Source organism: Clostridium sp., assembly GCF_034179595.1.
Classification (GTDB): Bacteria; Bacillota; Clostridia; order Clostridiales; family Clostridiaceae; genus Clostridium.
In genome coordinates this window covers 1-57,671 of record NZ_JAXFPT010000067.1, presented here as the reverse complement: position 1 = coordinate 57,671, position 57,671 = coordinate 1, and the positions used below count along the sequence as shown (strand labels likewise).

The following is a 57,671-nucleotide window of genomic DNA, read 5'->3' as shown; positions in this document are numbered from 1 at the left end:
TATTTTACTTTACCTTCGTTTACTTCGTTTATTGCAATTGTTAAAGGTTTTTGTGAGTCAACATGTATTAATGGTTTTTTACCTGCTATTAATTGTCTAGCTCTTTTTGAAGTTACTATTACTAGTGAATATCTGTCTTCTACCTTTTTTAATAAATCTACTATTGATGGATTAATCATAGAGTTGTTCATGGATAAAGCCCTCCTTAGAATCTAATATCTTATTTTTCATTCTATCTACTCTGCATTTTTCAGCTACAATTATAGCTTCAAGCTTTGCTACAGCTGTATCTATTTCATCATTTACAACAGCATAATTATATTTTGAAATATAGTTTATTTCTTTATATGCTGATTTAAATCTTGTCATTAAAGATTCTGGTGTTTCACTTCCTCTTTTAATGATTCTTTGTTTTAATTCTTCCATTGATGGAGGAAGTATAAATATAAATATTCCTTCTTCCCAATTTTCTTTAACTTTTAAAGCACCTTGTATATCTATTTCTAGTATTACATCTCTACCTTCATCTAGCATTTTTTGTACGCTAGATTTTGGTGTACCATAGTAATTACCATAAACTTCAGCATGTTCTAAGAAATCTCCTTCTTCAACCTTTTTTAGGAAATCTTCTTTAGTTGTGAAGAAATAATTTACACCATGTACTTCACCTTCTCTTGGTTCTCTAGTTGTAGCTGAAACTGATAAATAAATATCTTTATGCTTTTCTAATAATGCCTTACAAATTGTGCCTTTACCAGCTCCTGATGGACCTGATATAACTAATAAAACGCCTTTTTTACTCATTATTCATCTACCCCATCTTCATGATCATCTTTATTTGATAATCTATGAGCTACTGTTTCTGGTTGTACTGCTGATAATATTACATGGTCACTATCAGTTATAATAACTGCTCTAGTTCTTCTTCCATAAGTTGCATCGATAAGCATTCCTCTATCTCTAGCTTCCTGGATTATTCTCTTAATTGGTGCAGACTCAGGACTTACAATAGCAACTAATCTATTAGCTGATACAATATTCCCAAAGCCAATATTTATTAATTTAATACCCATGGTATCCTCCTTATTATTCTATATTTTGAACTTGTTCTCTAATCTTTTCAATTAGGTTTTTTATGTCAATGACTATATTAGTCATTTTTATATCATTTGATTTAGAAGCTATTGTGTTTGCTTCTCTATTCATTTCTTGAACAATAAAATCAAGTTTTCTACCTATTGGCTCACATATATCAAAAGTACTTCTCATCTGAGCTATATGACTTCTAAGTCTTATAATCTCTTCATCTACAGTAGCTTTATCTGCAAAAATAGCAATTTCAGTTGCAATTCTATTTTGATCTATCTCAATTCCTGAAGTTAAATCTTTTATTCTCTCTTCTAACTTTTCTTTATATTTTACAGGAACTAAGTCTGCAATTTTTTCTATATCATATACAAAATTCTCTATAATATTAAGCTTTTCTAAAATATCTTCTTTAAGCTTTTCCCCTTCTCTTTCTCTCATTTCAATCATTCCTTCAAGAGAAGATTCCATTAAAACTTTTATTTCTTCAAATATTTCTTCAATATTTTCTTCTTTTTCTGTAATTGATATTACATCTTGAAATCTTGCTATTTTAGTTGCTGTTATATCATTTTCAATATTTAATTCTTCTGAAATTTTAGATAAGCATTCAAAATAACTTTTTGCTAATGCTTCATTTACTTCTGCAACGCTATCACCTTTAGAAAAATTTTTAAGATTTATATAAACATCTACCTTTCCCCTATTTAACTTTGAACTTATTAATTTACGAAGTCTTTCTTCTAGTGGGAAAATTGATTTTGGCATTCTTATATTTATATCTAAATATCTATGATTGACACTTTTCATTTCAATAGAAAAAAGTCTTTCTTTGCCTTCTTCGCTACTAGCTCTTCCAAAACTAGTCATACTCTTTACCAATATTCTTTCCTCCTTTATATAAAACTTAAATTCATAAATACATATTATTTTACTATCTAAATAAAGTCAATGCTTTGTTAACAAATTGTTTACAATTTAACTTAAATATTTTTTAAATATAGTGATTTTATCTCTTTATACAAAATAACATAAAAAAATCAGCATAAATTATTAATAATTCATACTTACTTTTAAATTTTACTAAAAATATTACAAATATATTATATAACTTTTAGTTATGTTCATATAATCCTTCTTCAAATAACGTCTTTATTTCACTCATTGACTTGCCTGAATTAATAGCTGTCAAAAGTCTTATTCTAGCCTTTTGACCTGGCATATTATCACCAAATATTACTCCAAGGTCCATTAAGTGCTTTCCACCACCTTCATATCCATAGCTTTCAAAAACTCTTCCTTCAAAGCATCTAGATACAAGAACTACTGGAATATTATTTGATATTGCTTTTTTTATTCCATCAACCATTGTTGGAGGAACATTTCCTCTTCCTAAGCCTTCAATAACAATTCCTTTAAAGCCTTTTTGCATAGCAAATTCTAAATAAGATGAATCCATACCAGCAACGCATTTTATAAGTGCTACATCTTTATCCATAGTTTCTGGAGAGAATTTTTCTCCTTTTTTACCTTTTCTATAGAATATAACTTTATTATTGTCAACTATTCCAACAGGTCCAAAATTTGGAGTTCTAAAGGCATTTAATGCCATTGAGTTTACTTTAGTAACCTCTCTTGCGTCATTTAATTCCCCATTAAAGCAAACAATTACGCCTCTTCCTTTTGATTCTTCAGCTATAGCTGTACAAATTGATGTTGCTAAATTAAATGGCCCATCATAACCAAGTTCTGAAGAACTTCTCATAGCACCAGTTACTATTATTGGCTTTTTAGTTTTAACTGTTAAATCTAGAAAGTATGCTGTTTCTTCTAAAGTATCTGTTCCATGTGTTACAACGACACCTTCTATATCATCTCTATCAACTAACTCTTGTATAAAGTTTGATAATTTCATCATAAGCTCTGGTGTAATATGTGGTGATGGAAGAGATGAAAAATTATAGCTTATAATCTCTGCATAGTTTTCTACCCCAGTTACCATTGACATTATTTCTTCACCACTTAAACTTGGTACCGCAGCTTTTATTTTTTCATCAACTTTCATTGATATTGTTCCCCCATTAAAAACAACTGCAATTTTTTTCATAGTTTTCCTCCTATATTCATTGGTATAAAAAGAACTCTTGGCATTTTCACCAAAAGTCTTTAAATAGTTTTTGGTAGGGCGGCGTATCCTACATCTCTGTTTACTAAAATTTTTTAGCGCATGAGGAGCCTTTTCTCACCTCAAAAACCTTATATATTTTATTATACATACCTAATCAAATATTTTTCAAGCAAATAATATATATTTTATTATACAGCTTCTTTTAAAGTGCCACTATATATTTTATTTCTCATCTTACTTTTTGTTACTGGATACATACTTGAAACATAAATATATTCATAATCTAAATCAACTTCAAGAATTAACATTATATAAGCATCAATCTTTTTTACTAATTGTAAAGCTCCTGATTCTTTATTTTTCTTATTCATTCCTATAAAATCAGGACTTCCTATAATTCTTTCTATAATTATTGTTAAATTATCTTTTATATTCTTAGTAAGTTGCCTGCCATGTCTTTTTCTTATATGCTTTAATACTCCTGGTGAAGCATATACATTTCCATAAAATTCAAACCCTACTTTATTTGCTATGCGCTTATCTATCGCCCCAACCTTTTTATAAGTTTTGTATTTATTAATCATAATACCTCACCATGCCTTTTCGTGTAATACTATAAAAATATATAATTTACTATATATTATTCACATAAAAAAATATGATAAACTAATATAAAAAGCCAGTATATTAATTATCATATACTGACTTTTGTATCTTATAATCTATAAAATTATACAGATTAATCCTCCATTACCTTCATTTATTATTTTTTGTAATGTCTTTTGAATTTTAACCTGAACATCTTCTGGCATCTTATATAATTTATTTTGCAGACCTTCTTTAACAAGAACTTCAAGTGATTTACCAAACATATTGCTTTGCCATAATGAAGCTGGATCATTTTCAAATTGTTCAAGAAGAGATTTAACTAGTTCTTCTGATTCTTTTTCTGATCCCATTATTGGACTTATTTCAGTTTGTATATCAGCTTTAATAAAATGAAGTGATGGCGCACTAGCTTTTAATTTAACTCCATATTGAGCACCATGTTTTACGATTTCTGGTTCTTCAAATTTCATCTCCTTAAGTTGTGGTGCTACTAAACCATAACCTGTTTCATTTACATCCTTTAAAGCATCTTTAACTTTATCATATTCTTTCTTTGCAAAATTTAATTCTTTTACTATTGAAAGAAGGTCATTTTCTGAACTAACATCTATTTCACATATTTCACTTAAAACCTTATAGAATATACCTTCTTTAGGTTTCATCACAACATTTGCTGTTCCAACTCCAAGGTCTATATCTTTTATAAAGGCTTCCCCTAAGAATTCTTCCCCTTCTAATTTATCTAAAGATATTTTTATATCTCTTATTTTTGATATGTTTTTGCTCATGTCTCTTATTATGTTAAAGAAATTTTTTTTAAGCCAATGATCACACTCTAATCTTTCAAGCCACTCTGGCATATTAATATTTACTTCTTTTACTGGGAATTCTTTAAGTACATGTTTAAATAAGTTCTCAATATCTTCTTCCCTCATATTTGCAATATCCATAGGTTGAACTTCTACGTTATATTTTTCTTCCATCTCTTTTTTAATCGCTAATGTTTCTTTAGAATTTACTCTTGCGCTATTAAGTACTACTACAAATGGCTTATTTATTGATTGAAGTTCAGATATAACTCTCTCTTCAGCTTCAATATAATCTTGTCTATCAAGTCCAGTTATGCTTCCATCTGTAGTTATAACTAAACCAATTGTTGAATGGTCTGTTATAACCTTCCTAGTTCCTATTTCAGCTGCATCCTCAAATGGAATCTCATAATCATACCAAGGCGTATTAACCATCTTAGGGTTATTATCTTCTATATATCCTAAAGCTTCTTTTACTATATATCCAACACAGTCTACCATTCTTACTTTAAATTTAATTTCTTCTTCAATGTTTATTTCAATTGCTTCATTTGGAACAAATTTAGGTTCTGTTGTGTGTATCATTTTTCCTGATCCACTTTGTGGCAGCTCATCTTTTGCTCTTTCTTTCTTAAATTCATTTTCTATCTTAGGTATTACCATAAGATCCATAAACTTCTTTATAAAAGTTGATTTACCAGTTCTTACTGGACCAACAACTCCTATATATATGTCTCCTTGGGTTCTCTCTGATATATCTTTATAGATTTTGAAGTTGTCCAAGAAAAATACCTCCTAACTATTTGTAACAATATATATATATTCTATATATTAGGTTTATATACTAATTATATCTAATTTTTGAATATATTTCTATATTATTGTAATTAGATATAATACCCTAATTCTCATAATAATATTAGTACTCGAAAATCTATTATTTGCTACAAATAGATTTATCTTATAAAAATAGAAAAGGTAACCTTTTTAGGTTACCTTTTAATGTGTTTCATTTTTCTTTTCTCTAAGCATTAATTCTTGAACAGCTTTTTTGGGATTCTTATTTTCAAAAAGAACACTATATAAAGCATCAGTAATTGGCATGCTAACACCAATCTCTCTGTTAAGTTCATAAAAAGCCTTACATGCTTTAACTCCCTCAACTATCATGCCAACTTCTTTTAATGAATCATCTAATGATTTGCCTTTACCTATAAGTATTCCTGCTCTTCTATTTCTTGAATGCATTGATGTACAAGTAACTATTAAATCACCCATTCCTGTTAACCCAAAGAATGTTTCAACTTTTCCACCTAATGCAGTTCCAACTCTTGAAATTTCTTTCATACCTCTTGTCATTAATGCTGCTTTTGTGTTATCACCATATCCAACACCATCACAAACCCCTGCAGCTAGTGCAATTATATTCTTTACAGCCCCACCAATTTCTACACCGATTATATCGTCATTTGTATATATTCTTAGTGTTGGTGTCATAAATAGTTCTTGAACCTTTTCTGCATATTCCATATGGTTTGATGTAGCAACTAAAGTAGTTGGAATTTCAATTGCTACTTCTTCTGCATGACTTGGTCCTGATAATATAACTACAGGATTTGGAAGTTCTTCTTCAATAACTTGTGATAGTCTTTTATTGGTTGTAGCTTCAATTCCCTTTGCTATAGATATTATAATAACATCTTTTTTTATCTTTCCTTTTAATGATTTAGCTACATCTCTTATAACATGAGAAGGAACTGCTAATACTAAATAGTCTGCTCCTTCTATTGTACTATCTAAATCATTATAGGCTGTAATATTTTCTGGAATCACTACATCCTTTATATATTTACTATTTCTTCTATTATTATTTATATCATTACATACGTTGATATCTCTATCAAATATATTTACTTTTTCTCCTTTATGACCAAGTTGGACAGCTAATGCTGTACCAAAGCTTCCACCTCCAATAAACGCTACCCTACTCATTATTACATTTTCCTTTCTCTATACTCTATTTGTATACCTGTTCCTTCAAAATCAAAACTTTGTCTTAATTGATTCTCTAGGTATCTTTGATATGAGAAATGTGATGCATTTGAATCATTAACAAAGAAAACAAATTTAGGTGGTCTTGTAGCAACTTGTGTTGCATAATAAATCTTCATTCTCTTTAATCCAACAATTGGTGGTTCCTTCATAAGAACTGCTTTGTTTATTACATCATTTAAGACACCAGTTGAAACTCTCTTTGAGTAATTATCATAGCACATCTTAGCAGTACTTAGAATTTTATGCGTTCTTTGTCCTGTAAGTGCTGATATAAATACATAAGGTGCATAGCTTAAGAATTTAAGCTTTCCTTGTAATTCTTTTCTGTATTTATCAAGTGTCTTATCATCTTTTTCTATAAGATCCCATTTATTAACTACAACCATAATAGCTTTTCTCATTTCATGGGCATATCCTATTATTTTTTCATCTTGTTCTGTTATTCCTTCTTGTGCATCTATCATTAATATACAAACATCTGCTCTTTCAATAGCTGCATAAGTTCTTACAACACTATATCTTTCTATTTCTTCTTTAACTTTGCTTTTTCTTCTAAGACCTGCTGTATCTATAAGTATAAACTTACCTTCGTCTGTTTCAAGATATGAGTCTATTGCGTCTCTAGTTGTTCCAGGAACATTTGAAACTATAACTCTTTCTTCTCCTAGAAGTCTATTTATAAGTGATGATTTACCTACATTTGGCTTACCTATCATAGCAATTCTTATAAATTCATCTTCTTCCTCTTCTAAATATGAATTATCAAAATGTTCAACAACTCTATCTAACATATCTCCAAGACCTAATCCTTGGGCCCCTGATATTGTTATAGGATCTCCAATACCTAGGTTATAAAATTCCCATGCATTGTCTTCTTCTTTTAGTGTATCTATCTTGTTAACTACTAAAACTACAGGTTTTTTGCTTTTTCTAAGCATTGATGCAACTTCTTGGTCAGCTGGTGTTAAACCTTCTTTACCATCAACTATAAATATTATTACATCTGCTGTTTCTATTGCTATATTTGCTTGTCTTCTCATTTGTTTTACTATGATGTCATCTCTTTCAGGTTCTATTCCTCCTGTATCTATCATAGTAAAGTTATGATTTAACCATTCAGCTTCAGCATACACTCTATCTCTTGTAACTCCTGGTGTATCTTCAACTATAGAAATTCTCTTTCCTGCTAATCTATTAAATAATGTAGATTTACCAACGTTTGGTCTTCCTACCATTGCAACAATCGGTTTTGCCATTACTATTCCTCCTCGTTATAAGTATTTATTAAATCTATAAAACCATCTCCTGAATAATCACACACGATAACCTTAACATCTAATTCTTTTTCAAGCATTTCAATCGTAACATCATCTAGCATAACAAGTTCCTCTGGAGCTAATTCATATCCTCTTCTAAACATATTATCACTCATTATAAGGTATTTAGAATTTATCTTACCTTTTATTTGATCTATGATATCTGTTCCTGTTAAAAGTCCAGCTACTGTAATAGTCTCTCCAAAATAATTATTTACAATCTTTTTTACATCTATTTTTATCTTTGGATTTTTAGAAACTATTTTATCCATAGCATTTTTTATTTCATTATAAGCTAATGTACCTGTAACTACAGTATAACTACCTTTTTTATTTAAATCTAAAAATTCTAAATCTCTTTTTATGGCTTCTCTGTAATAACGCACATCGCCTACACCATCTTCTAGCTGTTCAAAACCATTATAAAATTCTTTCTCTGGAACATCTTCTTCTGCTACAAGATAAAATTCATCTGAAAGTCTAGCAAATGGTTCATTAATTTCTTTCATAAACTTTTCTTGAAGTTTACCTATCATTTTTATTGTTTCTCTTGAACTTTCCTTGTCAAATATCTTTACATCTGCTAATCCTTCTCTAAACTTAGTAATTCCAATTGGAACTATAGCTATATTGTTAACTTGTGGATAAAGCGTATATAAATCATTTATTGTTCTTTTAAGCTCTTCTCCATCATTAACTCCAGGAACACATACTATTTGAGCATTCATTTGAATTCCTGCATCTTTAAGTTTTTTCATTCTTTCATATATTTGACCTGCAAATCTATTGCTAAGCATTTTAACTCTAAGTTCTGGATTTGTAGTATGTACAGATATATTAATAGGACTTATTTTATATTTTATTATTCTATCGATATCCTTTTCTTTCATATTTGTTAATGTAACAAAGTTACCTTGCAGAAAGGATAATCTTGAATCATCATCTTTAAAATAAAGAGTATCTCTCATGCCTTTAGGTAATTGGTCTATAAAACAGAACATGCATTTATTACTACAGCTTTTTGCTTTATCCATTATTCCGCCTTCGAAATCTAAACCAAGCTCTTCGCCATAATCTTTTTCTATTTCAATATCCCATATTTCGCCATTAGCCTTTTCAATTTGAATTGTTATATCTTCATCTACAGCTAAAAATCTATAGTCTATAATATCTTCTATTTCCTTTTCATTAATTGAAAGAAGAAAATCTCCTGGTTCTATACCAACTTCTTCTGCAATACTATCAGGAAGCACACTTTTTATTAAATTTTTCATCTCTTCACTCCCTTTTTTATAAACTAGCCTATCTTTTGTTATATTACATTAATATATTTAGTTAGTCAATAAAAGTCATGAAAAACTCATGATTTAGACTATTATTTAAAATCATATAATAATATATATGAAAAACCACACTAAATTTAATCAGTGTGGTTTTATGTTATTCATTTAAATCAACATATTTTCCTTTTTTACTAAAGATAATCCATTCACAAATATTAGTTACATGATCACCCATTCTTTCTAGATACTTGCTTACAAATAAAAGATTAGTCTTAACTTTAACTTCTCCCTCTTCTTTTTTTATATTAAGCAATGTATCTTTAAAAACTTCTTTATAAATATTATCTATTTCATCATCTAACTTACATATTTCATAAGCTTTTTCAGCATCTCTTTCCAAATAAGCTTCCATAGCTAAATTAAGCATATTTCTAATTCTCTGTTCCATAATCCAAAGTTTTTTTGCTTCACCTATATAAGTTTCAGAATCTGATTTTTTTGCAATTTTACATATATCAACTGCAAGATCTGCCATTCTTTCTAAATCTGTAACAATCTTAGATGCTGTAAAAACTCTTCTTAAATCTTTAGCAACTGGTCTTTCTGTTGCTATAAATTTTATACACTCTTCTTCAATTTTTTTTTGTAGTTCATCTATTAAATCATCTGATTTTATCGTTTTATCAGCTAATTCAACATCTAAATTTTTTAGTGCCATCATACTTTGATGCAACTGATCATTTACTAAATTAATCATTTCTTTTAGATTATTATTAATTATATTTATTTTTAATGCTTGTGATTTTCTTATCATATAATCTAATCACCCCTTAATAATTATTAACCAAATCTTCCTGTAATATAATCTTCTGTTCTTTTATCTTTTGGTCTATAAAATATATCCTCTGTTTTACCATATTCTATAACTTCCCCACTTAAAAAGAATGCTGTTTTATCTGCTATTCTTCCTGCTTGTTGCATATTATGAGTAACTATTATAACAGTATAATCTCTTTTAAGTTCTTCTATTAAATCTTCTACTTTATTAGTTGATATAGGATCAAGTGCTGATGTAGGTTCATCCATTAAAATTACTTCTGGTGATATTGCAAGAGTTCTTGCTATGCATAATCTTTGTTGTTGCCCTCCAGACATTCCAAGTGCGCTTTTTTTAAGTCTATCTTTTGTTTCATCCCATAAAGCTGCGCCTCTTAAACTTTTTTCTACTATTTCATCTAATATTTTTTTATCTTTAATTCCATGTATTCTAGGACCATAAGCTACATTGTCATATATAGACATTGGAAATGGGTTTGGCTTTTGAAATACCATACCAATTCGTTTTCTTAATGTAATCTCATCACAATCTTTAAAGATATTATTACCTTCAAAGAAAATATCACCTTCTATCTTTACCGAATCTATAAGATCATTCATTCTATTTATTGTTCTTAAAAATGTTGATTTTCCACATCCTGATGGCCCTATAAGAGCTGTAACTTCATTTTTTTCAAACTCTATATTTATATCTTTAAGGGCCCTATTTGTCCCATAGTAAAGATTTAAATTTTTAGCTTCTATTATGCTCATATATTTCCTCCTATTTTCCACTATAAGCTTTTAACATTCTATTTCCTATAACTTTTGCTAATATATTAAATATTAATACCATTATTATTAATACTGCTGATGTCCCATTTGCTATTGCTGAAGCATCTGGAACTATGCCTTCTGAATTTAATTTCCAAATATGAACTGCTAAAGTTTCTGCTGGTCTAAAAAGCGAAAATGCAGATGTCTTTCCAGTAAGACTTATATTATTAAAATTAGGCATTGCTGAACTTAGACCTGCTGTATATAAAAATGCTGCAGCTTCTCCAAAGATTCTTCCTGATGCTAATATTATTCCAGTTAAGATATCCTTCATAGCTATTGGTAGAGTTAACTTTTTTATGGTTTGCCATTTACTAGCCCCAAGACCTAATGAAGCTTCTTTAACTTTCTTAGATGCATGTCTTATAGCAGTTTCAGATATTCTAGTCATTGATGGAATATTTAATATACTTACAGATAGTGCACCTGCTATTATTGAATAACCCCAACCTGCTAAATTTACAAATACTAAAAGACCAAACATACCTATAACTATTGATGGTAATGATGACATTGTTTCAAGTGATAATCTTATAATATTTAACACAATTCCTTCTTTAGCGTATTCTGCTAAATATATACCTGCACCTATTCCTATAGGTACTGTTATTATAAGTGATATAACTAGCATATAAAGTGAATTAAATATCTGTGGTCCAATTCCACCACCTGCTCTTGTTATGCTAGGTTTTCCAAATAAAAATGAAGGAGTTATCATATAAAGTCCTTTATATAAAATATAAGCAATAAATGCACCAAGTATAGCTACTATAAAAAATGCTACAGCATAAAATCCTCCTGTTGCAAACTTATCTATTTTTTTTGCATTCATTTTAATCAACTCCTCTTTTTTCTATTCTTCTAACTATTAGTATAAACAAAAATGATACTATAAGTAATATAAGTGCAAGTGTCCATAATGCATCATTCCACGCAGTTTTACTTACTGTATTTGCCATATCCATAGTTAATATACTAGTTAGTGTTGATGCTGATCCAATTAAGCTACTAGGAAGTCTAACAGCATTTCCAATTACCATTTGTACTGCAAGTGCTTCTCCAAATGCTCTTGCTATTCCAAAAACAACACCTGTAAGTATTCCAGACTTTGCACCAGGTACTATTACATTTTTTATTGTTTGCCATCTTGTTGCTCCAAGTCCTAATGATGCTTCAATATGCTGATATGGCACAGCTTTTATTGCATCTATAGAAAGAGTAGCTATTGTTGGAAGTATCATAAGTGATAAAACTAATATCCCAGCTAAAAGTGAAAATCCCATACCTCCAAAATTATTTTTTATAAATGGCACTAGTACAGATACTCCAACCCAACCATATACTACTGATGGTATACCAACTAAAACTTCAAGAGTTGGTTTTATTAGCTTTTCTCCAAGTCCTTTTGCAATTATATTAACAAATATTCCTAATGCAATTGCAACAGGTGCACTTAAAATTACTGCACCTAATGAAACTATTGTTGATCCTAATATAAAAGCTAAAGCTCCAAAATTTTTAGGATTACCCGTTGGATCCCAATTATTTGTAAATAAAAATTCTAATATTCCATATTCACCTTTAGTAAATGTTTGTATTCCCTTTATACCTATAAATATGATTATTGATATTGTTATTAAAATTATTAATATTCCACAAATACTAGAAAACGTCTTACCTAAATATTCATTTAAAAGTCTCTCTTTAAAGCTTCTTTTTTCCATATTCATCATTCCTATCTATTGCTTTTTAATGATTATTCTTTTATTTCACTTCCACGAATCAATCCAAGATTTTCTACACTTCCTGCATTTTCTTTGCTATCTATAAAATCAATAAATCTTTTTGAAAGCCCTTTAGCTTCTCCATTAGTGTACATATGTCCCCATGCCCAAAAGCTATATTTACCTAATTTTATATTTGTAGTTGTTGGCTCTTTACCATCTATTTTTATTAATCCTAAGTTTTCTTTAGCTTCTTTATTAGTCATATAAGATAAAGCTATATAACTTATAGCACCCTCATTTTCTTTTATAGTATTTAATACTGCTCCATTACTATCTTGAACAATACCTATAGAATCATTTTCTAAATTTTTATTTCCATTTAAGATTTTTTCTACAAATGTTTCTCTAGATCCTGAAGAGGCTGGCCTATGAATTACTAATATATCTAAGTCTTTTCCTCCAATTTCTTTAAAGTTTTTTATTTTCCCTGAAAATATGTCTTGTATTTGTTTTTTAGTTAAGTTTTCTATTTTAGAATCTTTATTAACAACTACTCCAAACCCTTGTGCAACAACTTTATGATCTACAAGCTCATTTGCTTGCTCTTTTGTTAGTTTACTTTCTGCAAACACATCTGAAGTCCCTATATCAGCCATACCTTCTAATACTTGAGTAAGACCTGTTCCTGACCCTCCAGCTTGTGCATTTATTATATCTTTTGGATTAATTTCATTAAATTTTTCTATAGATTGTTCCATTAACGGAAGAAGTGCTGATGATCCACTTATAGTTATATTTTCTCCCTCATAAGCAGAATTATTTTCTTTAGAATTACAACCTACAAATATTCCACTTAATGCAGTTATAACTAATATCGCTATTAATACCTTTAAAATTTTCTTCCTCATATTTATGTATCCTCCATGAAAGATTTTAATTTCTAATAAATATATTCTTATAATATCTTTTGAAGGTTAAGCGATTATTATACAAAAGTTAAAGTATATTAGATTTTCGTTAAATTTAATTAAAATTAATGCTCTAAAAATAAAAAAAGACAGATTATATAATCTGTCTTTTTTAAATATGTTTTATTCTAAATATAAATTCTGTTCCTTCATTAAGCTCTGATTTAACTTCTATAGTTCCTCCAAAGCTTTTTACTATATGTTTTACTATTGCAAGGCCAAGACCTGTTCCTCCGCTTTTTCTTGACTTATCAACTCTATAAAATCTTTCAAATATTCTTGGAAGGTCTTCTTTTGGAATTCCAATCCCTGTATCTTTTACTATGAAATTATAGTATCCATCTTTAGAAAAACTTTTTATAAATATTTTGTCTCCCTTTTCTGAATACTTTATTGAATTTTCAATAATATTAAGAGCTATTTGCATAAATTTATCCTTCTGCCCTAAGATATAATTTATATTTTCTCTATCAAATGTTATCTTAATATCTTTTTTATTTGCTTGCTCACTTAAAATATCAATAACATCATATATAATTTCATCTGGTAATAATTCTTCCATTTCTTCAACAGTATTGCTTTCTAAATTTGAAAGAACTAATATATCATTTATAAGTCTTGTAAGCCTTATGGTTTCTTTATCTATTATATCTAAAAATTTATTCTTTGTTTCATCATCATCTACATATCTTAGAGTTTCTGCAAATCCTTTAATAGATGTAAGAGGAGTTTTTAATTCATGAGATACATTTGCAACAAACTGTGTTCTTATATTTTCAAGCCTCTTCATTTCTGTTATATCTTGTATTGCAATAACTCTACCAATTTTCTTATATCCATTAATAACAGTTGCAGTCTTTATTTTTAAGAATCTTCTAACTGGTTTTTTTATTTTAACTTGAAGTTCACTGCCATCTTCATTTTTTAATATATCTTTTATTCTCTTATCTTCAATACATCCGTTTAAACTTTTTCCTGTTACATTTGAGTTTATTCCAAATATTTTTTTAGCATAAGGATTAATAGTAATTATGTCATTATTATTATCTACAGCTATAACTCCACTTTGCATACAATTTAAGATAGATTCTAGTCTGTTTTGTCTATCTACTATTTCATTCATCTTGCTTTGAAGTTGATCTGCCATATTGTTAAATGTTTTTCCTAAATGTCCTAATTCATCATCTGAATTTATATTAACTCTAGTTTGAAGATTTCCATTTGCAATTTTTGAAGTAACACTTTCTAAATGCTTTACAGGTTCAACTATTATTCTTACAAGTTTAAGAGCTAGTGTTATTGAAAGAAGTAAAACTATAAAAGCTAATACAATGTAATACTTTATATTCTCTTCATAAAATATCTTTACTGTTGATTCTGGCACACTACTTCTTACTATAGTTCCATCACTAAGTTTTGTTGCACAGTATACCATATTCTCTCCTAATGTTTCACTATATCTTTCAGAGTAGCCTATACCATTTACATTTTCATTAGCCATTTTTATTTCTTCTCTATCTAAATATTTATTGCCTTTATCATTATTTTTTGAATCAAATATTACTGTTCCATCTTTATTTATTATAGTAAACCTTATAGTAGTATTGCCTATCTTAAAATCATTTAAAGTATCTTCATCTAATTTTTCATTATATTTAAGTATTGACTTAGCAACAATATTATTATAGTTTCTAAGAATATCTTTTGTATTTTTTATTTCCTGTGCACTAGATAATGTAATAAAAGATAATGTTAATATTGCAAGTGCAAATACTATAGTTATTATTACTGATGTAACTATTTTTTTCTTCATAATAATTACCCATTAAATCTATATCCAACGCCCCTTATTGTTTCAATAAGCTTAGGATTTTTATCATCTTCTTCTATTTTTTTTCTTAAATATCTTATATGAACATTAACAGTTCTAGTTTCTCCAATATACCCATATCCCCATATCTTATCTAAAAGCATTTCTCTTTTTAATATTTTCCCTCTATTTTTAATAAGTATTTCAAGAAGCTCAAATTCTTTAAGCGTCATATCTATTTTTTCTTTATTTATTAATACTTCATGTCTTTCAAAATCAATTTTAAGTCTTGAATTTTCATAATAGCTTTCTTCATTATCTTTATTAGATACTACACTTCTTCTTAAAACCGCCTTTACTCTTGCAAGTAATTCTCTTATAGAAAATGGTTTTGTTATATAATCATCTGCTCCAAGTTCAAGCCCTAATATTTTATCTAACTCTTCTCCCTTTGCTGTTAGCATTATTATTGCTATATTGCTTGTTTCGTTATTTTTCTTAATTTCCTTACATACATCATAGCCGTCCATTCCAGGAATCATAAGATCTAATAAGACTAAACTTGGTTTTTCTTCTTTAGCTAAATTAAGACCATCAATTCCATTATTTGCAGTTATGACTTCATATCCAGCATTTTTAATATTAAATTTTAATAGCTCTAATATATGTTCTTCATCATCAACTATTAATATTTTTTCTTTTAACAAATCGTTTTTTCCTCCTCTACTTTAGAAAAGCAAATGAAAATAACCTTCCATAAGATCCATTTGATTTTCTATATGAGTGTAGTTTTATATTATCTTCACAATAAGTGCATGCACCAAAATCATAGATATTATTTTCTAGTATTCCACTATCTAATGCATCTTTTAAGATACATTCTTTTAAACTTAAATTTCTATTGTAAAATAAATCGTCCTTATTTATATGATTTTTCTCTTCTATAAATTTTTCTTTAAGCTCTTCTGAAACTTCATAACAACATTTTCTTATATGAGCTCCTATATATACTTTTGTATTTTTATGATTAACTTTATAAACTTCTGTCATCTTTTCTAAAGTTTTCTTAGTTATTGAATCAAAAGTTCCTCTCCATCCACTATGAATAGCAGCTATTACTCCATCTACTTCATTTACAGCAATTACAGGAACACAATCTGCTGTAAATACTCCAATTGCAACATTTTTCTTATTTGTAATTATTGCATCTCCTTCATTTTCAATGAAATCTACCTGATTATCGTAATTTAAAACTTTATCTGAATGAATTTGTTTTATATATATAACTTCATCAACATTAAAGTCTTTTTTTATACTCTCTAATGCTAAAATACCTTCTTTAGTATTTCTATTAAAACTTCTATTATCTTCTGCAGTTGAAAATACAACCTCTGATTTCTCATTATCTAAAACTAAAAAATCTCTCTTTCTTTCAAAATTTTCTATGTGTATACTATTCATAAATCTCTTCCTCCATATCTTTTATATCATTTTAACATTTCCTATATTTATTATCTATCAGACTTTAATCATTTTACCTAACTTTAACGTAAAAAGCATTCTAATTCTAAGCTTAGAATTAAAATGCTTTACAACATATGTTATAAAAATCTATCTCATTAATCTATTTATTTCTTCCATAAAGGTATTTATATCTTTGAATTGCCTATATACAGAAGCAAATCTTACATATGATACTTCATCAATCTCTTTAAGTCTTTCCATAACCATTTCACCTATATAATTTGATTGAACTTCTGTCATCATTTTATTTGATATTGTTTTTTCAATATCTTCTGCAATTTCTTCTATTTGTTTTCTAGAAATAGGTCTTTTTTGGCATGCTATAATTAAGCCATTTATAATCTTTTCTTTATTAAAATTTTCTCTAGTTGAATCTTTTTTGACAACTAAAATTGGAATATCTTCTACCTTTTCATATGTTGTATATCTTCTATTACAGTTTGAACATTCTCTTCTTCTTCTTATTGTAGTATTATCATCTGTTGATCTTGAATCTACTACCTTACTTTCTTCAAAAGAACAAAAAGGGCACTTCATAGATAACTCCCACCTTTCTGTACACTAAATTACTTATCTATATCGTTATTATACATATTTTTTCCTTATCTGACTAGATACTATCTATAAATACTATCTTCACCTAAACTTATACCTATATCACTTACTGACACTAATATAACATCAACACCTATCTTCTTTATATTTTCCCAAGGTATTTCTATTTCTTCACTCTTTCCAAACCACCCCTTACTTTCTCCAGGAAGTATCAATGATAGCACCTTATCTTCTTCACAATCTAATTTTATGTCACTTATATATCCAAGTTTTTTCCCTGTATTTACATCTATTATTTCCATACTCCTCATAGCATTAATTGAGTGTAAATTTTCTTCCACATAAATTCCCCCTTTTATACTTTACATTTATATTCAAATATATAATTTTTTATTATATAAAGAAAAAGAACCCTTAAAGAGTTCCTTTTCTAAATATACTTTCTCATATGTTTAAGCGCCGTTTTTTCTAATCTTGATACCTGTGCTTGAGATATACCTATCTCATCTGCCACTTCCATCTGTGTCCTTCCCCTAAAAAACCTAAGATTTAATATTAGTTTTTCTCTGTCAGTTAGTTTTTTCATTGCTTCATTTATTGAGATATTTTCAAGCCAATTTTCATCGGTATTTTTTGAATCACTAATTTGATCCATTACATATATTGCATCTCCGCCATCATGATATATTGGCTCAAATAAAGATACTGGATCTTGTATTGCATCTAATGCAAATACTACATCTTCTCTAGGAATTTCTAATTCTCTTGCTATTTGAGATATATTTGGTTCTTTATTGTTATCTTTGACAAGCTTATCTCTAACTAACAATGCTTTATATGCTATATCTCTTAGTGATCTACTAACTCTTATTGAATTATTATCTCTTAAATATCTTCTTATTTCTCCTATTATCATTGGAACAGCATATGTTGAAAACTTAACATTTTGAGAAAGATCAAAATTATCAATAGCTTTCATAAGTCCTATGCATCCAACTTGGAATAAATCATCAACGTTTTCTCCTCTATTATTAAACCTTTGAATAACACTTAATACTAATCTTAAATTACCTTTTATAAACGCTTCTCTTGCACTATTATCTCCAGATTGAATCTTTAATAAAAGTTCCCTTTTTTCTTTTTCATTAAGTATAGGAAGCTTTGCAGTATTTACGCCACATATTTCAACTTTATTAATGATCAATATCATCAACTCCTTTTGGAAATAATATCATCACAATAAAAGTATTTCCGTAAGATAATAGTTTTATACTAAAGACAACCTAAACCATTTTGCTAATTTCTTTTTTTAATCTATTTATTATCTTTTTTTCTAATCTTGAAATATAAGATTGAGATATTCCTAAAAGGTCTGCAACTTCTTTTTGAGTTTTTTCATTTGTCCCATTTAATCCAAATCTTAATTTAACTATTTCTTTTTCTCTATCATTTAGATTTTTTAATGCTATAAATAATAACTGTTTGTCTACTTCATCTTCAATTAAATTATATATTGTATCGTTTTCTGTACCTAAAATATCAGATAAAAGAAGTTCATTTCCATCCCAATCTATATTTAGTGGTTCGTAAAATGATATCTCTGCTTTAATTTTATTATTTCTTCTTAAATGCATAAGTATTTCATTTTCAATGCATCTAGATGCATATGTTGCAAGTTTTATCTTTTTTTCTGGATTAAAGGTATTTACTGCCTTTATAAGCCCAATAGTTCCAACAGAAATTAAATCTTCTACATATACACCCGTATTTTCAAATTTTCTAGCTATATAAACAACAAGTCTTAAATTTCTTTCTATTAAAGTGCTTCTAACTTCTTCTGCATCATCATTTAATCTATTTACAAGTTCCTCTTCTTCTTCCTTTGAAAGAGGTGGTGGAAGAGCATCACTTCCCCCTACATAATGAAGTTTTCCCCTACATAATCCTAACTTTTCTAATATCCTATTTAATAGAATCTGAATTTTTAACATAATTCCCTCCTTATATTACACCCCTTGATAACAATGCATTAAACTCATTATCTCTGCTTAAAGTATCTTTACATGGACACAATATCGCATCTATTTCTCTAAATGTCTCACCGCATTTTTTAAGCTTTATGTTATTTACTTTAAATCCTTTTAAACTTCCATTATAGCCAATAGCACTATAAGGTATATAAAATGCTCCTTCATTTTTCATATCTAAAGTATTTAAGTAATCTTCTTCAACTAATATACAAGGCAAATTAGTTATTGGTTCTCTTAGTTCATTTCCAGAATCTAAAAATCCTTTTATCATGATAACCTTGTCCTTAATTGTAATTTCAATATCATAGAAAAAATCTCCTATTATATTTTTCTCTCTTATATAAGTTGTGATTCTTTCTAAACTTACAAATAAAATAGCTACACATATAATTAAATATTTAACTTTAAAGTTATTAATCATAATACCATTTCTTATTGAATATTCATTAGTTATAATAGCTACCTTAAAGCAAATCCCACTTAATACACATGCTGAAGCTATAAATGTTGCACCGCATTTTAGTGCATTTTTTATTTTTTTATTTTTTAGTGGAATATAAGCTAAACTTAATGCAACAATAACCTGAAATAAATTATTAGATAGCCAATTTAATTCTTTAAACACCATAGTTAATGTATATAAAGCTCCTATCCCTGACGATAATATACATTTTTTAAATGAATACTTTTCTCTAAGTACTTTATAGGAAATCATAAGTAAAAATAAATTAACTAAAAAGTTTTCTATAAGTAATATATCTAAATATATATCCACTAAATCACTCTCCCATTAAAATTATATAATTATAGATTTTAAAATTTTGTCATATTAATAAATAAGAATATTAGTTTTTTATTATTTTTTTTTACATATAGTTACATCAAGAAGTCTTTTAATTTTTTTATTACTTTTTATTGATATTTAAATATATAATTCTACTATTTTTTTGTTTTAAAATAAAATAAAAAGACCTATGTCTTTTACATAAGTCTTTTTATAAAAATTAATTGTTCTGATTTTCTATTGAAACATGTGCTGCACTTTGTGGTAAATTTTCATTTCCTTCTTGAACTGTTATAAATGAAGTAGTCTTTAAAGTCTTAGACTCTATAAACTTAGGTCTATCAAAAATAAAATCATTATTTCCTATATATAAATACTTCATTTCATCCATTTGTTCTCCTATCTCTGAAGCATACCATACAGTTGTAGCATATTGGTGCCACATTAAATCTTGATTAGGTGCAAATCTCATCTTATATAAAGTATTTTGATTATATCTTGAACTATTTACATAATTATCTGATACAAATTTTGCAGCTCCTTCAACAGCTTTATCAACGCTTGTCCATCCATGATTATATGCATATGTTGTTCCAAGGATTAAAGCTCTATTTGGAAATACATCTGAATTATCATATGCACCTATTCCAAATAAATTATAAACAGTTACAGGCTCTTTAAGTTTAATCATTTCATACCCTATAAGCTGACCCTTGTCATTATATATCTCTTTGTTAGGATTAGCTATTTGAGTTATAGTAACACCTTTTGCTAATCTACTCTTACCATAACCTGTTTCATGTATTGATTGTGCTGCAAAATATAGTGGATCAATATCAAATTGCTTTGCTGAATCAACAAATGCTTTGGCATGTCCCTTTAATACTCCTGAATCTGTATTTTCAAAATAATCATTTAATCCATCTACACTAATATTTCTAAATTCATCTAATCTTAAAAATTGATACTTATTAGTTGCCTTATTTGGATTTATATACTTTTCATATGATTCATAACTATAATATGGAACTCTAGCTTTTTGCGCTTTTATATATGAATCCATAGAAACATTATAATTAGTTGTAATTTCACTTGTTATACCTGATCCATTTTGATTATTATTTATAATTTCATCTGCTTCTTTTTTAGAAATTTCTTTTATGAAATCTTTTGATGAATATCCAATGATATTATCATATTTTACATTATAGAAATTATTTTTTTCTCCTACTATTTCAACAACAGATCCATTTTCTAAATTTCCTATTGTTTTAGAATTTGTATCTGCATCTTCTCTTATTCTAAGAACACTATTAACTTCTACTTTACCATACTTTTGTGTTCCTTCTACATTTTCAGGTTTATTAGTTTGATTATTACTATTATTATTGTTAGCAACATTATTATTGTTATTACTATTATTAGTATCATTAGTAGTATTACTGTTATTATTGTTGTTATTGTTGCTGTTATTATTACCACTATTATTTGTATTATTATTAGTAGTATTATTGTTATTAGTAATATTACTATTTGTACTATTATTAGTGTTTGTATTAGTTTCTTTTATATAATCTTTGTATACATATCCGTATCCTTTATTATACTTTATCTTATACCATGATCCTGATTTTGAAACTATTTCAACTTTGCTTCCATTTTTTAAGTATCCTAATGCTTCTGAACTTGTTGACGCACTCTTTCTTACTCTTAAAGTTGAGTTTACATTAACAACTATACCTTGTTTTGTTGTTTGAGTTGATTTACTAGTAGCTTTAACAGTGCTTTTTGGAGTACTTGCAAATGCATTCGTATCATTTAACCCAATCGATCCTGCAGCTGTTGCTGCTGCAAGTAATAATAATGCCGCTATCTTCTTACTTTTCATACTTTTCTCCCAATATATAACATTAAATTTATTTATTACAAAAATTCTTTTATAATTCTATCATATTTTTTATAATTCTATCATATTTTCTTATATTCTTAAATAATTTAATGATTATAATTTTCCTTTTATTAATTTTTTTTTAACTTTTTTGTAACTTAATTGTATAAAAGAACCTTGGAAATTTAATTCCAAGGTCTCTTATTAAAAAATATTAATTTGTTCTTCTTGGTCTTCTTAAGAATGTAGGTATAGATAAATCCTCTTCAGTAAAAGTACTTGAATTTGCTGGTTCTTCTAAAGTTTCAACCTCAGCTTCTTCTTTAACTTCACTTATTACTTCTTCATTTTGTTGTTTAATTTGTGATTTAACTTCTACTTTAGCAGTTTCTTTTAAAGGAGTTCCAATTAACTCTTCTTCAAATCCTGTAGCTATAACAGTTATTCTTATTTCATCTTGAAGCGTTTCATCTATAACTGCCCCGAAGATTATATTTGCATCTGCATCTGCTGCTTCTCTTACAACATCTGCTGCTTCATATACTTCAAGTGCTCCAAGGTCTGCTCCACCTGTAAAGTTTAATATTACACCTGTTGCTCCTTCAATTGAAGTTTCAAGTAAAGGTGATGCAATTGCTTCTTTAACAGCATCAGCAGCTCTATTATCTCCATTTCCATGTCCAACTCCCATGTGAGCTAAACCTTTATTTAACATAACTGCTTTTATGTCAGCAAAGTCGGCATTAACTACCCCTGGTATAGTTATAAGGTCAGAGATTGCTTGAACCCCTTGTCTTAAAACATCATCAGCTAATCTAAATGAATCTAATAAAGTAGTCTTTTTATCAGCCATAAATAATAATCTTTCATTTGGGATTATTACTAATGTATCAACTTTTTCCTTTAACTTAGCTATTCCCATTTCAGCATGTCTCATTCTTCTTTTTCCTTCAAATGGGAAAGGTTTTGTTACAACACCTACTGTAAGTATTTCTAATGATTTAGCTATTTCTGCAACTACTGGGGCAGCTCCAGTTCCTGTTCCACCACCCATACCAGCAGTTATAAATACCATATTAGCACCTTTAATTGCAGATGTGATTTCTTCTCTACTTTCTTCTGCTGCTTTTTGTCCTATTTCAGGATTTGCTCCCGCTCCTAATCCTTTAGTTAATTTTTCTCCGATTTGAATTTTTTGATTAGCATGAGATAACATAAGTGCTTGTTTATCTGTATTAATAGCTATAAATTCTACATTTTTTAGTCCTTCAACTATCATTCGGTTTACGGCATTACTACCTCCACCACCACAACCTATTACCTTTATATTGGTTAATTCTTGCATATCAACTTCAAAATCTAACAAAACAATTCCTCCTTTAGAAAATATCCTTTAGTAAACTTCTTATTTTTCCCCTAATACCTTTGTTATTCGTTTTTTTCTTAACAAGATCGTCCTTCTCTATATCATACTTTTCATTATCATTTATATCGCTTACTTTTTCAAATATTAAATTAATTTCTTTACTGTCATTTGTAAATTCTTCACATATTAATTCTACCCTATCATGCACCTCTTTAACAATAGCTAATGAAGTAATATTTGAAAAATTTTGCATACCAAAATCATTTTTTGTAAATATACGAACCCTATCGTTCAATATTTCCTTAGATAATTGGTCTATATTTTCAAAGTTTGTTAAAGAATCACTACATAGAATTATACTACATAGATTATCAAAATGACCAGTATTTTTTAATTCATTATTTACATAATTAAGAATTTCTTCAATTCTAGCTTCACAAACTTTATAGAAAAGTTCTTTATGAATAGTTTTTTCACCTAAAGTAAGTTCCTTTTCATCTTTTTCATTATAAAGTGATTTATAATTATTACTATATTCACACTTCATTTCTTCTGCTTCTTTCATAGAAAGCCCAGCACATATTGATAAATCACTAGTTATATTATTTCCACCTAGCGGAATAGAGAATATCTCTTTAACTATACCATCTTTAAATATAGCTACTTCTGTTAGTGCTGCTCCACTTTCTACCATAACTCTTTCACCAAGTTGATCTCTAAAGAAAAATATCTTTTTAAGTGATATTATGTTAACTATAAAACCTTTAATACTATATCTTGTTCCTGCACATAATTCCATGTATTTTCTTATTATTTCTCTTTTACAAATAACAACAGTAGCATTTACTAAAAGCTTATCACCTTCTAAAGTTTCAGTTAAATCTAAGCTAAGTTTTTCATCAACTTTATAATAATTTATAAAAATATCACATATTTGCTCATCATCATTTACAAAAGTATTTTCTTTTATAAATTCTAATGCATTTCTAAGATTTTTAGGTGTTACTACACCGTTGATATTCTGTTCACAACTATACTCTTCAATTCTAACATCCTCAACAGGTAGTCCTATGTAAATATCTTTAATTTCTCTATCTATATCATCTTCTAAATTATCTAAAGCTTCGAGAAATGCTTCCTTGCATTTTTCAACGTCAGTTATTTTCCCCTTTTCAACACCCTTTGAATAAACACAAGAACTTCCTAATATCTCAACTTCTTTTCCAATTGATGATAATCCACATGAAGCTGAAATTTTTTGGGTCCCTATATCTATTGCTGTAACTAAAAATTCTTGCATTTTCCCTATCTTCCCTCCTGTCATTTTTACTTACATTTATATATTCAACATATATTTACGAAATCCTTTTTATTTTTCTGTTTTTATTATAATTAATAATTTTGTTATTTTTTAAAATAATATATCCCAAAATAAATGATCATTAATTAATGATATTAATTAATGATCATTTATTTTATATAAAAATTATACTAAAGCATAATCATTTTTTCTAGTATTTCTTTATCAGTTGAATATAAAATTGCAGTTTCTTTGCTTATATCTCCATTTCTAACAAGTTCTCCTAAAGACATATCCATAGTTTTCATACCAAATCTACCTCCTGTTTGAATTGCTGATTCAATTTGATAAGTTTTTCCTTCTCTTATTTGGTTTTGTATAGCAGGAGTAATTACCATTGTTTCAAGTGCTGCAAATCTTTTAGTTCCATCTATACTAGGAACTAATTGCTGAGATATTATTCCTTGTAAAACAGATGCAAGTTGAATTCTTATTTGCTGTTGTTGATGTGGTGGAAAAACATCTATTATTCTATCTATTGTCTTTGCAGCCCCAATAGTATGTAAAGTTGAAAGAACTAAATGACCTGTTTCAGCTGCTGTTATAGCAATTGAAATAGTTTCTAAATCTCTCATTTCTCCTACAAGGATAACATCTGGATCTTCTCTTAAAACTGCTCTTAATGCATTTGCATAACTTTTAGTATCTTTTCCAATTTCTCTTTGATTAATAATGCATTTTTGATGATTATGCACATATTCTATAGGATCTTCTAAAGTTATTATATGAGCGCTTCTAGTTTTATTTATTTCATTAATCATAGCTGCAAGTGTAGTACTTTTACCACTTCCTGTAGGTCCCGTTACAAGAATTAATCCTCTTTGTTTTTTTATTAATTCTTTTAAAATATTAGGATGATTTAGTTCATCTAAGCTTGGGATTTTTAAACTCATAACTCTTAATGCTATAGCATCTTTGTTGCTTTGCTTAAATACATTAACCCTAAATCTACCTTTATTAGATAATTCATAAGATATGTCAGCTTCTCCAATTTCATTGTACTCATCAAATTTATCGCCTAATATTTCTTTAGCAAATTCAGACATAATATCTTTAGTTAAGTTTTCTTCTCCAATGGCTATTAATTTTCCATTTAATCTTATAACCGGTGGTGTTCCAGTTGTTAAATGTAAATCTGATGCATTTAATTCTATTGTTTTTTCTAGTAATTCTTTTAAATTATACATTTTTACCTCCATTTCACTCTTATACTTCTATAAAGATAAACAAATTCCTCTATAATTATAGAGGAATTTAAAATAATTTAAATGTTTTTTCCATATAAAACCTTTTGAAGTTTTTTTAAGGCTTTTTTCTCTATCCTAGATACATATGATCTTGATATATTTAACTTTGCAGCAATCTCTCTTTGTGTTTTATTTTTTCCATCTTTAAGTCCATATCTCATAACAATTATATTATGTTCTCTTTCTGTAAGTATCTCTTCCATCTTTTTATATAAAGCTCTTACCTGAAGATTACTTTCAACTTTTTCAAGTACAGAATCCTTATCACTACTAAGTACATCGATTAAACAAATTTCATTTCCTTCTTTATCAACTCCTATAGGATCTTGAAGATAAACTTCCCCTTTTTGCTTTTTGTTATTTCTAAATAGCATTAGTATTTCATTTTCTATACATCTAGATGCATATGTTGCAAGTCTTGTACCCTTATCAACATCGAAAGAATCTATTGCTTTTATAAGTCCTACAGTTCCAATAGAAATCAATTCATCAACATCCTTATTTGGAAAAGAATACTTTTTAACTATATGTGCTACTAACCTTAAATTTCTTTCGATTAATACACTCTTAGCTTCCTTATCCCCCTCTTTTAACCTTCTTAAATACTTTTCTTCTTCTTTCTCATCAAGAGGTGTAGGGAATGTATTATTACTTGAAATATATCCAGTAAAAAACACAGTGTTACAAAGTAAATCAACAAAATTAGATATTACTAACACTTTAATCCTCCTTACAGTGCTTACTAATATCATATGATTTCCATTATAAAAACTTGCTTTATATATAGAAAATATAATTAACTATTTAATTTTAATACTATATCTTTAAATATAGGAGCTGCTGTATTACCACCACCTACATTTTCATCTTTCTTTTCTACTAAATCCGGGATAAAAACAATCATTGTATATTCTATATTATCTATTGTAAAATATCCAACAAACCATCCATGAGTTGTATTATTGCTACTTGAAGATGAGCCTGTTTTTCCTCCCATATCAACTCCTTGTACAAATGCATTTACCCCTGTTCCATTTAAAACGACTTCTTTCATTCCATTTTTAACTATCTTGCTTGTAGTTTGTGTAAATATTCTTTCTTTCTTAGTTTCATATTCTTTTACTACTTTATCATCATTATCTAATATGCCTTCAATTATATATGGTTTTACATATATACCATCATTTACAAATGTATTTATAGCTCCAAGCATTTGTATAGGAGATACATTCATTGATTGTCCTATTGATATAAGTGCCATAAGATTATTATTGTCAGAATCAGTATTTTTAGGTTTTATACCTGAAGTTTCATTTTTTCCAATTCCCTCTATTCCTATAACTTTATTAAATAGCCCTAATTTTTCACTATATCCCATTAGACTCTCATAACCAACTTTACGTCCTACAGCTCCAAATACATCATTGCATGATTTTATTAGCCCTTCATTTATAGTAAGAGTTCCGTGAGCTTTTCCATTACACATCTTCCCATTACATGATACAGTACTATATGAAGTAATTAGTCCCTCTTCTAATGCAGCTCCGTAAGTTATAAGTTTATAAATAGACCCTGGCTCATAACCTATACCCTCTATACCTAAATTTATATTTGCTTCACTTTCATTTTTTTGAACTAAAGCTTTGATTTTACCTGTATTGCTTTCTATAATACTTACTCCTACGTTTTTATATTTTTGATATTCTTCATTCTTTAATACTTCTCTAATCTTCTTATCAAAATCCTTATCTATTGTAAGTCTTATATTTTTATTATCTTCATTTACTACAAGTTCTTCATCTTTATAAACATTTTTTTCATCAAGATAAAAATTCTTTTTAGGAATTTCATTATTCTTTATATTTTCATAAATTTCTTCTTGTACTGATCCTTTGACTATATTTTTATCGGTTATATTAGAAAAAATAGAGTTTACAGCCCAAGCTTGTTTTGTATCTATCTTATCACTAACGAAAGTATAAATTCCCTTTAAGTTATTTAATTTATTTATTTTATTATAAGTTTCTTCTGATATAGTATAATATATTTTCCCTTGGCTTTTCATTATATCAGTATAATTAAAATCACTATTTTCACCCTTCATAATAAAGTTAAGTGCCATTAAATCCTCTAAAGTTTCACCATAATTATTTAAACTAAAAGGTTTTGAATCAATAACTAAGACATACACTTTTTTATACTCTATTAAATTTTTTCCATTTGTATCTAATAGCATATATGTACTTTCGCTTATATTTTCTGTTTGGTGATTTTTATAATTTGCCTCAACCCTTTCAGTTGGATGAACATTTAAAAAATATAGTCTAATACATAATAAAATAAACATTATAATCAAAAAACTCATCAAAGCATTAATCCTATTTAAGTTTATTTTTTTCATAAAAGGAAAACACCTCCTTTAGCTAATTATTAACTAAAGAAAGGTGTTTTATACAAATCTTTCTAACTTAAAGTATCTTTAATTTTTGAAACCAATATATCTATAGCTACTTTATTGCGTCCACCTTCTGGAACAATTATATCAGCATATCTCTTAGTTGGTTCAGTAAATTGCATATGCATAGGTCTAACTACTGAAAGATATTGCTCTACTACAGAATCAACATCTCTTCCTCTTTCATTTATATCTCTAACTAATCTTCTTAATATTCTTATATCAGCATCTGTATCTACATATACCTTTATGTCTAAAAGATCTCTAATTCTTTCATCTTCAAGTACAAGTATACCTTCAACAATTATTATCTCTCTAGGCTCTACTTTTACAGTTTCTTTTGCTCTAGTATGTATTGTGAAGTCGTATATAGGTTTTTCAACTGATTTCCCATTCATTAAGCAATGTAAATGCTCTATTAATAAATCATTATCAAATGCTTTTGGATGATCATAATTTGTTTTTATTCTTTCTTCCATTGTTAGATGACTTTGATCTTTATAATAAGCATCTTGTTGTATCATTGCTATGCATTCTTCACTAAAGCTATTATAAATTTCATCTGCTATAGTACTTTTTCCTGAACCTGTTCCTCCAGTTATTCCAATAAGTATAGGTTTTTTCATCAGTTTGCCTCCTATTTATCTCCAAATTCTAAAGTTTGTTTTCCTTTAATTAACATATCATTTACTTTTAAAGGTGTATCAACCTTCATCTTAAATATCATATGCGCTCTATTTGCAACGTTAGTTTCAACATCTTTTTCTACATCATACATTGAGTTCATCTTTATTGAGAAGTTAGGTGTATAAGGTCTTAATATATCAACACTATCTCCTTCAAAGACTCTATTTTTTTGCATTATTGTAGCAGTCATAGTTTCTTCGTCAAATTCTTTTACTATTCCTACTATATCATAATCTCTTATATATGAAGAATCTTCATAGTTTTGTTCTCCTGATTTTCCAAAGAAGAATCCTGTGTGATATGGTCTATGGCTAACCTTTAATAATATATCCATCCATTCTTGTTTAAATTCAAAGTTTTCTGGATCTTCCCAGTAGCTATCTAAAGCTTCTCTATATGCTTTAACTACTGAAGCAACATAGAATTCACTCTTCATTCTTCCTTCAATCTTAAATGAATATACCCCGCTTTGAACTAACTCTGGTATATGCTGTATCATGCATAAATCCTTAGAGTTCATTATATAAGTTCCTTTTTCATCTTCCATAACTGGGAAATATTCATTTGGTCTTGTTTCTTCAACTAGATAATATTTATATCTACATACGTTAGCACATATTCCTTTATTAGAATCTCTTCCTAACATATAGTTTGAAATTAAACATCTTCCTGAATAAGCCATACACATTGATCCATGTACAAATGCTTCTAATTCACATTCTTCTGGAAGGTTTTCTGTAAATCCTTTTATTTCATTAAATGTCATTTCTCTAGCAAGTACTATTCTCTTAACGCCTAAATCATACCAGAACTTAGCTGCTCTCCAGTTTACAGTATTAGCTTGAGTACTTAAATGTATTTCTAAATTAGGAGCAACTTCTCTAGCTATTGCTATTAATCCTGGATCAGATATTAAAACAGCATCTACTCCTAGGCTTTCTAGTTCTTTTATGTATTCTCCTGCTCCATTTAAATCAAAGTTACGAGCAAATACATTTAAAGTTACATAAACTTTTCTTCCTCTATCATGGCAATACTTAACTGCCTCAGCTATTTCTTCATTTGTAAAGTTTCCAGCAAAAGCTCTTAAATTTAGCTTTCCTCCACCTAAATATACAGCATCTGCTCCAAAATCTATAGCAATTTTTAATTTTTCTAAATTTCCAGCCGGAGCTAAAATCTCTGGTTTTCTCATCTTAAAAGTTACCTCCTTTTAGTTATAGCAATACCATCTCCCATTGGAATGACAGATGTTATTAAGTTTTCATCATTTGAAACCATCTCTAAATATGTTCTCATTCTTTTTACTATTGTTATTTTTCTTCTTTTTACTAACTCTTGTGATGGAACCATTCCTCTAAATAATACATTATCAGCTATTATAATTCCATCTTCTTTTAATAATCTTAAACAATGTGGTAAGAAATGATTATAATGTCCCTTTCCCGCATCCATAAATATTAAATCGAATTTTTCATCAAGATTTTCTAAAACTTCAAGACAGTCCCCTTCTTTTATAGAAATTTTATCTTGAAGATTAAACTTTTCTATATTTTTTGTTGCAAGGTCTATCATTTCTTTACTTCTTTCTATAGTAATAATATCAGGATTAGTTTTTGAAGCTTCATACATAAGTATAGATGAATAACCTATAGCAGTTCCAAGTTCTAAGATTTTTAATGGTTTTTTCATACTAACCATAAATTCTAAAAACTTTGCAGTTTCTTTTTGTACTATAGGAACTTTATTCTCTTTAGCAAAATCTTCTAATTCCTTAAGCTTTCCTTTGCTTTCTCCAATTAACCCTCTTAAATATTCTTCCATATATTCATAAGTAATTCCACTCATATATTCCTCCAAGATAATTTAATATCCAAATTCAACTTTCTTTTTTTCAAATTCTGAATAACTATTTGTAAAATAGTGTTCTCCAGTTTTAGGATTTAATAAGTAATAAATATAATCCGTTTTAGCAGGTTCAAGCGCTGCAATTAATGAAGGCTTTCCTGGATTTGCTATTGGGCCTACTGGCAATCCTTTATTTTTATAAGTATTATATGGTGATTCTACCTCCAAATGCTTATATAATACCTTATCTACATGTTTTCCTAATGCATAGATAACAGTTGCATCTATTTGAAGTGGCATATTCTTTTCAATTCTATTATCAATAACTGAAGATATTAGCGGTCTATCTTTTTCAGTTCTAGCTTCTTTTTCAATTAATGATGCTTTAGTTACCACTTCATCAATTTCATCTGTAGGAACAGTTACCCCTGTTTCACTTTCAACTTCTTTCATAACAGATTGAAATTTATCTAACATAGTTTTTATAACCTCATTTGGTGTAGATCTTTTTGGGAATAAATATGTATCTGGGAATAAAAATCCTTCTAATGCATATCTTCTTTTATTATCTTTTTTTATGTAATCTGGAAGAGGATAATTATTAACTGCTTTTAAAAATTCTTCTTTTGAAAATAATTTATCTTTTTGAAGAATATCAGCTATTTGTACTACAGTATATCCTTCTGGAATAACAACCTTAACTGCACTTTCAGTTTGCAATGTTTCTAAAAGCTTTGAAAGGGTTATATCTGTTTTAACTGTATATGTTCCTTTTGTTACTTTAGGATTAACTCTATTTAGTTTTAAATAAAGTTTTATAAATAATTCATTTTTAATTAAATCCTTTTCTTTAAGTTCATTTAATAAAGTATAGAATCCTTCTCCTTCTTTTACCTCAACTACAATACTTTCTTTATTTGATTTTAATGGATGATTTATAGTTTTAGTATACATAAAAATAGTACCAATTATTAAGATTAGCAAAACTACAAAAATAGTCAAAATTCCTTTAGATTTCTTCATAAAATCCCCCTATATACAAAAGTAAATAGCCAAAATTTCGGCTATTCACTTTATTATAATACTTTTTTTTCACTTTATAAAGTAAAATTTAAATCTATTACTTTTTGCTTCTGCTAGCTCTTCTTCTTCTTTCAGCACTATCTAAGATAGTTTTTCTCATTCTTACATTTTGTGGAGTTACTTCAACTAATTCATCACTATTTATGAATTCTAAGGCTTTTTCTAAAGTCATCTTTATTGGTGGAACTAATTTAACTGCTTCATCAGCACCTGATGATCTTGTGTTTGTAAGTTTTTTACCTTTACATACATTTATATCTATATCTTCTGCTCTTCCACATACACCAACTATCATTCCTTGATATACAGGTGTACCAGCTTCTATAAATAATGATCCTCTTTCTTGAGCATTAAATAATCCGTATGCTATAGCATCTCCTTGTTCAAATGATACTATTGACCCTCTGCTTCTTCCTGGAATTTCTCCCTTAAATGGTGCATATCCGTGGAATACGTGGTTCATTATACCGTTACCCTTAGTATCTGTCATGAATTCATTTCTAAATCCTATAAGACCTCTAGCTGGTATTACGAATTCTAATCTAGTATAACCATTTACTGCTGATGTCATATTAACCATTTCACCTTTTCTTGGTCCAAGCTTTTCCATTACAGGTCCCATGAACTCTTCTGGTACGTCTATAGTTAAGTATTCCATTGGTTCTACTTTTTTACCGTCTTCTTCTTTGAAGATAACATTAGCTTTTGATACTTGTAATTCGTATCCTTCTCTTCTCATTGTTTCGATTAGTACTGAAAGGTGTAATTCCCCTCTACCTGATACTTCGAAACAATCTGGAGTTATTTCTCTAACTCTTAAACTTACATTAGTTTCAAGTTCCTTCATTAATCTATCTCTTAAATGTCTTGAAGTTATGAAATCTCCTTCTTGACCTGCAAATGGTGAATCATTTACCATAAAGTTCATGCTAAGTGTTGGCTCATCTATTTCTACAAATGGAAGAGCTTCAGGATTTTGTGAATCTGCTATTGTTTCTCCAATGTTAGCATCAGTTACACCACTTAAAGCTATTATATCTCCAATTGAAGCACTTTCAACTTCTTCTCTCTTTAATCCATTATATCCAAATAATGAAGTAATCTTATAATTTGATTTGCTTCCATCTTGTCTTACTAAAGTTACAGGTTGGTTCTTTCTAACTGTTCCTCTATGAATCTTACCTATTGCTATTCTACCAACATATTCGTTTGTATCTAATGTAGTAACAAGCATTTGTAATGGTCCATCTGCATATCCTTCTGGTGATGGAACATGTTCTAAGATTGTCTCAAATAAAGGAGTCATATTTTCATTTGTATCTTCTACATTATATCTTGCAAATCCATCTCTTGCTGAAGCATAGATTATTGGGAAATCTAATTGTTCATCATCAGCACCTAATTCTAAGAATAATTCAAATACTTCATCTATAACTGCTTCTGGTCTAGCATCTGGTTTGTCTATTTTATTTATAACAACTACTGGTCTTAAGCCTAATTCTAATGCTTTTTTAAGAACGAATTTAGTTTGAGGCATTGGACCTTCATATGAATCAACTACTAATAATACTGAATCAACCATTTTAAGTACACGTTCAACTTCCCCACCAAAGTCTGCGTGTCCTGGAGTATCAACTATGTTTATTTTTACTCCATTATATTGTACTGCAGTGTTTTTTGAAAGAATTGTGATTCCTCTTTCTTTTTCTAAATCATTTGAGTCCATAGCTCTTTCTTGAACTTTTTCATTAGCTCTGAAAGTATGACTATCTTTTAATAAAGCATCAACTAAAGTAGTCTTACCATGGTCAACGTGAGCTATTATAGCTATGTTTCTAATATCTTCTCTTTTAGTTAGTTCCATTATGTTCCTCCATCTTTTAGCTTTACTTTTATTTTTCTATGTAAACCTATAATATTTTTTTTCAAAAAGAAAATTGGATACTCGTGTACCCAATTCTCGCACTAATTTATATTCTAATCTTTACTATTTAAAAAGTCAATATAAATGATTGCTAAATGAACCATTTATCAAACTAAATTTCCATAATTATTGGTAGTATCATAGGTTTTCTCTTAGTTTTTTCATATAAGAAGTTTCTAAGTTCATCTCTAATTCTACTCTTTATAGTCGCCCAATCAGTAATTTTTGACTTTTCACATTCATTTAGAACATCTTTAACAATTTCCCTTGCCTCATCCATAAGTCCTTCAGATTCTCTTACATATACAAATCCTCTTGAAATTATATCTGGTCCTGCAATTACTGATGCACTTTCTCTATCAAGTGTTACAACAACAGTTAAAATACCATCTTGTGAAAGATGTTTTCTATCTCTTAAAACTATATGTCCAACATCTCCAACACCTAATCCATCAACAAGCACTTGGCCTGATGTTACAGATCCATTTTTTCTTATAGAATTACGCGTTATTTCTATAATATCACCAGTCTCTGGTAATACATAATTTCTTTGATTTAATCCAACACTAACAGCAAGTTCAGCATGTTGTTTTAGATGTCTATATTCACCATGAACTGGTATAAAGAATCTAGGTCTTACTAAAGTTTGCATAAGTTTTAATTCTTCTTGACAAGCATGACCTGAAACGTGAACATTCTCATCAGATCCATATATAACTTCTGCACCCTTTTTAAATAATTGATTTATAACCTTTGATACTAATTTTTCATTACCTGGTATTGGAGTTGCTGATATTATTACAGTATCCCCTTCAACTATAGAAATCTTTTTATGTTCTGAAGCTGCCATTCTAGCAAGAGCAGACATTGGCTCTCCTTGGCTTCCAGTTGTTATAATAACAACTTCTTCATTTTTATATTTTTGTGTTGCATCAATTGTTATTAAAGTATCTTTTTGTAATTTTAAATATCCAAGTTCTATAGCTACTTGAATGATATTTTCCATACTTCTTCCTGATACTGCAACCTTTTTATCATACATCTCTGCTGCTGTTATTATTTGTTGAATTCTATGAATATTTGATGCAAAAGTGGCAACTAAAATTCTTCCCTTCGCTCTACCAAATAGTCTCTTTAAGGTTTCACCAACAACGCTTTCTGATTTTGTATAGCCTGGACGTTCTACGTTAGTAGAGTCAGCCATCATAACAAGCACACCTTTTCTTCCAAGTTCTGCAAACCTTGCAAAATCTGTTCTAACACCATCTATTGGAGTATGATCTATTTTAAAATCTCCTGTATGTAGAACAACTCCAAGTGGAGTATGAATTGCTATTGCAACTGAATCAGCGATTGAATGATTAGTTTTAATAAATTCAACTGTTACACTTTGTAATTTCACTTTATCTTTTGGTTTTACTTTACATAATTTTGTAGTAGCTAAAAGTCCGTGTTCTCTTAGCTTAGTCTCTACAATTCCTAAAGTAAGCTTAGTTCCATATATAGGTACATTTAATTGTTTTAAAACATATGGAAGTGCACCTATATGGTCTTCATGTCCGTGAGTTAAAAATATTCCTCTAACTTTATCCTTATTTTTTAATAGATAAGATATATCTGGTATAACTATATCTATTCCATACATATCTACATCAGGAAATTTAAGTCCACAGTCTATGATTACAATATCATCTTTGTATTCTATAACCGTAAGATTTTTCCCAATTTCATCTATTCCACCTAAAGGAATAATCTTAACTTTAGCTTTTTCATTTCTCATATTTCCCCTCCTTATTCAAAATATATATAAATAAAGGATACTATTTCCTTTAATTTTCCTTATTTTTTTCCTTTTCCATGCAGTTTTCGCATATTCCAAAAAACTTTACACTATGATCTTGTATTTTGAACTTATACTTTGATTCTACTCTTTGTTCTAATTCATCTAACAAGTCTTCTTCTACTTCTAAAACTTTATTACACTTATTGCAAATCAAATGGTGATGTCTATGTTCTTCATCTTGATGAATAATTTCATACCTACTACACCCGTCGCTTAACTCTAATCTAGATAATAAATTAACTTCTTCAAGTAAAGCTACTGTTCTATAAACTGTAGCTAACCCTATTTCTGGACAATCTTTTTTAACTTCATCATATATTTCTTCAGCTGTTAAATGATTACCTTCATTTCTTATTATAGTATCAACTATCGCTCTTCTTTGAGGAGTTAATTTATATCCCTTTTTCTTTAAGTCTTCCTTAAGTTCTTGCATATCAAAAGAAATTAGGCCTCCCATTTGCAACACCTCTTTCTGTTATTCTAGTCCTCTTGCATTAATAAGTTATAAGCTTCTTCTACCATTGCAAATTCTGCTTCATCTTCTATGTTTACAAGATTATCGCTTCCATCTTCATCTTTTTCAACTCTAAGAACTACCGCTTCGTCATCTTCTTCATCAGCAGCAGTTAAAACTACATATTCAGTGTTTAAATCATCTATCTTAAAAAAGCTAACTACTTTAAATGATAATTCATTCCCCTCTTCATCTAATAAATCAATATATTCTATATCTTTTTCCATACTTATTATCTCCTTTTTTATATATTTTAATTATAAAATCAAAGTCTTGTCAATAATTACTTTCAATTAATAATTACAGTTTTGATATTCTATCTAAATATCCTTGTAAAATATAAGTCGCCGCTACCTTATCAACTATCTTTTTTCTTTTTCCTCTTGATAAATCAGCTTCAAGCATTGCTCTATGTGCAGCAACTGTTGTAAGTCTTTCATCCCAAAACACTATTTCTAAGTCTACAGCTTCTTTTAAAAGTTCACTAAATTCTTTTATCTTTTCTCCAGCAAATCCAATTGAACCATCCATATTTTTAGGTAATCCAATTACTATAGTTTCTACAGAATATTCATCACATATTCTCTTAACAGCTTCTATATCTTCGCTCTTTTTAGTTCTTCTTATAGTTGTTATACCTTGTGCTGTAAAACCTAATGGGTCTGAAATAGCAACTCCAACTGTTTTTTGTCCAACATCTAATCCTAATATTCTCATATTATCTCCCTAAAACAAAAGATGCCCTTCAACAGGGCATCTTTTTTATTTTATCTCTAAATAAGATTTTATAACTTCTTCAAGAATTTCGTCTCTTTCAAGTTTTCTTACTAAAGCTCTTGCTCCGTTGTAATTTGTAATGTAAGTAGGGTCTCCTGATATTAGATAACCAACAAGTTGATTAATTGGATTATACCCTTTCTCTTGAAGTGAATTGTAAACCTCTGTTAAAATAGCTTTTGTTAACACTTCTTTGTTTTTTGTCAAATCAAATTGCATTGTATGTTCTAAATTATTACTCATATTCTACGCTGCCTTTATTAGCAGCTCACCCCCTTACCTTATGTTAAAGGAAACTTATATATTATTAATAGTAATCTCCATTTTTATTTTTTTATATTCATATCTTCTAAGATAATTATAACCCATATCCTTTTAAAAGTACACTATTTTACTAAAGTTTCAATTATGTTATATGCTTTATCTATTGCTTCGTTTATTTTTTCAGGAAGTTTTCCACCAGCTTGAGCCATGTCAGGTCTTCCACCTCCACCGCCTCCAACTACTGCTGCTACTTCTTTAATTATCTTACCACAATGAATTCCACTATTTACTGCATCTTTATTTGCCATTGCAACTAAGTTAACTTTATCATTTACTTTACTTACTAATACAACTATTGATTTTGGAGCTTTATTTCTTATTTTATCTCCTAAATCTCTTAATGCATTTCCATCTATATCTTCTAATGCATATGCTATTGCAGTTATACCATTTATGTCTTTAGCTGAATTTAGTATTTCATCTTCAACTCCGCTTGTAAGTTTTGATTTTAACTCTGCAATTTCTTTTTCTTTTTCTTTTATTTCTACTGTTTGTGTTGTAATTTTATTTAATATTTCTTTTTCATTACACTTTAATGCAGCACATGCTTCTTTTAGCATTCTTTGCTTTTCTTCAACATATTTTATTGCTGCAAATCCTGTTAATGCTTCTATTCTTCTAGTTCCTGCCGCAACTCCTGCTTCATTTATTATCTTAAATAATCCAATTTCTCCTGAATTTAAAACGTGAGTACCTCCACAAAGTTCCATTGAATAGTCTCCAACAGATACAACTCTAACTTTATCTCCATACTTATCATCAAATAATGCCATAGCACCTTTTTCTTTTGCTTCTTCTAATGTCATAAGATCTGTATCAACTCTATATACTTGCATTATTTTTTCATTAACTAAATTCTCTGCTTTTTGAAGTTCTTCTTCAGTTAAACCTTGGAAATGAGTAAAATCAAATCTTAATCTTTCATCATCTACAAATGAACCTGCTTGATTTACGTGATCTCCTAAAACTTCTTTTAATGCTTCATGTAACATATGAGTTGCTGTATGGTTTTTACGTATATTATTTCTTCTAGTTACATCTATCTTTAATTCTGCTTCTTCATTTAATTTTACTATTCCCTTATTTATGTTTACATAGTGAATAGTTTTTCCACCAACATTGTTTTTAGTGTTATATACATAGGCTTCAAAGTCTTTACCTTTTATTATTCCTGTATCACCAACTTGGCCTCCCATTTCTGCATAAAATGGTGTCTTATCAGTTACTATATATCCTTTTTGGCCTTCTTTTAATTCTTCTACAACTTCTTTATCTGTTGCTAGGAATAATACTTTTCCTACAGCTTCGTCTTTATCATATCCAACAAATTCGCACTTTATATCATTATCAACTAAGTTTATTGGTGATTCTTCACTTCCCATGTAAGTGAATTCTCCTCTAGCACTTCTAGCTCTTTCTCTTTGTTCTTGCATTTCTTTATCAAATGAAGCTCTATCTATTGTAATATTTTTTTCTTCTAAAATTTCTTCTGTTAATTCATAAGGGAAACCATAAGTGTCATATAACTTAAATGCTTTTTCTCCACTTAATACATTATTGTTTTCTTTTTCTAATTCTTCAATGTATCCTAAAAGTATTCCCATTCCTGAATCTATTGTTTCATTAAATCTTTCTTCTTCTAATGTAACAATCTTTTCAATGTAATCTTTTTTAGAAATAAGTTCATCGTATTCAACACCGTAATTTTCAACTACTGAATCTACGATATCTTTTAAGAATAAACCTTTTATTCCAAGAACCCTTCCGTGTCTTGCAGCTCTTCTTAAAAGTCTTCTAAGTACATATCCTCTTCCTTCATTACTTGGTTGGATACCATCTGAAATCATCATAGTAACAGATTTAACGTGATCTGTTATTATTCTAAGTGATATATCTTTTGTCTTGTCTTCTCCATATTTAACACCTGAAAGGTCTGAAACTTTTCCTAATATATTTTTAACTGTATCTATTTCAAATATATTATCAACACCTTGCATTAAAGTAGCAAGTCTTTCAAGTCCCATTCCTGTATCTATGTTAGGATTTTGTAATCTTTCATAATTACCTTTTCCATCGCCATCAAATTGTGTAAATACTAAGTTCCAGAATTCTATAATTCTATCTTCATCACTTGCTTTTACAAATTCTTCAGCAGTTTTAACTGGTTCTACATCTACACCTCTATCAAAGTGAATTTCTGTACATGGACCACATGGACCTGCACCATGTTCCCAGAAGTTATCTTCTTTTCCAAGTCTAAATATTCTGTTTGTATCTATATCAGTTTTATTTTTCCATATTTCAAACGCTTCATCATCATCTAAGTAAATTGTTACATATAGTTTATCTTTTGGCATTTGTAATACTTCAGTTATAAACTCCCAAGCCCATGGAATTACTTCTTCTTTAAAATAATCTCCAAATGAGAAGTTACCAAGCATTTCAAAGAAAGTACCATGTCTTGATGTCTTACCTACGTTTTCGATATCACCTGTTCTTATACATTTTTGACAAGTTGTAATTCTCTTTTTTGGTGGTTCTTGTAAACCTGTAAAATATGGCTTAAGTGGCGCCATACCTGCATTTATTAATAATAAACTTTTATCATTTTTTGGAACTAAAGAAAAACTCTTTAATCTTAAATGATCTTTACTTTCAAAAAACTTTAAATAAAGTTCTCTTAATTCATTTGTTCCCATATACTTCATATTTTTTACCTCCATTAAACTAAAAAAAGCCTTCATCCCAAAATAACAACAAGGGACGAAAGCTACTCTTCCGCGGTACCACCCTAATTATGTAAAAATCTTTACATCTCTTTAAATGGTTATAGCTCATGGGTAGCTTCAAAATGATTTATTTAGAAGTTTTCACCAAACACTTCCTCTCTAAAAAATAAGTTCAAATTTACTCATCCCAATCATTGCTAAATATTGAATTTGATAAGGAAATTATATTTTATATAATTTGATATGTCAATATTTTTAATAAGTTTTGTTATTTTAATATAAAAATTTCTATTAAAACAAATAATAATTTAAATCATCATATATTACCTTTAATATAACACCTATCGGTATAGCTAAAATCATTCCAACAACTCCACTAGTTCTTTCACCTATTAATAAAAGTATAATTATTAGTAAAGGATGAATATTAGTGCTCTCAGCTGTTATTTTTGGAGCTAATATATTACCTTCAATTTGTTGAACTATTAATATACCTATTATAACCCATAATCCCTTAATTGGTGAATCCATAAAAGCTATAAGGACTGCTGGTACCCCTCCAAAAAAAGCTCCAAAATACGGAACTACATTAAATACTCCATTAATTATTGCAAGTAAAAGCATAAACTTAATATCTAAAATTAAAAATAAAATAAAGCACATAATACCTGTTATTAATGACAATAAAATCTGACTTACTATATATCTTTCAAGAAGTAAGTTAATATCTTCTATAATTTTTTTAGTTAAATTTCTCTTTTCTATAGGCACTAATAAATATAATTTATTTGATATGTTTGTTCCATCTGATAAAAAATAATATGTAACTATAGGTATAATAGCTACAGATACTATATTGCTAGAAAAATTTATAATTCGATTTATAGTATCATTAGATACTGACATAATAAGCTTCCATGACTTAGTCTTTATCTCATTATATATAAGATTTAGTATAGATGACTTACTTTCTTCTATTTTTTGTTCAATATATACTAAATAACCCATAAGTTTATTAATTAGATTAGGTAAATTTCTAATTTCGTTAAAGATTTTAGGTATTATCATTAAAAGCAATAATACTATAACTAGAAATATACTAAGCATAATTATAAGTGTTGATACTTTTTTAGATAATTTAGATTTATTTAAGATAAAATTTCTAAGCGGCCTTAATATATAAGCTAAGATTGCTGATACTATTATTATATTTATAACTTCTCTAAATACACCCCAGTAAAGATATAAAACTACAGCTAAAATTAATAGTAATAATATAATTGATTTTATTATTAATGGCTTATTTTTAGTTAGAGATTTCATTATTTTTTACCTTTCTTGGCATAAGCTTTAAACTCATATTATCTTTACCTGTGTATAATATATATTCTTCTCCTAAAATACATTGATTTATAAGTAAAATCTGCTTACCTTTTAAAAGCTTCTCTATAACCCCTGTACTAATTAATAAACCTTTTATTGAAAAATCATTTTCTCTAATAATTAAATCCTCTATTGTACCTTTTATATTTCCATTTAGATCAATTATCTCCATGCCTTTAATATCTTTTAATTTAATACCGCTATATTTAATGCTTTTTCTTACAATAATTTCTTTATCAATAGATATTATATCTTCGCATCTTACAAAATTCTTTTTTGAAAATAATGAATAACTAGAAATATCAAGACCTATTACTTTCCCTTCATAGAAATTAATAAAAATATCTTCTACAATACCTATCTTTTTACTATTAACATCATAAACACTTTTCATATAGAAATCCTTGCTCTTAAGCATAAATAAACCTCCTAAGTCTAATAAACTTAGTTTATCCATTATTATGAAATTTAAACTATCTAGTAGAAATAAAAAAGACTAGAGAAAATCTCTAGTCTTAATAAATTATGCTAATCCTTCAATTATTCCGCCACCAACAACGATTTCGCCATCATAAAATACTACTGATTGACCTTTTGTTATTGCTCTTTGCTTTTCTTTAAAGGATACCTTAACTCTTCCATCTGGAAGTGGTGAAATCACTGCATCAGCTGGCTTTGCTGAATATCTAACCTTAGCTTGAACATTCATTTCTCCCTTTAATTCATCAAATGGTATGAAATTTACATCCTTAGCTATTAAATCATTGTTAAATATAGTTTCTTCAGAACCTAATACAACTTCATTTGTTTCAGGTCTTATATCTGTTACAAATACTGGTTTTCCAAGAGCTATTCCTAATCCTTTTCTTTGACCAATAGTGTAATATACTATTCCTTTGTGCTTACCTAATATATTACCTTTACTATCTACAAAGTTACCTGGTTTAACTTCTCCTGGACGTTCTTCTTTTATAAATCTTCCATGATCATTATCAGAAATAAAGCATATTTCTTCACTATCTTTCTTATTATGAACAGCTAGCCCTATTTCCTTTGCAATTTCTCTTATTTTATCTTTAGTATACTCACCACATGGCATTAGTGTATGTGCTAATTGATCTTGCGTAAAGTTATATAGTGCATAAGTTTGGTCTTTTCTATCATCATCAGATCTTATTAAAAGATATCTTCCATCTCTTTCTTCAATCTTAGCATAATGACCTGTTGCAACATATTCTGCACCTATTCCTCTTGCTTTTCTTAAAAGTTCATCAAACTTTAAATGTTTATTGCAAGCAATACATGGATTTGGAGTTTTTCCATCTATGTATTCTTGAACAAAGTACTTGATTACATTTTCTTTAAATGAATCTCTAAAGTTTAATACATAAAAAGGAATATCTAATTTTTCGCAAACTCTTCTAGCATCATCTACAGCTGATAAAGAACAACATCCACCTTCTCTTTCTTCATATTCTTTATCCTCTTGCCAAATTTGCATAGTGATACCTATTACATCATAACCTTGTTTCTTTAAAAGGTAAGCAGCGACGGAGCTATCAACTCCGCCGCTCATACCTACAACAACCTTCTTCTTTTCCATTCTATCACCTATTCTTCTCCGTGAACGTGGTCGTGTAAATCATCTCCGTGTTCTTCAAAGTCCCAAGCTTCTAAGCCTTCCTTTTTTCTATAATCATTTATAGCTTTGTGGATTGCTTCTTCAGCTAAAACTGAACAATGCATCTTTACTGGTGGAAGTCCATCTAATGCTTCTGCAACTGCTTTGTTTGTAAGATCCCAAGCTTCTTCAACAGTTTTTCCTTTTATTAATTCAGTAGCCATTGATGATGAAGCTATAGCAGAACCACAACCAAATGTTTCAAACTTAGCATCTACTATTTTATTGTCTTCTATTTTAAGATATACTCTCATTATATCTCCGCATTTAGCGTTACCAACTTCTCCTACGCCGTTTGCATCTTCTATTATTCCTACATTTCTTGGATTTCTAAAATGGTCCATTACCTTTTCACTATATATCATAATTATCTTTCTCCCTTCTTAATAAAGTCAGTCCATAATGGTGACATCTTTCTTAATCTTTCTATAATCGGTGGTACAACTTCTAAAACATAATCTACATCTTCTTGTGTTGAATTATCACCTAATGTTAATCTTAATGATCCGTGTGCTTTTTCATGTGGTAAACCTATAGCAAGTAATACATGTGAAGGATCTAATGATCCTGAAGTACAAGCACTACCACTTGATGCACATACTCCTTCAAAATCTAATGAAAGTAATATTGATTCTCCTTCAATAAATTCAAATGAAACATTTACGTTACCTGGAAGTCTCTTATCTCCTCTTGGTCCATTTAATCTAGTGTAAGGAATCTTTAATAATCCATCTATTAATTGATCTCTTAAAACAGTCATTCTTTTAGCATGTTCTTCTAAGTTTTCTGTTGCAAGTTCTATTGCCTTACCAAGTCCAACTACTCCTGCTATATTTTCTGTTCCTGCTCTTCTATTTCTTTCTTGACCACCACCGTGAATTAGGTTATGTATTCTAACACCTTTTCTTACATAAAGTGCTCCTATTCCTTTTGGTCCATAAATCTTGTGACCTGCAAGTGATAATAAATCAATATTCATATCTTTAACGTCGATTTTAACATTTCCAACTGCTTGAACTGCATCTGTATGGAATAAGATTTTTCTTTCTCTACAGATTTCACCGATTTCTTTTATTGGTTCTATTGTACCAATTTCATTATTAGCAAACATTACAGATACTAATATTGTCTTGTCTGTGATTGCATTTTTAAGATCTTCTATTTTTACAAAACCTTCTTCATCTACATCTAGATAAGTCACTTCAAAACCTTGTTTTTCTAGGTATTGACAAGTATGTAATACTGCATGGTGTTCTATCTTAGTTGTTATGATATGGTTTCCTTTATTTTTGTATGCTGAACATATACCTTTAATAGCCCAGTTATCTGCTTCTGATCCACCACCTGTGAAATATATTTCATTAAGGTCTGCATTTAAAGCTTTTGCAACTTGACCTCTAGCTTTATCTATAGCCATCTTTGTTTCTCTTGATATTCCATAGAATGAAGATGGATTTCCGAATTTATTAGTGAAGTATGGAAGCATTTCTTCTAAAACTTCTGGTTTAACATATGTTGTTGCAGCATAATCCATATATACTGATTTCATTTCTATTCACCTCTACCTACAAGATTTATCTCTTGTCTTTTTTGTTTCAAAATTTCATAATCATTAACTATATCTTGAAGTGTTATTGATTTTATAACACTATCAATGCTATCTTGTATCTTTTTCCAAAGAATTCTTGTTGCGCAATATTGAAGATTATCACATGATGAACCATCTACGCAATCTGAAACTTCAATTGGTCCTTCTAAGACATATATAATATCTGATATCTTTATATCTTTAGGTTCTCTATTAAGTACATACCCACCTTGAGCACCTCTTATACTTTTTATAAGATCAGCTTTTCTAAGGGGACTAAAAAGTTGTTCTAAATAATACTCTGATATATTTTGTCTTTTTGATATTGTCTTTATAGATACTGGTGCAGTTCCATAATTAAGTGCTAAATCAACCATGGCCTTAACTCCATATCTACCCTTTGTTGAAAGTTTCATTTTTCTCCCCCCTTAAAGTTGAGTAACTTACTACGATTTATGTTTATATCTTACCAAATCACTCGGCTATTGTCAACAAACTTACTTAAATAATTTTATAAAAAAAATAAAAGACACAAAATGTGCCTTTTATTTATATATAATATCCTATTTTTTATATTTTATATTATTCCAATAATTTTCTATTCCTTTTTCAAATTTATTATTTCCAGGTATATAATACTTTTTATGTTTTATATTATTAGGTAAGTATTGTTGACTTACATATGAATTCTCGTAGTTATGTGGATATTTATAGTCTATCCCTCTATTTAAATTTTTTGCTCCACTATAATGAGCATCTTTTAGGTGGTTTGGTATATCATCTATTTTCATATTTTCTAAATCTTCTAAAGCTGAATCTATAGCAAGATAAGCCTTATTAGATTTAGGACTAGTTGCTAAAAGTATCGTTGCCTCAGCAAGTGGTATTCTTGCCTCTGGAAACCCAAGTTCTCTTGCTGAATCAACTAATGACTTAACTATCATAGCAGCTTGTGGATATGCAAGTCCTATATCTTCACTTGCTATAACTTGAAGCCTTCTACATATAGATATTAAATCTCCTGCTTTAATAAGCCTTGCTAGATAATGAATAGCTGCATCAGGATCACTTCCCCTTATAGATTTTTGAAATGCACTTAATATATCATAATGATTATCACCTTTCATATCATAAGAAACAATCTTTGTCTGCGTGCTTTCTCTTGCTACTTCTAAATCTATTATTATTTCTGCTTCTTTATTAGGGTTAGTAGAATTTATAGCAACTTCAAGAGCATTTAATGCTTTTCTAACATCTCCATTAGAAGCTTTAGCAAAATATTTATAAGCATCATCGTAAACTACTATCTTTAAACTTTCATAATCTTTTTCTTCGATACAAACTGCTCTTTTTAATGCATCAATCACATCTTCTTCATCTAATGGTTTAAATTCAAATATAGTTGATCTGCTTAAAAGTGCCTTAAAAATATAATGATAAGGATTTTCTGTAGTAGATGCTATTAAAGTTATTCTTCCATCTTCTATATATTCAAGAAGAGATTGTTGTTGTTTTTTATTAAAATTTTGAATTTCATCCAAATAAAGAACTACTCCATCTCTTCCCATAAATGTATCAAGCTCTTTTCCTATCTCTTGTATATCTTTCAATGAAGCAGTCGTTGCATTTAATTTATAAAATCTTTTATTTATCTTATTAGAAATTATATTTGCAACTGTAGTTTTTCCTACTCCTGGTGGACCATAAAAAATCATATTATTTATTGTTCCACTTTTAATTATTCTATTTAAAATCTTATTTTCTCCTAATATATGTTTTTGACCAAATACTTCATTTAATTCATTAGGTCTTATTTTCTCAGCTAATGGTTTACGCATTTTCCCACTCTTTTCTAAAAATTAATATTAAGTTATTATATCATAATAATTATAGAATATTTTCTACTTTATAATTATAATATAACTTAAAAACTAAAGGAGATGATTATATGATTATAGTAAATAATAAAGAAGATATTTATGATTTATTAAAAAAAGACTGCATGACTTTGCTTTACTTTTCTTCTCCAAGTTGTGCAGTATGCGATGTAGTAAGAAATAAACTTGAACTTACTTTAAAAGATTTTCCTAAAATATCAGCATATGAAATTCCACCTTATAACAATGAGGAAATCTTAGCCCATTTTAATATTTTTACTTTTCCTGCAATACTTCTTTATATAGATGGAAAAGAATATTTAAGAGAAGCAAGACATTTTAGTGTAGAAAATCTAATTCAAGATATAACTAGATATTATGAATTATTTAATCAAAAATAAAAATAAGCTCTTAATTTTAAGAGCTTATTTTTTATTCTACTTGAGTTAAAAGTCTTTTTAAAATATCTAACATCTTATTTTCAGTTATTTCATCATTACCTACAACAAGTATTCCTCTAATATCATTATCTGAAAGATCCCATTTATATGTTACAAATCTAACTTTACTTTCTTCTGGTAAAAATTCTTCTATTTCCATAGCGCTTTCTTCTGCAAGAGATGCATATTCTTCAAATAGAGAATCTTCATCAAGTTCTTCTATATTGGTAAATACTTCAATTTCTTCGTTTAATATTTCTACTGGAATACTTAAATTATATGCACATACATCTTCTCTTTTAGTTCCCTTAGTCATATCCTTAAGAACTTTAAATTCTGTATTCTCTTCTATGCTTTCTCCGATTTCTTTTGTATCTAATATTTCTGTTCCAAAAACAATATACATTAAAAATACCTTCTTTCAAGTTTAAATATTATATTGAAATAGCTCTATGTCCAATTCCAATAACGACTTCATCTAAATGAAGTAATCCTATATTTAGGAAAATACAAACTGATATATGCTCACCCTTTCTAGCTATACCAATCTTTCCTCCAACATTTTGACCACTTGCTCTATTTTGAACTTGCATTAAAGCATCTCTAGTAGCCCCTACTATAGCTCCTTCATGTACATGTTCTTCCCTAATTAAATTATTTCTTTTAGATGAAACAAGAGCTCTTTCTAAAATTTTTAAAATAGACTCATTAATATTTCCACCAACATTTACAGCAGTAACAAAAAAACCATCTTCTTTATATTTTGATTTTAAGACTTCTTCTTCTTCCCTGCTTGAAATTGCCATTCTCGTTGCAACTTTTGCAACTTCTGTACTAGTATTTTTCACCTTTATAATCCCCATTTCTTAAAGAAATATAAATTACTTATAAGATAAATGAAAAAGCTATATATTCCTCTATAATATATACTATATCATCTACCTCTTCTTCTCCTAAATCTATTATGTCTCCTTTAATGTATTCTAAATATCTCATTAATACAATGCATAATGATATCTTAAATATACTCTTTTCTGACATACCCTTATTATTAAAATTATTTTTTTCTCTTAACATATTATATATGTTGCATACTTCTCTAGAGAAAACTTCATCATCTCTTATAAAACTCGAAGCCAGTCCTATAAGTGGATAAACATCTCCTTCTATAAATTTATAATTATCTATTAAATTGCATCTAATATTTAGAGTTTTTTCAATCTTTTTATCTATATCTGAATTAGTTATAAGAAGCGAAAGATAAAAACAATCTAAACTATTAACTTCTTTTAAATTTATACTTTTTATCTTTGAATCAATTTTCTTTATATCATCAGCTATCTCATATATTTCTTTATCTATATCTGTTAGATAAACATAAACTATGTAATCTTCTTTCATAAAAAAGTCATATTGATTTTGATTTATAACTTCTTTTATTTCAAATAATTTATTTAATTTTTCTTCTAATTCATCGCCCTTAAACTTTTTTGATAATAAAAATGCTGTGTAAAGTGCTTGTTTATTATCTTTAAAGCCTCTTTCTATTAAAGATTGATTTATATATTTAGTATTTAAAAAAACTTCTTCATAGTCTTTTCTAGCATTCATAAGAATAGAGAAAACTTTATTAAACTCTCCTCTGAATTTAGAATTAAACTTAGTATTTTTCCTAATATACTTACGTATTTTTTTCACCCTAGCCTCATTAACTCCTTCATAAGATCCATTTGCAATTAAAGATGCTAGTGAGTTTAATTCTTTTCCATCCCATCTTAGATTTTTTTTAAATTCATTATTTAGTTCAATAAAATTTCTTACTTTTTCTTTCAGCTCAATATCCATTTCATCATCCTCATAAAATTATTACATTAAATATTAAATAATATCTAATTATATATTATTTATAATATAATACAACTGTCAATAAATTTCAAAAAAAGAATTAGAACAAAATACCTGTTCTAATTCCCTTAACTCTCTTTTATAAGTTTTCTCCAAATTTTCTAAACTTTTTATACTTTTTTTCTAAAAGTTCATCTTCCTTTAAATCTTTTATTTTATCAAGTTCTGATAAAATTTTTCTCTTTAAATTATTTGCTGCACGCTCAGGATTTTTATGAGCGCCTCCATTTGGCTCACTAACTATAAAATCTATAATATTAAATTCTATTAAATCTTCTGCTGTTATCTTCATAACTTCTGCAGCTTCTGAAGTCTTCTCTGCATCTTTCCATAATATAAATGCAAATCCTTCTGGAGAAAGTATTGAATATATAGAATGTTCAAGCATACCAATAGAATCACCAACTGCAAGTGCTAAAGCTCCACCACTTCCACCTTCTCCTGTAATTATAGAAATTATAGGTGTTTTTAATTTACTAATTTCAAAAAGGTTCATAGCAATTGCTTGACCTTGACATCTTTCTTCAGCATCTATTCCACAAAACGCACCTGGAGTATCTATAAGGCAAATTATAGGTCTTTTAAATTTCTCAGCTTGCTTCATAAGTCTAAGTGCTTTTCTATAGCCTTCTGGCTTTGGCATACCAAAGTTTCTTTCTATATTTTCTTTTGTGTTTTCACCTTTAGTAATTGAAATTACAGTTACTGGCTTTCCTGATATTTCTGCAATCCCTCCGATTATAGCTTTATCATCTCCAAAATTTCTATCTCCATGAAATTCTATAAAGTCATCAAATATATTATCTATATAAAACTTTCCAGTTGGTCTATCTTTATGTCTTGCAATTGATACCTTATCCCATGCTTTTATTTTTTTTTGCCATTCTTCTATTCATATTTTTCCACCTCATGTAGTTTAAGTATCTTATATACACAAGTTCTTAAGTCTTTTCTATCTACTATTTTATCAATAAATCCTTTCTCTAAAAGAAATTCTGACCTTTGAAAATCATCTGGCAATACTTCTTTAATAGTATTTTCGATTACTCTTCTTCCAGCAAATCCAACTAAAGCATCAGGCTCACTCAATATTATATCACCTTCCATTGCAAAGCTTGCAGTTACTCCACCAGTTGTAGGATCTGTAAGCACAGTAATGTATAATAAACCTTTTTCGCTATGTCTTGCAAGTGAAGCACTTACTTTTGCCATTTGCATAAGAGAAAAAATCCCTTCTTGCATTCTTGCTCCACCTGAAGCCGTAAATATAAACTATCCATAATTCCAGCACAAACTTTTATCCCATTAACTAAGCCAGTTCCTGTTATAACCGCTTCTTTACTATCACTTTTCAACTTAGCTTGATTTAACTTTTTTTCATATCCTTCAAAATTTAAAGGATTTTTAGTTTTTAAGTCTTTATCAAATTCTTTAAATGACATTTATCACATTTAGTCCACATACCTGAAGGTATATTTGGTTTTACATGTGAGTCTATATTTATTTTTCTAATAGTTGCATAGTTATTCTTTTTTCTAAATAAATCCTTAAGCATACATTTCCACCATCTTATTTCCTAAAAATCCAGTATCATAATCCCCTCTTAAGAATTCTTCCATCTCTAAAATTGAATATTGGAATTCTATATTTGTTTTAACTCCACCAATTCCAAATTCACTTAATGCTCTTTTCATCCTAACTATTGATTCTTCTCTATTTTCTCCATAAGCTATAAGCTTTGCAAGCATTGAATCATACTACACTCTATAGCATGACCTTTTATCTTTATATCATCTTGAGTAAATCTTAAAGGTTCTCCACTTGCTATCTTTAACTGTTCTTTTAAAAGGTCTACACCTGTTATCATTTCAGTTATTGGATGTTCAACTTGTATCCTTGTGTTCATTTCCATAAAGTAATAATTAAAATCTTTATCTACTAAAAATTCTATGCTACCTGCATTTTTATAATCACAAGCCTTAGCTGCTTTTTTAGCTATTTCACCCATTTCCATTCTAAGTTTTTCACTTAAAATTGAAGATGGTGCCTCTTCTAATACTTTTTGATTTTTTCTTTGAAGTGAACATTCACGTTCTCCTAAATGAACAATATTTCCATATTCATCTGCAAGTATTTGAAATTCTATATGTCTTGGGTTTTCAATAAATTTTTCTATATATAAAGTATCATCATTAAAGCAAGCTAATGATTCTGCTTTAGCTGTATTGTAGCCTTTTTTAAATTCTTCATCATTCCTTACTACTCTAATACCTTTTCCTCCGCCATCTGCAGCAGCTTTTATCATAATAGGATAACCTATACTCTTTGCAATATTAAGTGCATGATTTTCATTTTCTATTATTCCTTCATAACCTGGAACAACAGGAACTCCTGCACTTTTCATTAGCTCTCTAGCTTTTGCTTTGTTTCCCATAAGCTCTATAGAAGTATAATCTGGGCCTATAAATTTAATATTACATTCGCTACACATCTTTGAAAATTTAGCATTTTCAGATAGAAATCCAAATCCAGGATGAATAGCATCAGCACCAGTTAAAACACATGCACTTAATATATTTTTTATGTTTAGATAACTATCTTTTGCAGGATATGCGCCAATACAAATCGCTTCATCTGCAAGCTGTATGTGAAGGGCATCTTTATCTGCTTCAGAATAAACAGCAACAGTTGAAATTCCAAGTTCTTTGCAAGCTCTAATTATTCTTACCGCTATCTCTCCTCTATTTGCAATTAATACTTTCTTAAACATATATTTCACCTATCCTATAGCAAACATTATTTCTGCTTCACATACTTTCTTTCCATCTACCTTAGCAATACCTTTTCCAACTCCAATAGGTCCTCTAAGTTTTATTATTTCACAGCTTAATTCCAATTTATCTCCCGGAACTACCTTTTGTCTAAATCTTACTTTATCAGCTCCAGCAAAAAGTGGAATTTTTCCCTTAAATTCTTCTTTTGATAAAAGTGCAACAGCTCCAATTTGTGCTATAGCTTCAAGGATTAAAACTCCTGGCATTACTGGTTCTTGTGGAAAATGTCCTTGAAAAAATTGTTCATTTGCACTTACATTTTTATATCCTCTAATGCTATTTCCTTCTTCAATTTCTACAATTCTATCAACAAGTAAAAATGGATATCTATGTGGCAAGATTTCTCTTATTTCTTTTATTCCCATCATAATCTAAACATCCTCCTCTATCTTAAATAATGGAGTTCCATACTCTACCATATCTCCATCTTTAACTAAAACTTCCACTATCTTTCCTGAAACCTCACTTATTGTTCCTACAATTTCATTTACTTCTTCTTTTTCCCTTTTAACTTCTTCTTTTATTATCTTATCTACTTCTGTTTCTTTACTCATTGTTTGTGTCTTAAATTCTTTATTAGATATTGATTCTGTATTTCTAGTTAAAGATTTATCCATCTTTATACGAGAATCTCCATTTTCATATTCAAAATACGCAAGATCTGAAGCATTTATAAGTTCAATAAGTTCTTTAACTTCGTTAATATTCATAAATAGCCTCCTACTAATTTTCATTCCATCTTTTAAATAATAATGTAGCGTTATGTCCTCCAAATCCTAATGAATTGCTTAAGGCATAGCTTAATTTTTGTTCTCTTCCAACATTAGGTACATAATCTAAATCGCATTCTTCATCCTTTGTTTCATATCCAATTGTAGCTGGTATATATCCATCTATTAATGATTTTATACATACTATAGATTCTACTGCACCTGCTGCACCTGCTGCACCTAAAAGATGTCCTGTCATTGACTTAGTTGATGATATAGGTACTTTATATGCAAAATCTCCAAGAGCTTTTTTTATAGCTACTGTTTCAAATTTATCATTTAAAGAAGTTGCTGTTCCATGTGCATTTATATATGAAATATCTTTTGGGCTTACATTTGCCTCTTCCATAGCTTGAAGCATAGCACGCGCTGCTCCTTCTCCTTCTGGATCTGGTGATGTAATATGATAAGCATCACATGTACTTCCATATCCAACAACTTCTGCTAATATATTAGCTCCTCTTTTTTGTGCTGATTCTAAACTTTCAAGTACTAATATTCCAGCACCTTCACCCATAACAAAACCACTTCTATCTTTATCAAATGGAATTGATGCTCTATGTGGATCATTACTTGAATTTAAAGCTTTTAAGCTTGCAAAACCTTCTACTGATGCCTTAGTTATTGGAGCTTCAACACCACCTGCAAGCATAACATCTGCATATCCATGTTTTATTTGTCTAAATGCTTCACCTATTCCATTTGTTCCTGTTGCACATGCTGTAACTCTTGCAGTTGATGGTCCTTTTAATCCATATTTTATAGAAATATTTCCAGCCGCCATGTTACTTATTGCCATAGGTATGAAAAATGGTGAAACCCTCTTTGAACCTGTTGCAATTTTTGATATTTGATTTTCTATAGTTTGAAAACCTCCAATACCTGACCCAATAAGCACACCAATTCTATTTCTATCCATATTTTCAAGGTCTAAACCTGCTGATTTAATTGCTTCATCTGCACAAACTAATGCAAATTGAGCATATCTATCTAATCTCTTGCTTTCTTTTTTTCCTATTTTTTCTTCAGGATTAAAGTTTTTAACTTCTCCTGCAATTTTTACACTTAATTCGTCTTTATCTAATAGCGTTATATAGTCAATTCCTGATTTTCCGCTTTTTGTATTACTCCAAAATTCTTCTACAGTATTTCCAATAGGAGTTAAAGCTCCCATTCCAGTAACTACTACTATAAAAAAACAATCTATCTTAAAGATAAAAGATAGATTGTTTTTATTTCTTTCTTAGTCTGGCATAATAATAAATCTTAATATAAATAATATAGCAAATATGTACAATAATTTATGCACTTCTTTACCTTTTCCAGTTGCAAGTTTTACTATTGGATAAAATATCATTCCAGTTGCAATACCGTTAGCTATTGAATAAGTAAATGGCATCATAACTATAGTAAAGAAAGCTGGTACAGCTTCTGTAAAATCTGAAAAATCTATTTCTGTAACTGCACTCATCATTAAGATACCAACTATTATTAATGATGGAGCTGTTGCACTTTGTGGTACTATTCCTACTAATCCACTAAAGAATAATGATATTAAAAACATAATACTTACTATGACATTAGAAAAACCAGTTCTTGCACCTGCTGCTATACCTGCTGCTGATTCAACAGTTGTTGTAAGTGTTGTTGTTCCAAGTAATGCTCCGCAAGTTGTTCCTAAAGCATCTGAAGTAAGTGCTTGTCTTAAATTTTTAACATCTCCATCTTCAGTAACCATACCTGAACTTTGAGCTGTTCCAAGTAAAGTTCCTATTGTATCAAAAAGATCGACTAAACTTAAAGTAATTACAACCATAAATACAGTAAGTATTGCCCCTAAAATTCCTCCACCATTGCTTGTTAATAACCCTTTTAAATCCATAGCGAAAAATGTATTTCCTATAACTGGCATTGAAAAAAGCTTGATGCCTGTAATATTTGTAACTCCCATAGGAATTCCTATTATTGTTGTAATTACAATCCCTATAAGCATTGCTCCTGTAACCTTTCTTGCCATAAGTATAACTGTTAATACAAGTCCGATTATAGTTAATATAACTGCCTTATTAGTAAAATCTCCAAAAGCTACTAGTGTTCCTTCACTTGGTACTATTATTCCTCCATTTTTAAATCCTATTAAAGCAATAAATAATCCTATACCAGTAGTTATTGCAAGTTTTAAATTCTTAGGAATTGCCATAACTATTTTTTCTCTAATAGATGTTAACGTTATGATTATAAATAAGATACCTGATATAAATACTGCTGCTAAACCTTGTTGCCAAGAAAAATTAAGTTTTAAACAAATGTTATAAGAAAAGAATGATACTAGTCCAAGACCTGGTGCTAATACAAATGGTAAATTAGCATGAAACGCCATTATTAAGGTAGCAATTGCTGATGCAATGCAAACTGAAGTAAATGCTGAAGCTATTATAGGGTCTTGTGCCATTGTAAGATTTGCTGCTGCATCTCCTTTAAGCCCAAGCGAATTCATACCTCCCATTTTTAATATATTTGGAATTACTAATAATACATAAGCTAAAGTAACAAATGTCGTAAGTCCACCTATAATTTCTGTTTTTACATTAGTGTTATTCTTTTTTAGTTTAAATACCTTTTCTAAAATATTATTCATTCGCTCTCCTCCATTCCCATAAATTCTACAAAAAAACTAGCATTAGTTATAGGTAAACCAATGCTAGTTATAAAGCGTCCTTTGATTTACCCATAGCGTGAAAATTAAAGTGGTCTTCACGTAGAAACTTCTGAACCATATTATCAGATTTATATGGGTTTATTCTATTGTTTCACTCATTATACTACATATTTTTTAATTGTGCAAACAAATTATTACAGAAAGAATAAGAAATACTAATGATAATGTTACTAATATTGTTGGTAATATAAAAAGCTCTATTTTGCTATCTATATAGAATTTATTTCTTTTCTTTTTATCATATACTATTTTAACATCATCACCTACATTATAATCTTTTCCATCAATAATTTCATAAGTAAATACTTTCTTTTCCCCATTATCTGTTATGAATTCTATAACCGGTCTATAAAACGTTACAAACGACAGTTGATTAAATTCATTCATCAAGGCTTGTTCTATTTTCTCTATTTTTATTACTTTACCTATTACCCTTGTTCCATTTTTATAAATTTTATATCTAATGTTAAATAATATTATTGAAGCAAACAATAATATTATTCCAATAATTAATAATACATATAACGTCATAAAACTACCTCCTTTTAGACAAATTTAAAATCCAATAGTTACTAATAGTTTATGACGATGTCTAAATTTATGTGAAAAATAAAGGAGATTAGCGCAATTTTAAGCTAATCTCCTTTATTTTAATATTCTTCTACAATTTCTCCGAAATAAAGAACATGTTCCACGTTTTTATCATTATAGAATGTATCTAATAAATCTTTATCAAAATTATTTAAATCCATTTTGTTTTTATACAAAATTTTACATTCATAATATTTGTTGCAACCTTCTACAACAGGTGCTTCTACATTCTTTGACTTAACAAATTTTATACATGCAACCTCTTCTTTATTTATATCCCTTCCAGACTTAGTTCCACATATCTTTAATGCTTCCTTTAAGTTGTTATCGTAAGGGATACTTACTGTAAATGTATCTTTAGATTCTAAAAATTCATTTGTATATCTACTTTCTCTAACTAACGCCATAAATACAGGCTTTCTCCACATATAACCTATGCTTCCCCAACTTATTGTCATAGTATTTGCATCATTTAAATCTCCAGCAGTTAAAAATGCTCCACCTAAGCAAAGATTTTCTAAAGCTTCTGTTGTATCTATTGCAAATTTACTCATAGTTATTCCTCCTAAATTATATTCATAGACATCTATACAATATTTCATTTAATAAATATTATACTTAATTTTAATTAGAATAAGAACATGTCCATAATCATTTTAAATGATATTATTATTGCTACAGGAACTAGAATAACAGAAATAATCATATATCTGCTACCTTTTTTATTCATTTCCTTTACATACTCTTCATTTCCATCTTTTATATTTCTAAAAGTATTTATCGATTTTATAAAGAAAGTAATCATTACTATAATAACAATTACATTTAAGGCAAGTAGTATCATATTGACACCTCCCAATTTAAAACTCCAATTTTAACAATTACATCTTATCATACTTTAAACAAAAACTTAAATATTATATTATTATGTTATGAGGTGTTTTTAGCCGTTATTATTAAGTATATAATATAAAATTAAAAAATGGGAGGTTATTTCATGAATCCACTATATTACTTTCTTATTGCTATTCCCTTAATACTTGTTATAATATTAATTTGTTATAATATACATGAAATGAAAAAGTCTAGAGATAAAGCATTTAATAAAAAAGATCATATAAAATAATAAATACACCCTTATTAAAATACATTTAATAAGGGTGTATTTATTATAATAATATCTTTATTATTATAAATGTTGTTAATACCAAACTTATAGGAGCTAACATAATAGAAATTTTCATATATTTTCTTGCAGCTTCCCCTTCAATTTCTACATTTCCAGTATTGTTAGCAATCTTTTTAAACTTGCTTGTTGATTTTAAAAACATTGTTAACATAGCTAATACTACAATTATGTTTATAATTACTATGTATATCATATGTATCCTCCTCTATATACGAGTTTCACTTTAATATATTACCACATTTATAAAATAAGTAGTATATTTATTTAATTTAAAGTAAATACCATTTCATACTTATTACTTAAATCTTCTCT

The 57,671-nt window shown here is 28.5% G+C and carries 61 protein-coding genes, 2 pseudogenes, 1 riboswitch and 1 other annotated feature (1 of these 65 running past the window's edge); of the genes and pseudogenes, 2 read left to right on the top strand and 61 right to left on the bottom strand.

Going from position 1 to position 57,671, the window contains the following annotated elements; all coding sequences use genetic code 11:
- The 47 genes from rpoZ to SPJ33_RS07890 all read right to left on the bottom strand — a co-directional run.
- Positions 1-191: the 5' portion of a DNA-directed RNA polymerase subunit omega gene (rpoZ, locus tag SPJ33_RS08120; RefSeq protein ID WP_321117462.1), read on the bottom strand. 34 nt of this gene lie to the left of the window's left edge; the window shows 191 of its 225 coding nt (coding positions 1-191); the start codon lies at positions 189-191; the stop codon falls past the left edge of the window.
- Positions 172-804, bottom strand: coding sequence for a guanylate kinase (gmk, locus tag SPJ33_RS08115; RefSeq protein ID WP_321117461.1), 633 nt, complete (start codon positions 802-804; stop codon positions 172-174). The genes rpoZ and gmk overlap by 20 nt, the downstream gene beginning before the upstream one ends.
- On the bottom strand, positions 804-1,073 hold the full coding sequence (gene remA, locus SPJ33_RS08110) for an extracellular matrix/biofilm regulator RemA (protein ID WP_321117460.1): 270 nt from the start codon (positions 1,071-1,073) through the stop codon (positions 804-806). The genes gmk and remA overlap by 1 nt, the downstream gene beginning before the upstream one ends.
- Before the next feature lie 13 nt (positions 1,074-1,086).
- Positions 1,087-1,968 (bottom strand): YicC/YloC family endoribonuclease, encoded by an 882-nt coding sequence (locus SPJ33_RS08105; protein WP_321117459.1) that lies wholly within the window; start codon positions 1,966-1,968, stop codon positions 1,087-1,089.
- 232 nt (positions 1,969-2,200) lie between these two features.
- Positions 2,201-3,193 (bottom strand): asparaginase, encoded by a 993-nt coding sequence (locus SPJ33_RS08100; RefSeq protein ID WP_321117458.1) that lies wholly within the window; start codon positions 3,191-3,193, stop codon positions 2,201-2,203.
- A 209-nt stretch (positions 3,194-3,402) separates the two neighbouring features.
- Complete coding sequence (locus tag SPJ33_RS08095; protein WP_321117457.1) at positions 3,403-3,798, bottom strand: hypothetical protein; 396 nt, start codon at positions 3,796-3,798, stop codon at positions 3,403-3,405.
- 138 nt (positions 3,799-3,936) lie between these two features.
- Positions 3,937-5,415 (bottom strand): stage IV sporulation protein A, encoded by a 1,479-nt coding sequence (spoIVA, locus tag SPJ33_RS08090; protein ID WP_321117456.1) that lies wholly within the window; start codon positions 5,413-5,415, stop codon positions 3,937-3,939.
- A gap of 216 nt (positions 5,416-5,631) precedes the next feature.
- Entirely contained in the window at positions 5,632-6,624 is a 993-nt protein-coding gene (locus tag SPJ33_RS08085; protein ID WP_321117455.1) for an NAD(P)H-dependent glycerol-3-phosphate dehydrogenase, read from the bottom strand.
- 2 nt (positions 6,625-6,626) lie between these two features.
- A complete protein-coding gene (der, locus tag SPJ33_RS08080) occupies positions 6,627-7,943 on the bottom strand; it encodes a ribosome biogenesis GTPase Der (protein ID WP_321117454.1) in 1,317 nt (438 codons plus the stop codon).
- A 2-nt stretch (positions 7,944-7,945) separates the two neighbouring features.
- Positions 7,946-9,277 carry a DUF512 domain-containing protein gene (locus SPJ33_RS08075; protein WP_321117453.1) on the bottom strand — a complete coding sequence of 444 codons (1,332 nt, stop codon included), beginning with the start codon at positions 9,275-9,277 and terminating at the stop codon, positions 7,946-7,948.
- A gap of 166 nt (positions 9,278-9,443) precedes the next feature.
- Positions 9,444-10,100, bottom strand: coding sequence for a phosphate signaling complex protein PhoU (phoU, locus tag SPJ33_RS08070; protein ID WP_321117452.1), 657 nt, complete (start codon positions 10,098-10,100; stop codon positions 9,444-9,446).
- A 26-nt stretch (positions 10,101-10,126) separates the two neighbouring features.
- Positions 10,127-10,876, bottom strand: coding sequence for a phosphate ABC transporter ATP-binding protein PstB (gene pstB / locus SPJ33_RS08065; RefSeq protein WP_321117451.1), 750 nt, complete (start codon positions 10,874-10,876; stop codon positions 10,127-10,129).
- A 10-nt stretch (positions 10,877-10,886) separates the two neighbouring features.
- Positions 10,887-11,771: a phosphate ABC transporter permease PstA gene (gene pstA / locus SPJ33_RS08060; RefSeq protein WP_321117450.1), complete on the bottom strand. Its 885-nt coding sequence runs from the start codon at positions 11,769-11,771 to the stop codon at positions 10,887-10,889.
- Position 11,772: 1 nt separating this feature from the next.
- A complete protein-coding gene (gene pstC, locus SPJ33_RS08055; protein WP_321117449.1) occupies positions 11,773-12,663 on the bottom strand; it encodes a phosphate ABC transporter permease subunit PstC in 891 nt (296 codons plus the stop codon).
- A 32-nt stretch (positions 12,664-12,695) separates the two neighbouring features.
- Positions 12,696-13,574, bottom strand: coding sequence for a phosphate ABC transporter substrate-binding protein (locus SPJ33_RS08050; protein WP_321117448.1), 879 nt, complete (start codon positions 13,572-13,574; stop codon positions 12,696-12,698).
- 172 nt (positions 13,575-13,746) lie between these two features.
- Positions 13,747-15,447: a sensor histidine kinase gene (locus SPJ33_RS08045; protein ID WP_321117447.1), complete on the bottom strand. Its 1,701-nt coding sequence runs from the start codon at positions 15,445-15,447 to the stop codon at positions 13,747-13,749.
- Positions 15,448-15,452: 5 nt separating this feature from the next.
- The gene (locus SPJ33_RS08040) at positions 15,453-16,151 is read right to left on the bottom strand and encodes a response regulator transcription factor (RefSeq protein ID WP_321117446.1); all 699 of its coding nucleotides are present in this window, start codon (positions 16,149-16,151) and stop codon (positions 15,453-15,455) included.
- A gap of 16 nt (positions 16,152-16,167) precedes the next feature.
- On the bottom strand, positions 16,168-16,905 hold the full coding sequence (locus SPJ33_RS08035) for a polyphenol oxidase family protein (RefSeq protein ID WP_321117445.1): 738 nt from the start codon (positions 16,903-16,905) through the stop codon (positions 16,168-16,170).
- Between the two features lie 150 nt (positions 16,906-17,055).
- Complete coding sequence (gene nrdR, locus SPJ33_RS08030; RefSeq protein ID WP_321117444.1) at positions 17,056-17,505, bottom strand: transcriptional regulator NrdR; 450 nt, start codon at positions 17,503-17,505, stop codon at positions 17,056-17,058.
- 80 nt (positions 17,506-17,585) lie between these two features.
- Positions 17,586-17,864, bottom strand: coding sequence for a YlmC/YmxH family sporulation protein (locus SPJ33_RS08025; protein WP_321117443.1), 279 nt, complete (start codon positions 17,862-17,864; stop codon positions 17,586-17,588).
- 89 nt (positions 17,865-17,953) lie between these two features.
- Positions 17,954-18,727 carry an RNA polymerase sporulation sigma factor SigG gene (gene sigG / locus SPJ33_RS08020; protein ID WP_321117442.1) on the bottom strand — a complete coding sequence of 258 codons (774 nt, stop codon included), beginning with the start codon at positions 18,725-18,727 and terminating at the stop codon, positions 17,954-17,956.
- A 79-nt stretch (positions 18,728-18,806) separates the two neighbouring features.
- A complete protein-coding gene (gene sigE, locus SPJ33_RS08015) occupies positions 18,807-19,514 on the bottom strand; it encodes an RNA polymerase sporulation sigma factor SigE (protein WP_321117441.1) in 708 nt (235 codons plus the stop codon).
- A 10-nt stretch (positions 19,515-19,524) separates the two neighbouring features.
- Positions 19,525-20,328 (bottom strand): sigma-E processing peptidase SpoIIGA, encoded by an 804-nt coding sequence (locus SPJ33_RS08010; protein WP_321117440.1) that lies wholly within the window; start codon positions 20,326-20,328, stop codon positions 19,525-19,527.
- Positions 20,329-20,557: 229 nt separating this feature from the next.
- A complete protein-coding gene (locus SPJ33_RS08005) occupies positions 20,558-22,225 on the bottom strand; it encodes an SH3 domain-containing protein (RefSeq protein ID WP_321117439.1) in 1,668 nt (555 codons plus the stop codon).
- A gap of 214 nt (positions 22,226-22,439) precedes the next feature.
- Complete coding sequence (gene ftsZ / locus SPJ33_RS08000) at positions 22,440-23,591, bottom strand: cell division protein FtsZ (protein WP_321117438.1); 1,152 nt, start codon at positions 23,589-23,591, stop codon at positions 22,440-22,442.
- A gap of 13 nt (positions 23,592-23,604) precedes the next feature.
- Positions 23,605-24,891, bottom strand: a complete 1,287-nt coding sequence (locus tag SPJ33_RS07995; RefSeq protein WP_321117437.1) for a cell division FtsA domain-containing protein — start codon at positions 24,889-24,891, stop codon at positions 23,605-23,607.
- Positions 24,892-25,082: 191 nt separating this feature from the next.
- Positions 25,083-26,138: a type IV pilus twitching motility protein PilT gene (locus SPJ33_RS07990; protein ID WP_321117436.1), complete on the bottom strand. Its 1,056-nt coding sequence runs from the start codon at positions 26,136-26,138 to the stop codon at positions 25,083-25,085.
- Positions 26,139-26,215: 77 nt separating this feature from the next.
- On the bottom strand, positions 26,216-26,917 hold the full coding sequence (sigK, locus tag SPJ33_RS07985; RefSeq protein WP_321117435.1) for an RNA polymerase sporulation sigma factor SigK: 702 nt from the start codon (positions 26,915-26,917) through the stop codon (positions 26,216-26,218).
- A 77-nt stretch (positions 26,918-26,994) separates the two neighbouring features.
- The gene (locus tag SPJ33_RS07980) at positions 26,995-28,599 is read right to left on the bottom strand and encodes a penicillin-binding transpeptidase domain-containing protein (RefSeq protein WP_321117434.1); all 1,605 of its coding nucleotides are present in this window, start codon (positions 28,597-28,599) and stop codon (positions 26,995-26,997) included.
- Between the two features lie 62 nt (positions 28,600-28,661).
- Complete coding sequence (gene udk, locus SPJ33_RS07975; RefSeq protein WP_321117433.1) at positions 28,662-29,279, bottom strand: uridine kinase; 618 nt, start codon at positions 29,277-29,279, stop codon at positions 28,662-28,664.
- Between the two features lie 11 nt (positions 29,280-29,290).
- Positions 29,291-30,535 carry a U32 family peptidase gene (locus SPJ33_RS07970; RefSeq protein WP_321117431.1) on the bottom strand — a complete coding sequence of 415 codons (1,245 nt, stop codon included), beginning with the start codon at positions 30,533-30,535 and terminating at the stop codon, positions 29,291-29,293.
- Positions 30,536-30,543: 8 nt separating this feature from the next.
- Entirely contained in the window at positions 30,544-31,188 is a 645-nt protein-coding gene (locus SPJ33_RS07965; protein ID WP_321117430.1) for an O-methyltransferase, read from the bottom strand.
- An 18-nt stretch (positions 31,189-31,206) separates the two neighbouring features.
- Positions 31,207-32,211 carry an endolytic transglycosylase MltG gene (gene mltG, locus SPJ33_RS07960; protein WP_321117429.1) on the bottom strand — a complete coding sequence of 335 codons (1,005 nt, stop codon included), beginning with the start codon at positions 32,209-32,211 and terminating at the stop codon, positions 31,207-31,209.
- 97 nt (positions 32,212-32,308) lie between these two features.
- Complete coding sequence (gene typA / locus SPJ33_RS07955) at positions 32,309-34,135, bottom strand: translational GTPase TypA (RefSeq protein WP_321117427.1); 1,827 nt, start codon at positions 34,133-34,135, stop codon at positions 32,309-32,311.
- A gap of 172 nt (positions 34,136-34,307) precedes the next feature.
- Positions 34,308-35,975 (bottom strand): ribonuclease J, encoded by a 1,668-nt coding sequence (locus tag SPJ33_RS07950; protein WP_321117426.1) that lies wholly within the window; start codon positions 35,973-35,975, stop codon positions 34,308-34,310.
- A 49-nt stretch (positions 35,976-36,024) separates the two neighbouring features.
- Positions 36,025-36,495: a Fur family transcriptional regulator gene (locus tag SPJ33_RS07945; RefSeq protein WP_321117425.1), complete on the bottom strand. Its 471-nt coding sequence runs from the start codon at positions 36,493-36,495 to the stop codon at positions 36,025-36,027.
- A 23-nt stretch (positions 36,496-36,518) separates the two neighbouring features.
- Positions 36,519-36,779, bottom strand: coding sequence for a DUF1292 domain-containing protein (locus tag SPJ33_RS07940; protein ID WP_321117424.1), 261 nt, complete (start codon positions 36,777-36,779; stop codon positions 36,519-36,521).
- Between the two features lie 73 nt (positions 36,780-36,852).
- The gene (gene ruvX, locus SPJ33_RS07935) at positions 36,853-37,269 is read right to left on the bottom strand and encodes a Holliday junction resolvase RuvX (RefSeq protein WP_321117423.1); all 417 of its coding nucleotides are present in this window, start codon (positions 37,267-37,269) and stop codon (positions 36,853-36,855) included.
- Between the two features lie 45 nt (positions 37,270-37,314).
- On the bottom strand, positions 37,315-37,572 hold the full coding sequence (locus tag SPJ33_RS07930) for an IreB family regulatory phosphoprotein (RefSeq protein ID WP_321117422.1): 258 nt from the start codon (positions 37,570-37,572) through the stop codon (positions 37,315-37,317).
- Positions 37,573-37,715: 143 nt separating this feature from the next.
- Entirely contained in the window at positions 37,716-40,361 is a 2,646-nt protein-coding gene (alaS, locus tag SPJ33_RS07925) for an alanine--tRNA ligase (RefSeq protein ID WP_321117421.1), read from the bottom strand.
- 48 nt (positions 40,362-40,409) lie between these two features.
- Positions 40,410-40,586 (bottom strand) — a binding site (T-box leader).
- Positions 40,587-40,673: 87 nt separating this feature from the next.
- Positions 40,674-41,705 (bottom strand): AI-2E family transporter, encoded by a 1,032-nt coding sequence (locus tag SPJ33_RS07920; protein ID WP_321117420.1) that lies wholly within the window; start codon positions 41,703-41,705, stop codon positions 40,674-40,676.
- Positions 41,689-42,183: a PRC-barrel domain-containing protein gene (locus SPJ33_RS07915; protein ID WP_321117419.1), complete on the bottom strand. Its 495-nt coding sequence runs from the start codon at positions 42,181-42,183 to the stop codon at positions 41,689-41,691. The genes SPJ33_RS07920 and SPJ33_RS07915 overlap by 17 nt, the downstream gene beginning before the upstream one ends.
- Positions 42,184-42,288: 105 nt before the next feature.
- A complete protein-coding gene (gene mnmA, locus SPJ33_RS07910; protein ID WP_321117418.1) occupies positions 42,289-43,368 on the bottom strand; it encodes a tRNA 2-thiouridine(34) synthase MnmA in 1,080 nt (359 codons plus the stop codon).
- An 8-nt stretch (positions 43,369-43,376) separates the two neighbouring features.
- Positions 43,377-43,811: a Fe-S cluster assembly scaffold protein NifU gene (gene nifU / locus SPJ33_RS07905; RefSeq protein WP_321117417.1), complete on the bottom strand. Its 435-nt coding sequence runs from the start codon at positions 43,809-43,811 to the stop codon at positions 43,377-43,379.
- A gap of 2 nt (positions 43,812-43,813) precedes the next feature.
- On the bottom strand, positions 43,814-44,995 hold the full coding sequence (gene nifS / locus SPJ33_RS07900; RefSeq protein WP_321117416.1) for a cysteine desulfurase NifS: 1,182 nt from the start codon (positions 44,993-44,995) through the stop codon (positions 43,814-43,816).
- A gap of 2 nt (positions 44,996-44,997) precedes the next feature.
- Positions 44,998-45,450, bottom strand: coding sequence for an Rrf2 family transcriptional regulator (locus SPJ33_RS07895; RefSeq protein WP_321117415.1), 453 nt, complete (start codon positions 45,448-45,450; stop codon positions 44,998-45,000).
- A gap of 147 nt (positions 45,451-45,597) precedes the next feature.
- A complete protein-coding gene (locus tag SPJ33_RS07890; protein WP_321117414.1) occupies positions 45,598-46,872 on the bottom strand; it encodes a replication-associated recombination protein A in 1,275 nt (424 codons plus the stop codon).
- 110 nt (positions 46,873-46,982) lie between these two features.
- Between SPJ33_RS07890 and SPJ33_RS07885 the strand changes: the two genes are divergently transcribed.
- Positions 46,983-47,312: a thioredoxin family protein gene (locus SPJ33_RS07885; RefSeq protein WP_321117413.1), complete on the top strand. Its 330-nt coding sequence runs from the start codon at positions 46,983-46,985 to the stop codon at positions 47,310-47,312.
- 31 nt (positions 47,313-47,343) lie between these two features.
- On the opposite strand, the gene SPJ33_RS07880 is transcribed toward SPJ33_RS07885, so the two are convergent.
- The 13 genes and pseudogenes from SPJ33_RS07880 to SPJ33_RS07820 all read right to left on the bottom strand — a co-directional run bounded on the left by SPJ33_RS07880 (position 47,344) and on the right by SPJ33_RS07820 (position 57,014).
- Positions 47,344-47,757 (bottom strand): hypothetical protein, encoded by a 414-nt coding sequence (locus tag SPJ33_RS07880; RefSeq protein WP_321117412.1) that lies wholly within the window; start codon positions 47,755-47,757, stop codon positions 47,344-47,346.
- Positions 47,758-47,785: 28 nt separating this feature from the next.
- Entirely contained in the window at positions 47,786-48,199 is a 414-nt protein-coding gene (locus tag SPJ33_RS07875) for a HutP family protein (protein ID WP_321117411.1), read from the bottom strand.
- A gap of 37 nt (positions 48,200-48,236) precedes the next feature.
- A complete protein-coding gene (locus tag SPJ33_RS07870) occupies positions 48,237-49,196 on the bottom strand; it encodes a DUF4003 family protein (protein WP_321117410.1) in 960 nt (319 codons plus the stop codon).
- Positions 49,197-49,335: 139 nt separating this feature from the next.
- On the bottom strand, positions 49,336-50,148 hold the full coding sequence (locus SPJ33_RS07865) for an acetyl-CoA carboxylase carboxyltransferase subunit alpha (protein WP_321117551.1): 813 nt from the start codon (positions 50,146-50,148) through the stop codon (positions 49,336-49,338).
- A pseudogene (locus SPJ33_RS07860) lies at positions 50,145-50,811 on the bottom strand (acetyl-CoA carboxylase carboxyltransferase subunit beta). Before SPJ33_RS07860 ends, SPJ33_RS07865 begins: the two are co-directional and overlap by 4 nt.
- Positions 50,804-52,026 (bottom strand): annotated as a pseudogene (locus SPJ33_RS07855) (acetyl/propionyl/methylcrotonyl-CoA carboxylase subunit alpha). Before SPJ33_RS07855 ends, SPJ33_RS07860 begins: the two co-directional pseudogenes overlap by 8 nt.
- 9 nt (positions 52,027-52,035) lie before the next feature.
- A complete protein-coding gene (gene fabZ / locus SPJ33_RS07850; protein ID WP_321117409.1) occupies positions 52,036-52,458 on the bottom strand; it encodes a 3-hydroxyacyl-ACP dehydratase FabZ in 423 nt (140 codons plus the stop codon).
- 3 nt (positions 52,459-52,461) lie between these two features.
- Positions 52,462-52,800, bottom strand: a complete 339-nt coding sequence (locus tag SPJ33_RS07845; protein ID WP_321117408.1) for a biotin/lipoyl-binding protein — start codon at positions 52,798-52,800, stop codon at positions 52,462-52,464.
- Between the two features lie 13 nt (positions 52,801-52,813).
- A complete protein-coding gene (gene fabF / locus SPJ33_RS07840) occupies positions 52,814-54,052 on the bottom strand; it encodes a beta-ketoacyl-ACP synthase II (protein ID WP_321117550.1) in 1,239 nt (412 codons plus the stop codon).
- A gap of 51 nt (positions 54,053-54,103) precedes the next feature.
- Positions 54,104-55,498 (bottom strand): NCS2 family permease, encoded by a 1,395-nt coding sequence (locus tag SPJ33_RS07835; protein WP_321117407.1) that lies wholly within the window; start codon positions 55,496-55,498, stop codon positions 54,104-54,106.
- Positions 55,499-55,571: 73 nt separating this feature from the next.
- A riboswitch (purine riboswitch) is annotated at positions 55,572-55,675 on the bottom strand.
- An 18-nt stretch (positions 55,676-55,693) separates the two neighbouring features.
- Positions 55,694-56,110 carry a DUF3592 domain-containing protein gene (locus SPJ33_RS07830; RefSeq protein ID WP_321117406.1) on the bottom strand — a complete coding sequence of 139 codons (417 nt, stop codon included), beginning with the start codon at positions 56,108-56,110 and terminating at the stop codon, positions 55,694-55,696.
- Positions 56,111-56,229: 119 nt separating this feature from the next.
- Positions 56,230-56,724: a flavin reductase family protein gene (locus tag SPJ33_RS07825; protein ID WP_321117405.1), complete on the bottom strand. Its 495-nt coding sequence runs from the start codon at positions 56,722-56,724 to the stop codon at positions 56,230-56,232.
- Between the two features lie 74 nt (positions 56,725-56,798).
- The gene (locus SPJ33_RS07820) at positions 56,799-57,014 is read right to left on the bottom strand and encodes a hypothetical protein (RefSeq protein WP_321117404.1); all 216 of its coding nucleotides are present in this window, start codon (positions 57,012-57,014) and stop codon (positions 56,799-56,801) included.
- Between the two features lie 153 nt (positions 57,015-57,167).
- On the opposite strand from SPJ33_RS07820, the gene SPJ33_RS07815 reads away from it, so the two are divergent.
- A complete protein-coding gene (locus SPJ33_RS07815; RefSeq protein ID WP_321117403.1) occupies positions 57,168-57,296 on the top strand; it encodes a hypothetical protein in 129 nt (42 codons plus the stop codon).
- 43 nt (positions 57,297-57,339) lie between these two features.
- Here the strand turns inward: SPJ33_RS07815 and SPJ33_RS07810 are convergent, their stop codons facing one another.
- The gene (locus SPJ33_RS07810; protein ID WP_321117402.1) at positions 57,340-57,552 is read right to left on the bottom strand and encodes a hypothetical protein; all 213 of its coding nucleotides are present in this window, start codon (positions 57,550-57,552) and stop codon (positions 57,340-57,342) included.
- Between the last annotated feature and the right edge of the window lie 119 nt (positions 57,553-57,671).

Bases quoted from the DNA above. Each gene is read 5' to 3' on its own strand.
- gmk (WP_321117461.1), bottom strand. From the start codon at position 804: ATGAGTAAAAAAGGCGTTTTATTAGTTATATCAGGTCCATCAGGAGCT.
- remA (WP_321117460.1), bottom strand. From the start codon at position 1,073: ATGGGTATTAAATTAATAAATATTGGCTTTGGGAATATTGTATCAGCT.
- SPJ33_RS08100 (WP_321117458.1), bottom strand. From the start codon at position 3,193: ATGAAAAAAATTGCAGTTGTTTTTAATGGGGGAACAATATCAATGAAA.
- SPJ33_RS08095 (WP_321117457.1), bottom strand. From the start codon at position 3,798: ATGATTAATAAATACAAAACTTATAAAAAGGTTGGGGCGATAGATAAG.
- SPJ33_RS08085 (WP_321117455.1), bottom strand. From the start codon at position 6,624: ATGAGTAGGGTAGCGTTTATTGGAGGTGGAAGCTTTGGTACAGCATTA.
- der (WP_321117454.1), bottom strand. From the start codon at position 7,943: ATGGCAAAACCGATTGTTGCAATGGTAGGAAGACCAAACGTTGGTAAA.
- SPJ33_RS08075 (WP_321117453.1), bottom strand. From the start codon at position 9,277: ATGAAAAATTTAATAAAAAGTGTGCTTCCTGATAGTATTGCAGAAGAA.
- phoU (WP_321117452.1), bottom strand. From the start codon at position 10,100: ATGATAAGAAAATCACAAGCATTAAAAATAAATATAATTAATAATAAT.
- pstB (WP_321117451.1), bottom strand. From the start codon at position 10,876: ATGAGCATAATAGAAGCTAAAAATTTAAATCTTTACTATGGGACAAAT.
- pstA (WP_321117450.1), bottom strand. From the start codon at position 11,771: ATGAATGCAAAAAAAATAGATAAGTTTGCAACAGGAGGATTTTATGCT.
- pstC (WP_321117449.1), bottom strand. From the start codon at position 12,663: ATGGAAAAAAGAAGCTTTAAAGAGAGACTTTTAAATGAATATTTAGGT.
- SPJ33_RS08050 (WP_321117448.1), bottom strand. From the start codon at position 13,574: ATGAGGAAGAAAATTTTAAAGGTATTAATAGCGATATTAGTTATAACT.
- SPJ33_RS08045 (WP_321117447.1), bottom strand. From the start codon at position 15,447: ATGAAGAAAAAAATAGTTACATCAGTAATAATAACTATAGTATTTGCA.
- SPJ33_RS08035 (WP_321117445.1), bottom strand. From the start codon at position 16,905: ATGAATAGTATACACATAGAAAATTTTGAAAGAAAGAGAGATTTTTTA.
- nrdR (WP_321117444.1), bottom strand. From the start codon at position 17,505: ATGAAGTGCCCTTTTTGTTCTTTTGAAGAAAGTAAGGTAGTAGATTCA.
- sigE (WP_321117441.1), bottom strand. From the start codon at position 19,514: ATGTTAAAAATTCAGATTCTATTAAATAGGATATTAGAAAAGTTAGGA.
- SPJ33_RS08005 (WP_321117439.1), bottom strand. From the start codon at position 22,225: ATGAAAAGTAAGAAGATAGCGGCATTATTATTACTTGCAGCAGCAACA.
- SPJ33_RS07995 (WP_321117437.1), bottom strand. From the start codon at position 24,891: ATGCAAGAATTTTTAGTTACAGCAATAGATATAGGGACCCAAAAAATT.
- SPJ33_RS07990 (WP_321117436.1), bottom strand. From the start codon at position 26,138: ATGTATAATTTAAAAGAATTACTAGAAAAAACAATAGAATTAAATGCA.
- SPJ33_RS07980 (WP_321117434.1), bottom strand. From the start codon at position 28,599: ATGAAAAAAATAAACTTAAATAGGATTAATGCTTTGATGAGTTTTTTG.
- udk (WP_321117433.1), bottom strand. From the start codon at position 29,279: ATGAAAAAACCTATACTTATTGGAATAACTGGAGGAACAGGTTCAGGA.
- SPJ33_RS07970 (WP_321117431.1), bottom strand. From the start codon at position 30,535: ATGAGAAAACCAGAGATTTTAGCTCCGGCTGGAAATTTAGAAAAATTA.
- SPJ33_RS07965 (WP_321117430.1), bottom strand. From the start codon at position 31,188: ATGAGTGGAATTACTTATGAATATATGGAAGAATATTTAAGAGGGTTA.
- mltG (WP_321117429.1), bottom strand. From the start codon at position 32,211: ATGAAGAAATCTAAAGGAATTTTGACTATTTTTGTAGTTTTGCTAATC.
- typA (WP_321117427.1), bottom strand. From the start codon at position 34,135: ATGGAACTAACTAAAAGAGAAGATATTAGAAACATAGCTATAATAGCT.
- SPJ33_RS07950 (WP_321117426.1), bottom strand. From the start codon at position 35,975: ATGAGAAATGAAAAAGCTAAAGTTAAGATTATTCCTTTAGGTGGAATA.
- SPJ33_RS07945 (WP_321117425.1), bottom strand. From the start codon at position 36,495: ATGGGAGGCCTAATTTCTTTTGATATGCAAGAACTTAAGGAAGACTTA.
- SPJ33_RS07940 (WP_321117424.1), bottom strand. From the start codon at position 36,779: ATGGAAAAAGATATAGAATATATTGATTTATTAGATGAAGAGGGGAAT.
- ruvX (WP_321117423.1), bottom strand. From the start codon at position 37,269: ATGAGAATATTAGGATTAGATGTTGGACAAAAAACAGTTGGAGTTGCT.
- SPJ33_RS07930 (WP_321117422.1), bottom strand. From the start codon at position 37,572: ATGAGTAATAATTTAGAACATACAATGCAATTTGATTTGACAAAAAAC.
- alaS (WP_321117421.1), bottom strand. From the start codon at position 40,361: ATGAAGTATATGGGAACAAATGAATTAAGAGAACTTTATTTAAAGTTT.
- SPJ33_RS07920 (WP_321117420.1), bottom strand. From the start codon at position 41,705: ATGAAATCTCTAACTAAAAATAAGCCATTAATAATAAAATCAATTATA.
- SPJ33_RS07915 (WP_321117419.1), bottom strand. From the start codon at position 42,183: ATGCTTAAGAGCAAGGATTTCTATATGAAAAGTGTTTATGATGTTAAT.
- mnmA (WP_321117418.1), bottom strand. From the start codon at position 43,368: ATGGAAAAGAAGAAGGTTGTTGTAGGTATGAGCGGCGGAGTTGATAGC.
- nifU (WP_321117417.1), bottom strand. From the start codon at position 43,811: ATGATATATAGTGAAAAGGTAATGGACCATTTTAGAAATCCAAGAAAT.
- nifS (WP_321117416.1), bottom strand. From the start codon at position 44,995: ATGAAATCAGTATATATGGATTATGCTGCAACAACATATGTTAAACCA.
- SPJ33_RS07895 (WP_321117415.1), bottom strand. From the start codon at position 45,450: ATGAAACTTTCAACAAAGGGTAGATATGGAGTTAAGGCCATGGTTGAT.
- SPJ33_RS07890 (WP_321117414.1), bottom strand. From the start codon at position 46,872: ATGCGTAAACCATTAGCTGAGAAAATAAGACCTAATGAATTAAATGAA.
- SPJ33_RS07885 (WP_321117413.1), top strand. From the start codon at position 46,983: ATGATTATAGTAAATAATAAAGAAGATATTTATGATTTATTAAAAAAA.
- SPJ33_RS07880 (WP_321117412.1), bottom strand. From the start codon at position 47,757: ATGTATATTGTTTTTGGAACAGAAATATTAGATACAAAAGAAATCGGA.
- SPJ33_RS07870 (WP_321117410.1), bottom strand. From the start codon at position 49,196: ATGGATATTGAGCTGAAAGAAAAAGTAAGAAATTTTATTGAACTAAAT.
- fabZ (WP_321117409.1), bottom strand. From the start codon at position 52,458: ATGATGGGAATAAAAGAAATAAGAGAAATCTTGCCACATAGATATCCA.
- SPJ33_RS07845 (WP_321117408.1), bottom strand. From the start codon at position 52,800: ATGAATATTAACGAAGTTAAAGAACTTATTGAACTTATAAATGCTTCA.
- SPJ33_RS07835 (WP_321117407.1), bottom strand. From the start codon at position 55,498: ATGAATAATATTTTAGAAAAGGTATTTAAACTAAAAAAGAATAACACT.
- SPJ33_RS07830 (WP_321117406.1), bottom strand. From the start codon at position 56,110: ATGACGTTATATGTATTATTAATTATTGGAATAATATTATTGTTTGCT.
- SPJ33_RS07825 (WP_321117405.1), bottom strand. From the start codon at position 56,724: ATGAGTAAATTTGCAATAGATACAACAGAAGCTTTAGAAAATCTTTGC.
- SPJ33_RS07820 (WP_321117404.1), bottom strand. From the start codon at position 57,014: ATGATACTACTTGCCTTAAATGTAATTGTTATTATAGTAATGATTACT.
- SPJ33_RS07815 (WP_321117403.1), top strand. From the start codon at position 57,168: ATGAATCCACTATATTACTTTCTTATTGCTATTCCCTTAATACTTGTT.
- SPJ33_RS07810 (WP_321117402.1), bottom strand. From the start codon at position 57,552: ATGATATACATAGTAATTATAAACATAATTGTAGTATTAGCTATGTTA.